Genomic DNA, 55,908 nt, shown 5'->3' on the forward strand with positions numbered 1-55,908 from the left:
GAACGTGCACCTGCCGCGGACGGACTGCCCAGCGTCCACTCAGCGGTCCGCGCGGCGAGCCCGGACGCACCGCTCGGCGTCGGGCCGGCCCGTTGCCGCAACCGTATGGGCCGGTGCTGCCGGCACACTGTACTGGCTGGCGGCCAGCGGAGAACCCAGTGCCGCGATGGACGCCGCACCCTGGCTGGTTCTGGTGTCCTGGTTCGTCTATGCAGCCCAGTGGCGCCCGTGCCTCCGCGTTGAGAGCGGCGGGTTTGTGTTGATCAACGGACTGCGCGACCACCGGATACCGTTCGATACGGTTGAGGACATCGAGGTCCGCTATGCCGTCACCGTCAGGGCCGCGGGCAAGAAGTACGTCAGCTGGGGCGCTCCCACCCCGCCGGGCTCGTTCGACTCCGGCTTTCAGCATGTCAGCGATCTGAAGAGCCGGCCACACAGCATGCTCCCCAGCAATGAGCGCATCCGGCAGCCGGAGGTAGTCACCGGCCGTGACAGGATCGCCCAGGCGTGGCACGACGCCCGCGCCGCTGGACTCCACTCCTCCGGCGGAACAGTGACCACGACGTGGAACCGCCCGGTTCTCGCCACCGGCGTCGCGGCGCTCCTCTGGGTGATCGCTGCGGTCCTGATCCAGCGGGGGTGACAGCGCACGCCGGGTGAGGCCTCGGGAGTTCAGACCGAGCGGTACCGGAGCGAGCCGGGAATCTCTCCCCGGGATCCGAGGCCTTCCCCGTAGGCGAACTGTGCCCACAGCGCCCGCATCGCCTGGCCATGGGCATTGATCTCGTCCCACGTCGCCCCCGCCAGAAGTCCGGCACCTTCCCACGTGCGCTGATGGCCGAAGAGCAGGGGCAGGTCAACCGTGTGCGCGGCGCCATAGAGATTTCCCGGTGCGCGCCAGGACAGCACGTAGCTGTGGGCCCGGCCGCCCGCACGTACATGCCGCCTGGCAAACTGCCTGGCCGCTTTGCCGTACACCAATTCCGTAACCACCCAGGTGACTGCCTTGAGCACCGCGCTGCCGACCACGGGAATCCTCGCCACCCGGCCCAGGCGCGGGCTGCGCGGCAGAAACAGCCGGGCTTCCTCCGCCGTGTAGCCGATCAGGATGTCGATCGCCGGGGCAGCGGCATTCCAGGCCCGGTCAAGCCCGGATTCCTCGGGCAGGGGTGAGTGCCCGTACTGGATCCCGAACGGCATGGCAGCCATCAGACCGAACTTCCTCGCCGCCCGCGCCACGTCCTCTTCAATAGCGACGACGTCCATCGCCGGAGTCGCGGCGGTAACCGCCTCCGCGGCCACCCCCATGGCGGCGGTCATCCTTTCCCGCCCCCGGGTAATGCCCAGCGGCGCACTTTGAATGATGGCGCGCTGGAAGAGCGACGCCGCGTCAGGGGTCGCCATGAGGTGCGCGACGGCGTCGCCCCCTGCGGATTGCCCGAACGCGGTGACGCGGCCCGGATCGCCGCCGAAGGACGCGATGTTGCGCTGCACCCACCGGAACGCCTCGATCTGGTCGAGCAGGCCCAGATTGGCGGGACGGCCGGTGCTGGTGGACAAATATCCGAAGAGGCCCAGCCGGTAGGTCACCGAAACGACGATCACCCGGGTTTCGGCAACCAGCGCTGCGGGGTCGAAGATCGCCAGATCCCCGGAACCGGACGTGTAGGACCCGCCGTGCAGCCACACCATTACCGGCAGCCGTTCACCGTCGTGGAGATCGGCAGGCAGGGTGATGGTCAGGCGCTGGCAATCCTCGCTGCCCGGAAGTTCGCCGTAGCGGGTGCCGAGCACGTCATCCAGGAAGGGCACCGGCGCCTGCGGGCACGCCGGAGACAGGGATGTCGCCTCGAGCGTCTCGGCCCAGTCGGGTGCCGGCGCGGGCGGCTGAAAGCGTTCCGCGGTGGCGTAGGGAATGCCGGCGGCACGCACGACGGCGCCGTCGCGCCATCCGGTGATCGGGCCACACGGCGGATCGAAGGAAAGGTTCACGTTCATTCCGGTCTAGCTGTTCTTCAGGAGGGCAACGTCGGAGACAAGATCAATGTGCTCCAGCATCGCCGCCGCGGCGGCCGCCGAGTCCCGGGACCTGATCGCGTCGGCGATCTTGCGGTGGGAGGCGAGCGACTGCTCCGGCCGGCCGGGCTGTGCGAGCGATTCGAGGCGCGTTTCCAGGACCATGCCGGCAATGAAGGTCATGAGCTGGGCGAGGACCGCCGAGTGGGCCGCGGCGGTGACGGCCTGGTGGAACAGCTCGTCGCCGCGTGCGCCGCGGTCTCCCGAGGCGACCTCTAACGCCATGGCTTCGAGGGCGTGATCGATCGCGTCCATGTCCTGCTCCGTGCGGCGGGCCGCGGCCAGTTCGGCCAGCTTGACCTCCAGCGTGCTCCGCGCCTCAACGATCTCGGGCAGACGACTCCGGTGTTCGCGGAGGCCTTTGATCACGGAGGGAACGTTCGGCCGGTAGACCAGCACCGCTCCGGTGCCGTGCTGGACGTCGATCACGCCAAGCACCTCGAGGGCCACCAGGGCCTGCGCCAGGGTGGCACGGGAAACCCCCAACCGCTCGGCAAGTTCCCGCTCGGCCGGCAACGTGTCCCCGGGGCCCAGCTCGGCGGACTCGATGAAGTCCATGATCTGCTCCACCAGCTGCTCGTAAAGCCGGGGCCGCGAAACGCGGGAAATCTGATGCGTTGCCGCCTGCTTTGCCATGCGCGTCCTTCCAGCCTGTCCTGACCCCTAAGACTACCGGAGAACTATTGACAAAGACACCTAGTGTCTAGGAGGCTAGGCCACTAAGCCAGTCACGAACCACTTCGATCCGGAGGAACAACGATGTCCGCTCCCGTCCTGTCCATCATCATCCTGGCGGTGATGTTCCTTCTGGCCACGGTGCTGCCGCTCAACATGGGTGCCTTGGCCTTCGTCGGCGCCTTCCTGCTGGGCTCCGTGGTGCTGGGGATGTCCACCAACGAGATCCTTGCCAACTTCCCCGGCGGCCTGTTCCTGACCATCGTCGGGGTTACCTACCTGTTCGCCATCGCGCAAAACAACGGCACCATCGACCTGCTGGTCCGGGGCGCCGTTCGGCTGGTCGGCAGCAAGGTTGCCCTGATCCCGTGGGTCATGTTCGCCATCACCGCGGTGATTACCGCCGTCGGCGCCCTCTCCCCGGCCGCCGTGGCCATCATCGCGCCGATCGCCCTCAGCTTCGCCGCCAAACACAAAATCAATCCGCTCATGATGGGCATGATGGTGATCCACGGCGCGCAGGCCGGCGGCTTCTCCCCCATCGCCGTTTATGGCGTCACCGTCAACAGCATCATTGCCAGGACGGAGCTGGACGCCAACCCGATGGCGATCTTCCTGGCGAGTTTCCTCTTCAACCTGGCCATCGCGCTGGTGCTGTTTGTCGTCCTCGGCGGCGGCAAACTGCTGTCCACCCCGGGCGGGCGGCTGGTGGAACAGGCCGCAGAAAAGCGCCTGTCCGTCAGCGTGGGTGCGCGCGCGGCCGGCGTCACGCTGCAGGGGTCCGGATCCGACATCTCCGCCGCCGGCGTCTCGGCCAAGGGCACCTCAGGCTCTGGCACATCCTCGGCTGCCGGTCCCGCCCCGGCCGTCGCACCTCCGGCCGGCGGCGCCCGTGCATCCATGCCCCAGCTCATCACCATCCTTGGCCTGATCGCCCTGGCCGTCATCTCGCTCGGATTCAAGGTGGACGTCGGCTTTGTTTCAATCACCATCGCGATCGTCCTCGCCCTCGTGTCTCCCGCCGCGCAGAAGGGCGCCGTCAACAAGATCAGCTGGTCCACGGTCCTGCTCATCTGCGGCATGCTCACGTTCGTGGGCGTCCTCGAAGAAGCCGGCACCATCGCATTCGTGTCCGGCGGAGTGGCGGATCTCGGCATGCCCCTGCTCGCCGCGCTGCTGATCTGCTACATCGGTGCCATCGTCTCGGCCTTCGCCTCCTCCACTGCCATCCTCGCGGCCCTCATTCCACTGGCGGTGCCGTTCCTGGCCACCGGCGAGGTCGGCGCCGTAGGCGTGATCGCCGCCCTGGCCGTGGCCTCCACGATCGTGGATGTGTCCCCGTTCTCCACCAACGGCGCCCTGGTCCTGGCCAACGCGCCCGAGGACGTGGACAAGGACAGGTTCTACAAGCAGATCCTGGCCTACAGCGGCATCGTCGTCGCCGTCGGACCGGCCGTCGCCTGGCTGGTCATGGTAGTCCCGGGCTGGATGTGACCGCTGGATGCAGCCGACAAATCAACCAACCGCGCACGCCCACCGCGCGCCCGCCACGACCGACCAAAGAAGGAACACGTCCATGAGCACCGAACCCATGCCCGACGCCGAAGGCCCCCTCACCGGCTATCTCGTAGTGGACCTGAGCCGCGCGCTCGCCGGCCCGCATGCCGGGATGATGCTGGCTGACCTCGGCGCGCGGGTGATCAAGGTGGAGAACCCCGGTACCGGCGACGACACCCGCGGCTGGGGGCCGCCGTTCGTGGGCCCCGAGGATGATCCGCAGGCCACGTATTTCCTCTCCTGCAACCGCAACAAGGAATCGATTGCCCTGGACTTGAAGAGCGACGACGGGCGGGCAGTGCTGCGTGAGCTGCTGGAACGCGCCGACGTGGTCATCGAGAACTTCCGTCCCGGCGTCCTGGACCGGCTCGGATTCTCCGCCGCGCAGATGCACGCCCTGAATCCGGCGCTGGTGGTCCTCTCCATCACAGGATTCGGGCACGACGGGCCCGAATCCCAGCGCAGCGGCTACGACCAGATCCTCCAGGGCGAGGCCGGGCTGATGTCCCTGACCGGATCCGGGCCGGACGATCCGCAGCGGGTCGGGGTCCCCATCGCCGACCTCCTCTCCGGCATGTACGGGGCGTTCGGGACCCTCGCGGCGCTGCTCCAGCGTGAGCGGACCGGCCAGGGCCAGATCGTCCGCACCTCATTGCTCGCGGCCCTGATCGGGGTCCATGCCTTCCAGGGCACCCGGGCCACGGTTGCGGGCGAAGTGCCGAAGGCGCAGGGCAACCAGCACCCGTCCATTGCCCCCTACGGACTGTTCCACTGCCGGCAGGGCAGTGTGCAGATCAGTGTGGGAAGCGAAAAGCTCTGGAAAACATTCGCCTCGACGTTCGGGATCGACGCCGCGCGGCCGGAGTTCGCCACCAATGCGGACCGCGTGCGCAACCGCGAGAAAGTCATCGAAGAAGTGGAGCGGGTGTTCTCCGATTTCGAGGCGGAGCCGCTGCTCACCAAACTCAACGACGCCGGCATTCCGGCCGGCAAGGTCAGAACCCTGGACGAAGTCTACGAATGGGAACAGGTCCACTCGCAGGGTCTGGTGGTCGACGTCGAGCACAAAATCCTCGGCACCGTGAGCCTGCCCGGCCCGCCCCTGCGGTTCTTCAGCGCCGCCGGCACCACCGAAACCACATTGACCTCCCACACCGCGCCGCCGCTGCTGGACCAGGACGGGGAGCAGATCCGGCGGTGGCTGGGGCTGACACCCGGCACCCCAGCGGGCGCCCCAGCGGGCAACCCAGCGGGCGCCCCAGCGGGCGCGGCCACAGTCACCGGCCAGGAAGGCCCCCGGGCATGCTGACCCGGCAGAAGGTCCGGCACCTGGACGCCACCGAACTCATCACCGCGGTCCTCGATCCCGGGTCCTACCGCAGCTGGGACGCGCCCGTGCTGGACCCCGATCCCGGCCCCGAGTACCGGCAGGAACTGGCCGCCGCCCGGGCCAGGACCGGCGTGGACGAATCCGTCCTTACCGGCGAAGGCCTGATCCGCGGCCGCCGGGTGGCCGTGATCGTCAGCGAGTTCCGGTTCCTCGCCGGCTCCATCGGCCAGGCCGCCGCGGAACGGATCGTCACCGCCGTCGAACGGGCCACCCGCGAGGGCCTGCCCCTCCTGGCCGGTCCGGCGTCGGGCGGGACCCGCATGCAGGAAGGGACCGTCGCGTTCCTCTCCATGGTCAAGATCAGCGCCGCCGTCCGCACCCACCGCAAGGCCGGGCTGCCCTATCTGGTCTACCTGCGTCATCCCACCACGGGAGGCGTCATGGCCTCATGGGGGTCCCTCGGCCATATCACCGCCGCCGAGCCCGGCGCCCTGCTCGGCTTCCTCGGACCCCGGGTCTACGAGGCCCTCCACGCCACCCCGTTCCCGGAGAACGTCCAGACGGCGGAGAACCTCTTCGACAAAGGGCTGATTGACGCGGTGGTCCCGCCCTGGCAGCTGTCCGACGTCGCCGACCGCGCGTTGGGCATCCTGGTCACCGGCCCCCACCCGCCGGTCGCCGCGCCCGCCACACTGTCCGTGAAGCCGTCCGGCGCCGGCGCCTGGGAGTCGATCGGTATTTCCCGCGACCCCCGCCGGCCGGATGTCCGGCAGCTGCTGGCGCACGGGGCCCGGGACGTGCTTCCGCTCAACGGCACCGGCCAGGGCGAAAAGGACCCCGGCCTCCAGCTGGCCCTGGCCCGTTTCGGCCGGGAATCCTGCGTCGTGATCGGCCACACCCGGCCCCGGGCCACGCGGCCGACAGGCATGGGACAGACGGCATTGGGACAGACGGCGATGGGGCCGGCGTCCCTCCGGGAGGCCCGGCGCGGCATGCGCCTAGCCGAGGAGTTCGGGCTGCCGCTGGTCACCATCATCGACACCGCCGGCGCCGCCCTGTCCCAGGAAGCCGAGGAAGGCGGCCTGGCCGGCGAGATCGCCCGCTCCCTGCACGACCTCATCGGGATTAACGCACCCACGGTGTCCGTGCTGCTCGGGCAGGGGGCCGGCGGCGGGGCACTGGCCCTCCTGCCCGCGGACCGCACCATCGCCGCGCAGCACGCCTGGCTGTCCCCGTTGCCGCCGGAAGGCGCGAGCGCGATCGTCCATCGGAGCACCGGCTTCGCCGCGGCCATGTCCGAGGCCCAGGGCGTCAACGTCGCGTCGCTGCACGCCAACGGACTTGTGGAACACATCGTGGACGAACGCCCCAACGCCGCCGACGAGGCCCTGGCCTTCTGCAGTCGCCTCGGCCGCGCCATTGAATACGAACTCGCCACGCTCTCCAACGCAGGAGTCGACGAACTCCTCCCCCGGCGCCTGGCGAAGTACCGCAACCTGGGCAGCGTCCTTGCGCCGGCGGAGGGACGCCGCCCGGCGGGGTCACCGCTAGATGAGGCTCAGAGCAGGCTCGAGAACTCCGCGTGGCTGAGCGGGGCGTAGCGTCCGTAGGCGGCGATCACCGCGGCCTCGACCGCATCGACGTCCAGGCCCGGCACCAGGTCATCGGCCGAGCCCGCCGTCGCGGGGTCCCATTCGAGGCCGAGGGCGGCGTAGCTGGCCTCCAGGACCGCGCGGATCGGGGCGGAGTCCGCCACCACGATCACGGAGCTGAAGAGCCAGCCGCCGGCGACCACCCGCTGGGCGGTGCCGACCAGCTTGATCCGGTGCTCGGGGACCTCCGGGTCGCTGCCGTGCACGCTGAACTCCCCGGGGCAGTACTCCCCCGGGATCTCACCGACGCCGGCATACACCCCGGCGTCGCGCAGTGCCCCGGCGAGCAGTTCGCCGAAACGCGAAAACCTCCCCTTGGCCCCGGCAATCGCGTCCGCATCGGGTTCCAGGTGGTCGATGACGAGGGTTCGCTCGTGGTACGCCGCCGCGCGGCCTCCGGCCTTGCGGACCAGCGGCTCGAAGCCCAGCTGCCGGCAGGCGTTGGCGGCGGCCTCGAAGCCGGGCAGGTGCGTGTCGCGCTGGCCGAAGGCGACCGTGGGAACCGGCCGGTACAGCCGCAAGGTGGGACCCAGCGAGCCGGTTTTGACCTTCTGGAGGAGCCCGAGCGCGAAGTCGAGGTCGGCCGCGGCGCCAAGTGATTCCTGCTGCCGCACCACCGTCAGTGTCCGGGACCCGGCTGGCGCCTGCGGCATGTTGTTATGCTCCCTTATGGTCATTCTGCAATTCCTCGTCGTAGCCGCCGCATTCGCCATCATCGACGCCATCTGGCTCAAGACGATGAACCCGTTCTACCGCCGCCAGATCGGTGACCTGATGGCCGACAAGCCCAATCTAGGTTACGCGGTGGTGTTCTACGTGATCTACATTGCCGGGATCGTGTTCTTTGCCCTGACGCCAGCGCTCGACGGCGGCAGCTGGCTCAGCGCTGTGGGCTACGGTGCCGCGCTGGGCGTGTTTGGCTACGCCACCTACGATCTGACAAATGCCGCCACGCTCAAGACGTGGCCGTGGCAGCTGATCGTCGTGGACATCCTTTGGGGTGCCGTGTTGACGGCGCTGGCCACTTTGGCCGGCTGGCTCGTCTTCCACTCGAACTAGGACCTGCGCAGCGTCAGGATCTGTTCCGCGCGTCCGAACGGGCCTGTGAGGTCATGCAGCACCGTGGAGGTGAGCCCGATCCCGTCCGTACCGAACGTGACTTCGTTGTCCAGCCCCAGCCACTCCCCCTCCGGCTGCCGGTACATGTGGATCTGCAGGTCCAGGTTGGGGAAGGCGTAGCTGCCCTTGCCCGGCGGGACCCGGGCGGCAATGCCGTTCGCCGTGTCCACGAGGCCGACCAGCCGGGCGAGGTCGCCGCTGTCCGCCCGGTCTGTCAGCGGGTAGTCGGTGCGGAGCCAGACGGTTCCCGAGCCCGCCCGGTGGCCCTCGGCGATCCGCATGTGCAGTGAGGCGATGTAGCCGCCGGGCCAGACGGCCGCGGCGTCGTACGGCTCGCAGTCCTCCGGCGCCGGAATCCTGGGATCCTCGAAGGCCGCGATGGCGGACGTGTCAGAGGTGATCATCCGCCAGGCCGTGGCGCGAATGGCCGTGCGCCCGCCGGAAACGAGCTCGGCCTGCACCAGTTCGATGGTCCGTCCCGGGCGCAGGGTGGAGGCCACGATCTCGAACTCACCGCCGGGGATCAGCCCGAGGATTTCGTAGCTGAGCCGCGCCATGCGCATGTCTTCACGGGGCTCATGCCGGGCCAGGCGGTCGGCCATGATGCCGGACGCGGGGGCCATGTGCTGCTCGTGTTCGTTCCAGGCGCCTTGGGCGTGGATGGTGGAGCGGAACCGCCCGTCCCCCAGGACCTCGTAGTAGAAATCGCCCTCGGCAAGTTCCGGTAGTGCAGCTGTCAACGTCCGCCCTTTCCCATGGCTGGTGATTCCAGAACACACTATCCTGCTGCGCTTTCAGTGTTCCCGGCCGCTGTGTTTCCGGCTCCGATCCGGCGCGGACCCCGGACGCGCGTTGCGCTTGTTCCCAACCGATCCGCTCGGACTGGGTAGACTCGGGTGAGGTTTTAACGACTATTCACCGAAGAGGTGCTCCCCCTGCTTAGAGTCATCAGCTACAACCTCCGCAAGCACGCGGCCAGCGGCGAGCTGGTCGATCTGGCACGTGATTTCGAGATTGATGCTTTGTGCCTCCAGGAGTGCGATACGGACGATCTGCCGGAGACCATCGGGGATCTGCACCTAGCCGATTCCACCAAGGGCAACCGGCTGGGCCTGGCGATCTATTACCGCATGAGCCGTTTCACGGCCTACGAGACCAAGACCTTCGCCCTTAAGAAGTCCATGCACGACCGTGTCCTCTCCCCCGCGCACGAGCGGCTCATCGGTACGCGTGTGACCGACAACGAGACCGACCACGAACTCGTCATCGCGTCCTTCCACGCGGCACCGCTGACGGCATCGAACTCACTGCGCCGGAACCAGATCCATGCCGCCCACGCCGAGCTGCTCAGCATGGGCGGTGGGCTGATGTCCCTGATGGTGGGCGACTTCAACTATCCGTTCTTCACCAAGTCCCTGACAGCGCAGATGAAGGACGCCGGCTACGACCTCACGATGAGTGACCGACGCACCTACACCCGGTACAAGGTCTTCAAGGGCCATTTCGATTTTGCCACTTCCCAGGGGCTGGAGATCGAAAGCGTGGAAACCCTGGCCCGAGGCGCGTCGGACCACCTTCCCATCCTGATCACGGCCGAATACGGCCAGGAGGCGCCCCCCAACGGTTCAGGACCCGCGGAGCCTTAGCGGCCGGTCCGGGGGTACGAACACCCGGTGAACACCCGGTGAACCGGGCATCGAAAGCAGGCTTCTCGTAATCTGCCTGTGATCTACTGCTGGGCGTGAACTTCTCAAGACGCACGTTCCTGACTGCCGCCGGAACGGCCGCAGCCACAGCGCTCGCCGCCGGCAACAGCTGGCGGGCAGCGGAAGCCGCCACTGCCGCCCTGCCCCCGGCCGCCGCATCCGGCATTGACCACATCATCGTGTTGATGATGGAAAACCGTTCCTTCGACCACTTCCTGGGCTGGCTGCCCGGTTCAGACGGCCAGCAGGCCGGCCTGAGCTACACGGACCGCTATGGGACTCCGCACACCACGCACCACCTGACGGACTTCCAGGGCTGCGGCCACCCGGACCCGGACCACTCGTACGAGGGCGGCCGGATCCAGTACAACGGCGGCAAGAACAACGGTTGGCTCCTGGCCGGGGAAAACGACGAGTTCGCCGTCGGCTATTACGACGCCGCCGACCTCGATTTCTGGCGGCAGGCCGGCCCGGACTGGACGGTCTGCGACCGGTACTTTGCCGCCACGATGGCCGAAACCTACCCGAACAGGTTCTACCAGCACGCGGCGGCCACCGACCGGCTGCACAACTCCACCGTGACATCCACGCTCCCGACCATCTGGGACCGGCTGGCCGCCGCCGGGGTGGACGGAAAGTACTACTACGGCGATATCCCGTTCACCGCGCTCTGGGGCACGAAGTACCTCGGGATCTCGCACCACTACTCCGAATTCCTCTCTGACGCCGGCGCCGGCAGCCTGCCCGCGGTGTCCTTCGTGGATCCGCGGTTCACCGACGAGGGATCGGGAACATCCGGCGATGACCACCCGCACGCGGACATCCGCTCCGGGGAGACATTTCTCGCCGAGGTCTACAACGCCGTCACCACCGGCCCGGGGTGGGCCAAGACGCTGCTGGTGATCAACTATGACGAGTGGGGCGGCTTCTACGACCACGTCGCCCCCGGTACGGCCCCGGACATGAGCGCCGCGACGGCCCTGAGGGGCTTCCGGGTGCCGTCCGTGGTCATCTCCCCGCGCGCCCGACGCCGGTACGTCGCCCACGACATCTACGATCACACGTCCGTACTGAAGGCCATCGAATGGCGGTGGAACCTGCCTCCGCTGACGCCCCGGGACAGCGCGGCCCGCAACATCGCCGAAGTCCTGGACTTCGGCGCACCGGCAAACCTGACCGCTCCCACCTACCTGGTCCCGCCCTTCGTGGCCGGCCCGGCCTGCACCCCCGTGGGGCCGCCGCCAGCCGAGGAATGGTCCGGACTCAAACAGAAAGCACTCGCCGACGGATGGAAACTCCCGTGAACCCCACCACCACAGAAACCACGACGGCGGCCCCCGGGCCCCTCCGGCGGGTCCGCAGGCCAGCTCTGCGGGCCTCCGCCGCGGCCATCGTCCTGCTGGCGGCGGCGGCGATCGGCTACGGACCGGCCCAGCCGGCTGCCACAGCCAGCGCTCCGACAGCCACCTCGGGCCAGGGCTACCTGCCCGGCGCCAAACATGTCTTCATCATCAACCTGGAAAACAAGGGTTACGACGGGACGTGGGGCCCGGCGTCGGCCGCCCCATACCTGTCCCAGACGCTCAGGGGCCAGGGGGTGCTGCTGAACCAGTACTTCGGCACGGCCCACAATTCTCAGCCGAACTACGTCGCCCAGATTTCCGGCCAAGGCCCCAACCCCCAAATGCAGGCCGACTGCCAGACCTACTCACCGTTTGTCGGAAGTGGCACGTCCAGTCCCGGCCAGGCGGTCGGAGACGGCTGTGTCTTCCCGGCCAGCGTGCCCACGGTGGCCGGCCAACTGACGGCCGCAGGCAAGACGTGGAAGGGCTACATGGAAGACATGGGAACGCCCTGCCGGCATCCGGCCCTCGGCGCGGTGGACGACACTCAGAAGGCCAAGGTCGGGGACCAGTACGCGACGCGTCACAACCCTTTCGTCTACTTCGCCGGGATCACCGGCTCCCCGGACTGCGCCAAGAACGACGTCGACCTCAGCGCCTTGAAGACAGACCTCGCGTCGACCGCCACGACCCCCAATCTGTCCATGATTACGCCGAACCTCTGCCACGACGGCCACGACGCCCCGTGCGTGGACGGACAACCGGGTGGCCTGGCCAGCGCCGACGAGTGGCTCAGGCAGTGGGTGCCGGCCATCACCTCCTCCCCGGCGTTCAAACAGGACGGCGTCCTGGTGGTCACCTTCGACGAGTCCGACGGCCCGCAGTCGGACGCCACCGCCTGCTGCGGCGAAACCGCCGGCCCGAACACTCCCGAGCCTGGCATCACCGGCCCGGGCGGCGGCCGTGTCGGCGCGCTCGTGATCTCACCCTTTACCAAGGGCGGAACCTGGTCCACCACTCCCTATAACCACTACAGCCTGCTGGCCAGCATCGAAGACACCTTCGGCCTGCCTTACCTGGGCTACGCGGGAGCCCCTGGACTGAACCGCTTCGGGCTCGACGTCTACAACGCAGGCGTCCAGGGGTGACGCGCTAGGACCCGGCGTTAAAGACGTCCCCGCCGAAACTGTCCAGTCCCGGCGCCCCGGCGTACCCGAGGCGCGGGAGAGAGAAGGCGTCTTCGATGCTGGCCAGGAGGCTGAAGTGGTTGTAGGGCCGGTCCGACGTCGTGCCGCCCTTGGTGAGCGGCGAGAGGACCAGCGCACCAATCCTGCCGCCGGCCGTCCCTCCGGGCAGCAGCCCTGAGGGCCCAACGGTCTTGCCCTCGGACTCGTCGAAGGTGATCACCAGCATCCCGTCCTGCCGGAAGGCCGGGGAATCCAGGATGGCCGGGACCTGCTGGCTCAGCCAAGTGTCGGCGGCGGCCAGTCCGCCTGGGCTGCCGTCGACGCAGGGGTTGTCGTGGCCGTCATTGCAAAGATTGGGCGAAATGTAGGACAGGTTCGGGGTGGTGGCTACGGACTGGAGGTCGCCGCGGAGTTCGCTGAAGTCCACCACGTTGCTCTGGCAGTCCGGTGACGAGGTGATGGCCTGGAAATACACGAACGGGTTGTGCCGCGTTGCGTACTGGTCACCCACCTTGGCGCCCTGGCTGGTGTCCTGCCCGCCGAGTTCGGGATGACGGCACGGCGTGCCCATGTCTTCCATGTAACCCTTCCAGGTCTTGCCTGCGGCGCTGAGCTGCCCGGCGACCGTGGGGACCGAGGCCGGATAGACGCAGCCGGCGCCCTCCGCCAGGCCGAGCGCGCCCGTCCCCGTCAGCTCAAACGCGGCGTAGGTGGGGCAGTCCTCCCTCGTCATGGCATTGGACGGCTGGCCGGAGATCTGGGCCAGGTAGTTCGGGTTCGAATTGTGGGCGATCCCGTAGTACTTGGAAAGCAGGACGCCCTGGCTGCGGAGCGTCTGCGACAGGTAGGGGGCCTCCGAGCCTGCGCCCCACACCTTGTTGTAGCCCTTGTTCTCGAGATTGATGACGAACACGTGCCCGGGCTTCGACGCCGCCCCCGCGGTGGCGGTGCCCCCGGCAGTGGGACCCGGGCTGGCGCCCGGCGGCCCCGGCTCGCACGCCGCTGCCGACGCCACCAGGACTGCTGCAACAAGCAGCCGCGCGGCGATTCGTCGATGATTTTTCGTGGCAGTCCGGCTCATGGATTCCGGCTTTCTGATTGACCTGTCAGCGTGGATTTGGCGGCTTCAGTGTCTGCACTCTTTCACACCGCGGTCAAGAAAACCCGCGAGGACCCTGCACGGTTGCTGGGAATGAGTTCAGTAGTGAATGCTGTGGTGGTAGTTTGCACTCATGGGCGCACCATCGGATTCCATTCCGCTCCTGGACCTGAGTACCGCCAGGGGGCGCGACGGCAGGTTTGACCCGGCGTTTATTGATGCACTGCGCGACGCCACGCACCGGGTGGGCTTCTTCCAGCTGACCGGTTACGGGGCCTCTGCCGCCGAGGTGGATGAGCTCTTCGACGTCACGCGGCGCTTCTTCGAGCTTCCGCTTGCATCACGGCTGGAACTGGACAACCGGCTCTCGCCGCATTTCCGCGGTTACACGCGGCTGGGCCACGAAATCACCCAGGGGCGGCCGGACGCGCGGGAGCAGCTGGATTTTGGACCGGAGCGTCCCGCCGTGGAGGACTACCCGCCGGATCAGCCGTACTGGCTGGTCCAAGGGCCGAACCTGCTGCCGGACCGGGCGCTGCCCGAGCTGCGCACCGTGTGCATGGCCTGGGCGGAACGGATGTCCGGCATCGGGGCCGAATTGCTCAGCGCCATCGCCGTGTCGCTGGAACTGCCCGAAGGATACTTCGATGAACCCTTCCGGGACTCACCGGCCTGGATGGCCAAGTTGGTCCACTACGTCGGCGGCGTCGTCGCTGATGCCGGTCCGCAGGGTGTCGGCGCGCACGCGGACTACGGCTTTGTCACCTTGTTGCTCCAGGACCAGGTCGGCGGCCTGCAGGTACTCCCGCCGGGCACGGACAGCTGGATTCCGGTCGAACCCATTCCGGGGGCCCTGGTCATCAACCTGGGCGAAATGCTCGAAGTCGCGACTCAGGGTTACCTGGCCGCCACCATCCACCGCGTGGAGGCGCCCCCGGCCGGCGTCGACCGCTACACGGTCCCCTTCTTCTTCTCGCCCCGGCTCGATGCCGTCATTGAGCCAGTGCCCCTGCCGCCCGCACTCGCGGCCCGGTCCCGGGGGGTCACCGATGATCCGGACAATCCGATGCTCGCGTCCTACGGCGCAAACGTGCTCAAAGGCTGGCTGCGGGCCCACCCCGAGGTCGCCCGGATTCATCACCCGGAACTGGTCCGGAGCGCCGGGCAGACCTGAACGGCAGCAGTTCACCGGCCAACGTGCCGGGAATGACGGGCCGCCGGGGCGGCCCGGCGGCGTCCCGACTCAGGCCTCTCGCTGTTTCACGGCGCCGGCCAGCGAGGCCAGGCCCTTTTCGAAGTCGGCGCCGACCATTTTGTCCATGTTCATGAACAGGGCGAACACTTTGCCGATGCCCTTGTTCTCCCCGGTCATCGTCCAGGTGACCTGAGTGCCGTCGCCGGAGGGCGTGAACGTGAAGGAGGTGGGGTTGACCGCTTTGAAGGGCTTGGTGAATTCCAGACGGATCTTGATGTTGCGCGGCTCGGCCGTGTCCACGATTTCCATGGTGCCGGAGCCGGCCTTGCGGTTTCCGCTCCAGGTGTACTTGGCACCGACGCCGGATTCGCTGCCGGAGTAGCTCCGTTCCATGGCCGGATCAACGGCCTCCCAAGGAGACCATTTGGTCCATTCGTGGAAGCTGTTGACCAGCGGAAAGATGTCCTGCGCCGGGGCTGGAATGACTGCGCTGCGGGTAACTTCATAAGTAGACATGCGGCAATCCTAGGCGGTGACCGGCCCAACCGGGCGCGTGCCCTGCGGGTTCACCCCTTCTCAGCGGCTGCCTCCGTCAGATCGACCACCGGCGAGGCCGCGTTCTTCTTGACGGACTCGACCCCGCCCATGGCACTCGCCTTGGTCTTGTAGCTCTCCGAGGAGGCGATCACCTCGCCGTTGGAGGCCTTAAGCCGGAACCGGAATCCGCCGGACTTGTCTTTGTAGACCTCATACTTGCCAGCCATGCTGCATCCCTGATTTCTCCGTTGTTGTGGCCGGCCGGGGAGCCGGCACGGATCAGATTAGCCCCGCCGCAACCGGCTGACCAGAGTCCTTCGGTTGCCCGGCCCGACCAGGCCCAGGACAGGCCGGTCAGCCCTGCAGCGGGATGACCTCAATTCCCCCGTGCTGATCGGCAACGACCAGAACCCGGGGCGCCGCCACACCCTCCAGTGCGGCCGCCAACCGCTTCGCCTGGGCCCCGGCATCGCCCGCGACGTCCCCACCGGCAACGCGGCCAGCACCGGCAGTGCCGGCACCGCCGTCGGCCCGTTTCCACACCGTGACGCCGGCCCCGGTGACCTCGCCGATGACGCGCCGCAGCGGTGCGGGGTCGGATCCCGCCACGAGGAACACGTGGCCGATGGTTCGCGGACGGACCGGACCGGCCGCGGCGAGCACGGCGCGGTCCTGCCGCCACACGGCAAAGTGGTACCCGAACACGAGTCCCGTGGCGACCAGGAGCCCCAGGGGTGCGCGGATCCGGTCCACGAGGCTTCCCCCGCTGACCTCGCCCAGGACGAACTCGAAGATCCGGAACCCGATCACCAGCAGCGTGACCACCGCCACCACGGCGCTCAGGCCGAACACGGCCACCAGGTAGATCCGGCGCGCGTTCAGGCCGGCGCCGGCCGCCGCCGCCTGCTCCACGCGCCGCCACGCAAGCCACCAGACCGGCCCGCCAACCAGGAGCGAGCTGATTCCCGCAAGCAGCAGCGTCCGCGCCCCGGAGCCGGCCAGCGGCGTCGCCGTCATGGCGAGGACCGAGTTGACGATCACGCCTATCCCGGACGCTGCCGCGACCAGGGCGACGCCGGAGGTTACCAGCCTGCCGCCCTGAAGCGTGGCCTCTGAGCGCCCGCGCGCGATGTTGCGGTGGTAGACCCAGACGAGGCAGCCGATGGCGGCCGCGGACACAGCCGGCGCGAGGGGCTCCAGCAGGAGCTCCTGCGGTTCGGAACGGTCAAACAGCAGGCGAAGCACCACGAAGAGCGCCACGCCGGCTCCGCCCAAGGTCAGAACGCCGGCGCCAAGCACCCCGACCGTGATGAGCGCGACGTCGGCCAGCCCGGTCCGCAGCCTCCGGCCGCCGTCGTGATTCCAATGCCACCACCAGATAATGGTTCCGCCGACGGCCCAGACCAGGGATTGCAGCGCCGACACCCACCACGGTTTGCCCACCGACACCTCCGTCGCGGCTCCCCGCAGGGCGGCATCCAGCAAGGTGGATAAGGCTGCGACGGCGCCGCCCACGCCCAGCACGAGCCCCAGCACCGAGCCGAGCACCGTAGGGACACCGGAGAGGACTGTCGGATTCTTGCGGGGGTCACGCCACATCCACCGGTGCCAGGCCCAGACCGCAGCCCACACCAGACCTGTGGCCAGGGACAGCCGCCACTGAAGGCCCTGCCCGCCGATCAGCGAGGACAGAGTGTTCAGCACGTTGGTGGCCGCGATGAGCAGGGCGAGCAGGTAGGCGCCTGCCAGGTAGAGACCCCAGCCGATGGCGGACCGCTCCTCCGGGTCCTCGAGCCGCCGCCAAACCGCCCACCACAAGAGGGCCGCGAGCGGGCCGCCAATCAGGGCGAACGCCAGCGAGCGCGCGAGCCCGGCGACGTCGTCCGGGGCCAGCTCTGTCCCCGCCACCAGCAGGCGGCCCAGCAGTCCGCTGAGCCCGACGGCGGTGGTCACCACCAGTGCGAACAGCAGCGCGTAGGTGATGAGCCGGCGCACAGTCCCTTGGGCGCTCATTGCTTCGCCTCGCCGGCGCACACTGCCAGGGGCCAGGGCACGGTGTCGATCAGCCAGCCGTTGCCCGCCCGAACGAGGTCAAACGCGTCCTCCACCTGGTATTCGGCGCTGCCGAAGGGACCGCCCGGCTCGGACACGGTGATGAGCACCCTCACGTCCGCGGATTCCGGCCGCTCGGTGGTGGACACCAGCGTGACTCGCAGGTTCCGGGCCGAGGGGCGGGCCCCGGTTGTGCACTTGCTCCGGGCGGCCGGCGTCAGGTAGGCGGAGGCGGCCGTCTCATCCCCGGCAATGACGGCGGCGGCGTAGCGCTGTGCGACGCCGGCGGGCGTTGACTCGGCCAGGGGCGCGGGCTCCCCGCGGGTGAAGACCACTGCCAGCGCGATGATGACGATCACCGCGATCGCGGCCATGATGGCCAGCAGGGTCCGGTCAGCCCTGGTGCGGCGCGGCTCCCCCGCCTCCCCCGGCTTTTCCGGGCCGGGATCCTCCGGGCGGGGATCCTCCGGGCGGGGTTCCTCCGGCAGTCCTTCAGGCGGCGGCCTCATGGCGCAAGTATGGACGCCGTCCAGCGCACGGTCACGATGTCTTTCGTCCCCTTTCCGCGGCGTCCGCGTCGACGCAGCCAAAGCCAGCCACTACGCTCGGAAAATGGGAATCATGCGCAAAGCCCTCGCCGCTGCTGTTGTGCTGATGGCCGGCCTTCTCGTCGGGGCCCCGGCCGCGCTCGCCACGACGCCGACCGCCGTCGTCATTGAAGACCGCGCCGGGGTGTTGGACCAGCGGACGCTGTTGCCGGCGGTTCAGGCCACCGACTTTTATGAGCCCACCAAAGTTGCGGTCTACACCTACAACGGCACTGCCGCCGACAATCTGAACGAAGAAGTCCTGCGGTTCGCCCGCACCGAACATCCCGAATGGATCAGTGCCGACGGGCAGAAGTGGGCAGACGGACTGTTCATCTTCGCCCTGGATCCGGTGGGCCGGCATGTGGGGACGTACATGGGTGAGGACCGGAAGGTCTCGCCCGAACAGCGCGAGGACATCCAGAACGCCGCCAAAGAGCTGCTTCGCGATGCGCAGTGGACCGAGGGCACCATTGCCGGGATCCGCCGCGGCGCCGAACTCATCAATCAGCCGTGGTACCGTTCCACAGCCTTCCTCGTCACAGCCTGGGCGGCGGTGGCCGCCGCGGTCTGCGCAGCCGCGGCCTGGCTGATCGTGCGGTGGCGGACCCGGGTGTCCAGCCGGAAGGAACTGGCCCGGGGCGACGCCAGCTACGCCAATGTCAGCATGGACCTGCAGGTGACCGAGCTCAACGCCAGCACCATTCCCGAGTCCTCCCGGTACGGGAGCACGGTGCTGGAAAAACACCGCACGTTCCTGAACCGCTACGGTACGGCCACCGAACTTTCCACCCAGGTACACGCCCTCAGCAGCAGGGACCTGAGCCGCCGGCCCAACCTCAAACTGGTCCGGAGTTACGCCGACGCCGCGGCCGAACTCGACGCCCTGGACGACGTGATCGCCGATACCAATGCCCTGCTCAACCGGGGCTCGTCCTGGCCTGCCGCCTGGGACCGCCAGCTCGCGCCGTTCCGCAACGATCTGGACGGCGTGGAAGACCTGCTCAGCCAGCGCCGGGCCGAGGGAACCTCAGGGACGGCGCTGGCGCTGCGGTCCTTCCGCGATGAAAGCCGGCGCGACATGGAGCGCTGGTCGACGGAACTGGCGGACGGCTCCATCACACCGGAATCGGCGCTGGACAGGTTGCGTGACGCCCGGACACACCTCTCGGAGCTGTTGAAAAATCACGCCGACACCCTGATCCAGGCCTTTGCCCGCAATGAGAAGGAAGCCGGGCTCATGCGCGAGGAAATGGACAGCGCGCAGGCGGGAACGAAGGCAAAATACGGCCGCACGTACGAGCCAAGCATCCTCGGAACGGTGTACCCGTCCTACTACTTCTTCTCGGTCCCGAGCTTCAACACCGGCTTCAGCAGCGGCGTCAGCAGCGTCAGCAGCGCGCGCGGCGGCGGCGCCACCACCGGGTACGGGTCCAGCGGCGGAAGCTTTTCCGGGTCCGGGAGTTCGTCGAGTTTCTAGGGCGCGCTAACGGACTTAGGGCCCGCCCGCGGCCTTTTCGACGGCGAAATCTCCACCGGGGAACATGATCGTTTCGTGGCCGTCGTCGAACCGGACCAGGTACGGCGGCGCACCGTCGGCACCCTTCACTTCAAGGATCAGACCGTGCCGGTCCGTGGACTCGACCGTCGTCCCCCGGATGATGATGCGGTCCCCTGCGGTTGCCTTCATGGCGGTCACCTGTATCCCTATTGACGCCTGTGTGCCCGAAGATCATTATGGCTCTTATCGGCTGGGGGGCGCTATGGCCTGAGGTTGAGGAGCCGCGCCGTGAATGGTAAATGTGCAGTTGGCCAAGCAGGAAAAGCAGTCAGCACCCTTTTCCCGGTGATCGGTTTCGCGGCAGGACCGCTCCACGACCCGCCCCCTCCCTCTGCCCACCCCGACGGCCGACGAAGCCGACGCGGACGTAATCCCGCCAGCCCCTGCACCACGGTGGAGCCAGCGGGGTACCGGCCATGATGAATGCAATCGTGCGCTGGACGCTGCAGTTCCGGCTCTTGGTCCTGGCCGCCGCGGCAGGAATCCTGGCCCTCGGGCTCACCAATCTGCCGGGCATGTCCGTGGACGCCTTTCCGGAATTCGCCCCGCCGCAGGTAGAGATCCAGACTGAAGCCCTGGGACTCTCGGCCGCCGAGGTTGAGCAACTCGTCACCTCGCCCATGGAGGCCGACCTGCTGAACGGGGTGGCCTGGGTTGAAGCCATCCGGTCCAAATCCGTGCCCGGCCTTTCGTCGATCCAGATGGTTTTCAAGCCGGGGACCGACATTTTGCGGGCACGCCAGCTCGTCTCGGAACGGCTGACCCAGGCGCGTGCACTGCCGAATGTTTCGGCGGCTCCAGTGCTCATGCAGCCGCTGTCCTCGACCAGCCGGGTCATGATGGTCCGGCTAACGTCCAAAAACATGTCCGCCATCGACATGTCCGTGCTGGCCCGCTGGACCATGAAGCCCGGACTCCTTGCCGTTCCCGGCGTCGCGAACGTGGCGATCTGGGGCCAGCGCGACCAGCAGCTTCAAGTCCTGGTGGACCCGGCACAGCTCGAAGCCAAGGGCGTCACGCTGGACGAAATCATCAAGACGACCGGCAACTCCGTGTGGGTTTCGCCACTTAGCTACCTGGAAGCATCCACACCGGGCACCGGCGGTTTCTTCGAGACGGGCCACCAGCGGATCGGCGTCCAGCATGTCCTGCCAATCACCACGCCGGAAGACCTGGGCCAGGTTCCTGTCCAAGGTCCGGCCGGCAATCTCCTGCTCAAAGACGTGGCAACGGTGGCAACCGACCACCAGCCTCTGATCGGCGACGCCCTGCTCAGCAATGAAGCCGAGTTACTGCTGGTCATCGAAAAGTTCCCGGAGACCAACACGATGGACGTGACCCGGGGCGTTGACGAGGTCCTCCGGGAGCTCCAGCCCGGCTTGCCCGGAGTCGTGATCGACACCAGCGTCTACCGGCAGGCCTCCTTTATCGACGAAGAGGTCGGGACGCTCGGCGTCGCTGCGCTGATCGCGCTGCTGCTGATCGTTGCCCTGTTTGGCGCTTTCTTCCGTTCCTGGCGCACGGCCCTGATCACCCTGATCACGATTCCCGTGTCGCTGACCGCGTCAGCGCTGGTGCTCGATCTGCGTGGCACCGGGATGAACACCATGGTCCTGGCCGGCATGGTGCTTGCCCTGGCCGTCATCGTAGGCGACGTCGCGGAAGACCTGAACGGCATCGCGCGGGCACGCAGCGCCGCGGCCAGGTCCGGCCACGAAACTGCCGACGGCGGGACGGAGGCCGGCCAGGACCAGTCACAGGAACAGCGCCGACGCGACTCCGTGATCCCGGGCGCCCTGCGGGCAGCCCGCACGCCAATGCTCTACTCGCTGCTGATTATGGCGCTGGCCGTCATGCCCGCGCTCTTTATTTCCGGTGAGAACGGCGCCCTGTTCGGACCCCTGGTCCAGAGCTATCTGCTGGCCCTGGTTGTCTCGATGATCGTGGCGCTCACGGTCACGGCGGCACTGGCGTTCGTCCTTCCGGTCGGTTCCAAGGCGCCGGAACGGCGTTCCCTGGCGCGGCTGCAAGGCGCCTACGGCCGGACCGTGACGCGGCTGACGCAAAAGACGCGGTGGGTATTCGCAGCCGCGGCGGTGCTGGCGGTGGCCGGACTGGCGCTCGCACCCCAGCTGGCCGGGACCCGTCCTGTGGTGCCGGTGCTGGCGGACAAGACGCTGGTGGTGCACTGGAGCGCGATAGCAGGCACCTCGGACCAGGAAATGAGCCGGATCACCGAGGCTGCTGCCGTAGAACTGCGCACCGTCCCGGGCGTGGCCAATGTCGGAGGACACGTCGGGCGCGCGATCACTTCGGATCAGGTCGGTGACGTCAGCTCCGGCGAGCTGTGGGTGACCGTGGCCCCCGACGCGTCCTATGCCGACACGGCCGCCGCCGTCGACCGCGTGATCGCAGGCTACGCGGGCCTGACCAGCAAAATTTCCACCTACCCGCAACAACGCATCGACCGGATCCGCGAAGAAGCCGATAGCGGCTTTGCCGTCCGGGTCTTTGGCCTGGACCCGACAGTCCTGCGGCAGAAGGCGGCGGAGGTCCAAACAATCCTGGAGCACACAGCCGGCGTCGTTAATCCCCACGTCGACCTGCCCCCCGAACAGCCGATCGCCGAGGTCAGAGTGGACCTCGCCGCGGCCCAAAAAGCCGGCGTCGTCCCCGGTGATGTACGGCGCGCGGCTGCCGCCCTGCTGCAAGGCATCGAAGTCGGCAACCTGTACGAACAGCAGAAGGTCTTCTCTGTCATCGTGAAGGGGAATGCGGCCACCCGCAGCAGCCTGGACAGCGTCCGCAACCTGATCATTGACACCCCCAACGGCGGGCACGCCCGCCTCGGCGACGTCGCGCAGGTGACCATGGTCGGGAACGAGTCCGTGATCCTGCACGACGACACCTCGCGGCGCATCGATGTGAAGGCCGACATCCAGGGCCGTCCGCTGGGCGACATCGAAGGAGACATCAACACGGCCCTGCAGCAGATGCAGTTCCCGATTTCCTATCACGCCGAGATCCTCACCCAATACGCCCAGCAGCAGAACAATTACCAGTGGCTCTGGCTGCTCGCGGCGGTTGCCGCGGCCGGCATCCTGGTTCTGCTGCAGACGGCGACGGGGAGCTGGCGGCTCGCCGGCCCGCTCTTCCTGGGCCTGATCCTGGCACTGTCCGGCGGTGTGCTGGCCGCCCAGGCCACGGGCGGGGTCAACTCGCTGGTGGCCCTGGTCGCCTTCGCCGCTGTGCTGGGGATCGCCGTGCGCGGCACACTCCTGCTGACGGGCCAGGTCCGGGATTTACGGGCAACAGATGCTTCGGCGCCCTGGCCTGCGCTGGTGGTCCGCGGAACCAAGGAGAGACTGGGACCCATCCTGATGTCCACCGTGATCACGGCCCTGGCGCTTTTGCCCCTGGTCCTTCTGGGCGGCGTCGTCGGAACGGAAATTATCCTGCCGCTAGCCGTGATCGTCTGGGGCGGCCTGCTGACAACAACTTTCTTCACCCTGTTTGTTGTGCCCGCTGTGCTGCTTCGGTTCGAGCCGAAGCAAGCACCCAGCGCGCGGACCGGTCAGGGCACCGCAGCACCAACTGAAAGCCAGGATGCGTCGTGAACTCCACACTTTCGCCGCGGGGCCACAAGGTCGCGGTTTTCATCCTTGCGCTGTTCGTGACGGCGTTCACCGCTCTCTCCGCCACAGGTTGCGCCCAGGCGCCGGAGGCCGCACCGTCCGAAGGCGAACCGGCGGCTATCGCTGAAGTCCCCGGCACGGACCTTCACCGGCTCACCCTCACCGAGCACGCCATTGAACGGGTCGGGATCGCGACAGCTGTGATTGCCGTAGATCCCAAGACCGGGAAGCTCACCGTCCCCTACGGGGCCATACTCTACGACAGCTCGGGCAACGCATGGGTCTACACCAACCCCGAGCCCCAGGTCTACGTCCGCCAGTCCATCACCGTCCAGCGCATCAACGGCGACGTCGCCGTCCTGACGGACGGGCCGCCGGCAGGGACCGTGGTTGTCACGACAGGGGCCGAGGAACTTCTCGGCACCGAATTCGATACGGCCGAGTGACATGCGCTGGCTCATCGGGATCAGCCTCCGTTTCAAGACGGTTGTTGTCGCCCTCGCGTGTGCCGTGATGCTGCTCGGTTCCCTGCAGTTGGGTTCCGCGTCCGTGGACGTCTTCCCGGAGTTTGCCCCGCCACGCGTGGAAATCCAGACCGCGTGCCTCGGGTTGACCGCCCAGGAAGTCGAAGAACTCGTCAGCGTGCCGATCGAGGCCGCCGTGAGCGGCATGCCGGGCCTGGACGAGATTCGGTCCAAGTCCGTACCCCAGCTGTCCTCGATCGTGCTGCTCTTCCATCAGGGCACTGACCTGCTCAACGCCCGTCAGCTCGTCTCGGAACGGATGGCTTCGGTGACTGCGGCGCTGCCGACGTGGGCCGCCCCGCCGGTGATGCTGCAGCCGCTGTCCGCGACCAGCCGCGTGATGAAGATCGGGATGACGTCGTCGGAACATTCGCTCATCGAAATGTCCATGCTGTCCTACTGGACCATCCGGGCCCGGCTGCTGCGGGTCCCCGGGGTGGCCAACGTGGCCATCTGGGGCGAGCGGCTCCAGATGCTGCAGGTCCAGGTGGAACCTGACAAGCTCAAGGCCCAGAACGTCTCCCTCAACCAGGTCATGGAAGTCACCGCCGGCGCCCTCGACGCCGGGCTGCTGAAATACTCGCCCGGACGCTTCATCGGCACCGGGGGCTTCATTGACAGTCCCACCCAAAGGATGGGGGTCCGTCACGTCCAGCCGATCCAGACCCCCGCCGATCTGGCCCAGGTGACCATTCGGGAAAAGGACGGCGTGGCGCTGCACCTGGGCGACGTTGCCCAGGTTGTCGAGGACCATCAGCCGCTCATTGGTGACGCCGTGATCAACAACGGGCACGGGCTCATGCTGATCGTCGAGAAGCTGCCCTGGGGCAACACACTCGACGTGACCAAAGGCGTGGAGGAGGCCCTCCACGAGCTGCAGCCGGGCCTGAGCGGTATCAACTTCGACACCACGATCTTCCGCCCGGCCAGCTTCGTTGAGGAGGCGATCTCCAACCTCAGCATCGCGCTGCTGCTGGGCTGCCTGCTGGTGGTCATGATCCTCGTGGCGTTCCTCTTCCAGTGGCGCACGGCCCTGATCAGCATCGTCGCAATTCCGTTGTCCCTGCTCACCGCCGCACTGGTGCTCTATTTCACCTCCAGTGCGATCAACACGATGGTCCTCGCGGGGCTGGTCATAGCCGTGGGCGTCGTGGTCGATGATGCGATCATCGACGTCGAGAACATCATGCGCCGGCTTCGGCAGCGACGCGCCCAGGGCAGTGACGAATCTGCGGCATCGGTGGTTTTGAAAGCCTCCCTGGAGATGCGGAGCCCGATCGTCTACGCGACCCTGATCATTGTGGTCGCCGCCGTACCGATCTTTTTCCTGGACGGGCTGACCGGCGTCTTCTTCCGGCCGTTGGCCATCTCCTACACCCTGGCTGTCCTGGCCTCCATGTTCGTGGCGCTGACAGTGACGCCGGCTCTTGCCCTGATTCTGCTGGGCAACGCCAAACTGAAAGAACGCGATGCGCCGCTGGTCCGTGTGCTCAAACGCGGCTACCACGCCGCCCTGTCCAAGGCCATGAACCGGCCCCGGTTCGGCTACGCAGGCTTTGGCGTGCTTGCCGTCGTGGGCTTGCTCCTCGCTCCCCTGATGGGCTCGTCCCTGTTCCCCACGTTCAAGGAACGGGACTTCCTGATGCACTGGATCTCGGAACCGGGAACCTCTGCCGCGGAAGAGTTCAGGATCTCCCAGCGCGGCTGTGAGGAATTCCTCAAGGTCCCCGGCGTCCTGAACTGCGGCACGCACATCGGGCAGGCATTCGCCGCGGACGAAATCGTCGGTGTCAATGCCGGCGAACACTGGATCAGCATCGACCGCCACGCCGACTACGACGAGACGGTGGCCGCCGTGGAGGAAGTGGTCAAGGGTTACCCGGGGCTGCACCGTGACGTCCAGACCTATCTGAAGGAGCGGATTGAAGAGGTCATCACCGGCGCCAGCGAGCCCATCCTGGTCCGGGTCTACGGAGACGACCTCAACGTGCTCCGGGAACAGGCCCAACGGGTCAAGACCATCATGGACTCGATTCAGGGCACCCAGAACCCGCACGTCTCCCTCGAGGTGGAAGTCCCCCAGATCGCCGTGACGGTTGACCTGGCCGCGGCGCAGAAGTATGGCCTCAAACCGGGAGATGTCCGGCGTGCGGCCGCGACACTCGTGGCAGGCGAGGAAGTCGGCGACGTCTTCCGGGACGGCCGGGCCTACGACGTCCAGGTCTGGAGCACCCCGGCCACCCGCTCGTCCGTCACCGCCATCGAGGATCTGCCCATCGATACGCCCAGCGGAGCGCGGGTTCGCCTCGCCGACGTCGCCGACGTGAGCCTGCAGGCGACGCCGAACCAGATTGATCGCACCAACGGATCCCGCCGCGTCGAGGTGGGATCCTTCCTGGCCCAGGGAGCGGACTTGGGAACCGTAGCCGGCGAGCTGAAGTCGCGGCTGGAGAACTTGGATCTGCCAGCAGGATACAGCGTGCAGCTTCTCGGCGAATACACCGAGCGCGAGGCGGCAACGAACCGCCTGATGATCTACTCCGCGGCGGCCCTTGTCCTGATCCTCCTGCTGCTGCAGGCGTCCTTCCGCAGCTGGCGGCTGGCCGTCCTGTCGCTGCTGACGCTGCCAGTCGCCCTGGTGGGCGGGGTCATAGCCGCCTACATGACCGGCGGCGTCCTGTCCCTCGGGTCCCTCGTTGGCTTCCTCACGGTTATGGGGATCGCCGCGCGCAACGGCATCCTGCTGATCAACCACTGCCAGCATCTGGAAACCTATGAAGGCCAAACCTTTGGCCGCGACCTGGTGATGCGCGGGGCGGCGGAGCGGCTCTCGCCCATCCTCATGACCACCCTGGCCACCGGGCTTGCCCTGGTACCCCTGGTTGTCATGGGCAACATCCCGGGCCATGAAATTGAACACCCCATGGCCGTGGTTATCCTGGGCGGCCTGGTCACCTCCACCCTGCTCAATCTGTTCATCGTGCCCTCGCTCTATCTCCGGTTCGCCAAGTCCAAGAAGACCAGGGAGAGGGAGCGCGCTGCCGCCGGGCCGGTGTCCGTCTAACAGCGGCAGGCGTCAGAACCTCAACCATCAGAACAGGGCGGCGGTCACGGTCCGGGTGAGCTGCTGAATGATCTGGGTGCGGGGGCCCATATCGGAGTAATTCCTGCCGCGGGTGTACACGACGAACACGAAGGCCCGGCCGTCCTTGTCCAGGACGGCCGCGTCATGCAGGTTTCCGAACAGCAGCCCGTACTTGTGGTGAACCCCTACCCCGGGCGGAACCGCCGGCGGGATCAGTGTCTCAAAGTTGGTGTTCTGCATATAGGACAGGAGCTGGGCGGTGTTGCGGGCATTGAGCAGCTGTCCCGTGTAGAGCAACTGGAGGGTCCTGGCCATTTCTGCGGGAGTCAGCAGGTTGACCGTGCGGTCGTAGGTGATCCCGATCGAGGCGGCGTAATCCGTGATGCCCCGCGCACCGACCGCCCGCAGGATCAGCGCCCACGAATCGTTGTTGCTCTGCTGGACCATCCGGCGGATCTGGGTGCCGGCAGTCGAGTTGCCCATGGGGGCGGTCAGCGAGGCGCGGCCGGTCTCAACGAGGTGGTAATACGCCGACGCGGCCAGAATTTTTGCCGTGCTGGCGGCCACAAACTTGTCCTGGATCCCGTAGCCGTGGACCACGCCGTCGGAGACATCGATCAAGGACACCCCCAGGGCATAGGCACTGTTGGCCGCGATGATCCCGTTGATCTGGCTGTCCAGTTCCGGGTCAATGGCCGGGACCGCGACGGCAGGCACGGCGGGGATCTCAGCGGGCTTCCCGGCGGCCGCCGGGACGGCGCCGGCCGCGGGCGAAGCAGTTGTTGGCGAAGCAGTTGCGGGCAGGTCAGATGCCGGCGGAACGGTCCGGCCGGCATCCGTGACCGGCGCCGTCGGCGTCGCTGCGGCGGCCGGCGGGTCAACGGGTAGCGCCGCCTGGACGCCTGCATAGACGCCGGCAGCCACGAGGGCCAGTGCGACGGCGGCCGCCGTCAGATACTGTCGCCGGGTCCTCCCCTCACGCCGGGCGCGGGACCGCAGACCGGGCCGGGAACCGTCGTTGGCCCGGTGCCCGCCGGAGCGGTAGTGCCGCGGGGCCGCCTCAGGCTTCGGGACCGGCCCCGTGCTGTTGTTCGAATCGTTCGAAGGCATCATACTTCCCCGAAGGTGACTGACCGCGGTGGGGCCATAGACTTCCAGCATTCTTCCCGCAAGCGGCTTCCCGCGCAAGGGCACGTCTCCGGGAAAAAGTGGGTCTGCCATCCGAAGCAGCGGCGTACGCTGGTGAAAACGTAAGGAGCGGCGATGCGCAAAATCATCCTGGCCATGCAGGTGTCCCTCGACGGATTCTTCGAGGGCCCGGACCGCGACATCAGCTGGCACATGGTCGACGACGAGCTGCACCGCCATTTCAACCAACAGCTCAGCACCATGGGTGCCTTCCTTGACGGCCGCGTCACTTACGAGCTGATGGAAGAGTTCTGGCCCACCGCGGACCAGGACCCGGCCGCCGGCGCAGTGATGGCCGAGTTCGCCCGGATCTGGCGGGACATGCCCAAGATCGTGTACTCGCGGACGCTGACAACTGCCGCCTGGAACACCACTGTGGTCCGGGATGTGGTGCCGGAAGAAGTGCTGGCCCTGAAAGAGCGGCCGGGCGGGGACCTGGCCCTCGGCGGGGCAGAACTGGCCGACACCTTCCGGCGGCTCGGGCTGATCGACGAATACTGGCTGTACGTCCATCCGGTCCTGATCGGACAGGGCCGGCCCCTGTTCAAGGCTGCGGACAGCAAAGCCCAGCTCCGGCTGCTGGAGACGCGCGCCTTCGGCAACGGGGTGGCGCTGTTGCGCTACGCCGCGTAGCCGGCACGGAGCAGCCGGGCCTGCGGCACCCCGCTGCGGCCGGCGCTGCGTCCGGCGCTGCGTCACTTTCTTAAGCGTTTCTTAACGGGCTGGCGGAAGAGTGGGAGTCGTCGCCTGTCCGGGCGCCCTTGTCCCGAGCCGGAGGATCCCATGACTGGACCTGCCCCTGTTAAGAGCGATGCGCCGCTGGGCGGTGCCGGAGCACTCAGCCGAAGTGGAGCACCAAGCCGTCCCGACGCCGTGCGCCCCGCCGCGGGTCCCCGGCTGTGGGCCCTCCCCCAGGTCCGCCACTGGTTAGTGCTGGGCGTCCTGCTGTCGGCCGCCGTCGTGGCATTGGGCCTGGCGGCGCAGCTGACACCCGGCTTCAGTGCCGCCGAGATCGGGGTCGATCAGGACCTGAGCCAGCACCACGCCGCCGCCCTGACCGCCGTCGCGATGGCGCTGAATGTTGTGTTTGGCCCGGTGGCGGGCCTCGCGCTGATCGGCGCCGCGGCGCTGTACATCTGGCTTTTCCGCGGCGGCCTGGCCAAGGCGATTGCCTTCGGCCTCGTGGCATCATCCGGCTGGGTGGCAAGTGAATTCTTCAAGCTCCTCGTGGCCCGCCAGCGGCCCAGCCCTGCCCTGCTGTTCGATCCCCTGGCTCCGGAAACGGGTTCCAACAGCTTCCCGAGCGGCCACGTGTCCTTTGCGGTGGCACTGGGATTCGCAGTGTACTTCCTGGCCCGTGGAACCCGCTGGGCCAAGGTCACGGCCCTCGCGGCGGCCGTGATGGCCCTCGTCGTAGCCTGGTCACGGCTGTACATCGGCGTTCACTACCCCACTGATGTCGCGGCGTCGTTCCTGGCCTCGAGCGCGGCCGTTGTCCTGCTCGCGGGACTGTGGAACCTTCTCGCGCCGCGGATAGCGGAGCGGATTCGTGCCCGTTCGGGCAGCCGGCCGCTGGGCAGTGAGGAGAAATGAGAATGCCCGCCATGGACGTTTTTGCCGCCCTTCCGGCCGTCCACGCCGCCGCAACACTGTCCCTGCTGGACCCGGCAAGCCTGCTCGCCGGGTTGGGCCCGGCCGCCCTGGGTGTGATCGCGGTGATGGTCTTCATCGAGTCGGGCGTGCTCTTTCCCTTCCTGCCCGGCGACTCCCTGTTGTTCACAGCAGGACTTCTGCACCAGCAGCTGCAACTGACGTTGCCTGTGCTGATCGGCGTCGTCACCGCGGCCGCGGTCGCCGGGGACCAGGTCGGTTACATGCTCGGACGGAAATTTGGCCGGCGATGGTTCAAGGACGACGCCCGGCTCCTGAAGACAGCGCACCTGACCACCACGGAGGACTTCTTCCGCCGCCACGGCGGGGCCGCCGTCGTGCTGGCCCGCTTCGTCCCCATGGTCCGGACGTTTGCTCCGCTGACCGCCGGGACCGCGCGCTATGACTACAAATCCTTCACCCTGTGGAATATCACCGGCGCCGTCGCGTGGGCAGCCTCCGTGACGATGCTTGGCACCTGGCTGGGGCACTTTGACATCATCGCCAGGAACATCGACGCCATCGTCGTGGCCATGGTGCTCGTCTCCGTCGTGCCGGGGGTGGTGCAGCTCCTCAAACGCCGCCGGAACTCCCGTGCCGCAGCCGCAGCCGCAGACAAAGCCGCCGGCGACACGGCAGAAGAACCCGGGGCCGGACTGCGGACTGAGGAAATGGCCGCGGAAGAATAGCTGACATGACCTCCGCTGACCTTCCGTCCCTGCTGCTCGTCGAGGACGACGCCGTCCTGGGACCGCTCATCGCCGAGCTCCTGGACCCGGACTACCGGGTCCAGTTGGTCACCAACGGCCGCGACGGCCTCCACCAGGGGCTGACCGGGAGCTGGGACGTCATGGTGGTGGACCGCGGGCTGCCCGCCATGGACGGCATCGCCCTCATTACGGCTTTGCGCTCGAAAGGCATTGCCACGCCCATCCTGATCCTGACCGCGCTGGGCGATGCCGACGAAAAAGTCAGGGGCCTGGACGCCGGAGCCAACGATTACGTGACCAAGCCGTTCGACGCCGGCGAACTGGCAGCACGCCTGCGCGCACTGACGCGGACTTTCACTCCCCCGGCCCCGGCACCGGTGGCGATCGGGGACTGGGAACTGGATCCAACGCAGCGCTCCGTCCGTTCCGTCTACGGGCAAACGGTGTCACTGACCGCAAAGGAAGGCCAGCTGCTGGCTGCCCTGGCCGCGGAACCGGACCGCGTCTTCACCCGGGATGAGCTCCTCGCGGCGTGCTTCCACGCCTCGGAACAGCCCGGCGTGATCGATACCTATGTTCATCACCTGCGCCGAAAGATCTCCAAAGCAGTGATCCGCACGGTGCACGGCCTCGGATACCAGATCGGCGAAGCCCATGAGTGACGGCCGGCCGGCCGGCGGAAATCCGGACCACTCCATCCTGCGCAAGGCTTCCCTCAAGGTCGCGGTGCGGATCAGTGCTGCGTGCGCGGTCATGGTTCTCGGGCTGCTCGCCGCCACGGCGCTGTACCTCACGAACCAACTGGCCCATCCTGAAGTGCCGGGCACGGCGGCGGCCGGGACGGCCTACACCTACCTGGATTCCAAGGACGTCCTCGAAGCCATGATCATCGCCGGGGTGGCGGGAATCCTGCTGGCCGGAATCGTCGGGTGGCTCAGTGCGCGCAGCGCGATTCGTCCCCTCAGTGATGCCCTGGCAAGGGAGCGGCGTTTTGTCCAGGACGCCAGCCACGAATTGCGCACGCCATTGACCATCCTGGACACCAGGATCCAGCTGGCCCAGCGCAACACGGTGCCCGGCTCCAGGCAAAGCCACGACCTGGCCCGGATCCGGGAGGACGCCGCGACGCTGACAGGGATTGTCAACGAACTGCTCCTCGCGGCAACCGCGGAGGCCCCGGACCGTTCCGCGCCCCCTGCCGACCTCGCCGACGCTGCCGCCAGCGTCGCCGGCAGCCTCCAGCAGGTGGCAGAGCAGCGCCAGGTGCGTCTGGAATTCTTTGCCGATGCCCGGCCGCTGGCCCGGATCGAGAAGAATGCGCTGCGGCGTGCCGTGCTGGCCCTGGCGGACAACGCGCTGGCCCACACGCCTCCGGGCGGCCGCGTGTCCATCACGACCTCAATCGAGCAGAAGCGCGCCGTGATCACGGTGGCGGACTCCGGGACCGGAATCACCGGCGTCGATCAGGCCCGGATCTTTGACCGGTTCGTGCGGACGGCCGGCACCGGCACCTCACAGGGACAGCGGAGCTTTGGCATCGGCCTGGCCCTGGTCCGGGAGATTGCTGTCGCGGCCGGGGGCACCGTCGAAGTGGCCGCGACGGGCGACGAGGGAACCGTCATGAAGTTGACGCTTCCGCTCATGGGCAGCGGGAATCCCTGAGGTCCATCCGCCGGGGAAAGATATGCCATCGGGATCCCGGACTCCCGAATGCGGAGACAGGAAAGACCGGCGGTCGAGTTGCCCCCAAGGGAACTCGATCGCCGGTCTTTCCGGACTGTCTGGCCCCGGGTCGGGGCCGTGCGGCTTAGGCGCGGACGAACGTCACGCCGCCGGTCGCGGTGAGCCAGGACAGCGGGTGGACCATGGTCTGGTTCTTGCCGTTCATGCCGCCACTGACCACCTGGCCGTTGCCGGCGTAGATGCCGACGTGGCCGGACTGGACCACCATGTCACCGGGCTGCGGCGTCGCCACAACGGTTCCAAGGCCAAGGAACGCGCGGGGACCGATGTCGCCAACGGGCTTACCCGCGGCGCCAAGGGCCTTTTCCACCATGGCGGTGCAGTCCTGGGTGATGCCCACCTGGCTGTAGGCGGCCGAGAGCATGATGGCGTTGCGTCCGCCCGCGGGCGCCGCGGCCGGCGCTGCAGCCGGAGCCGCTGCCGGAGCTGCTGCCGGAGCGGCCTGCACCTGGATGACCGGCTTGGCCGGAGCCTTGGGCGCTGCCGCCGGGGCTGCAGCGGGAGCCGGAGCCGGCGCGACGGGCTGTTCGATGACGGGCGCGGCAACAGAATCCACTGCGGGGCGCTCGAAGCTGATCTTGACGCTTGAATCGGCGCTGACGGGGGCACTGACCTGTCCGGTGACGTCGACGGTCGACGCCGGAGCAGAGTCACGCTGCACGGGGGCGGTGGCGGCGTTGGCGGCCATTCCGCTGGTCAGGACCAGGCCGGATGCGGCGGCGAGGACGGCGGCATGGCGCGCAAAAGTATTGACTGAAGTCATGAAAAATGTAGCCTCTCCCAATGCCTGCGAGGTGAGCTGTCGGATTCGGATGGGAGGCACCCGGCCGCACTCCCGGGCCCGTCGTTGCGGGCACTGTGCGGCTTCACCCCAAGACCTGCATATCAGCAGATCAAAAGTGGTTTCCCCGTCTCTGCCGGACGTTGATGCGAGTTACCCCCGGGCCGCGGCAGAGTTAGGCAATCGGCTGGGGAGCGCCCGTATCGGAGACAACAGGCACTCATCAACCGTAGCGCGAACCGCACCCGAAAGTCACATTCAGGTAACGGCGCCATGATGCCAGGCCGCAATTTGCCCATAGGGCGGCGCCGTTTCCGAACATAGGATGATGCCATCAGCACCACCGGAAGCGGAGGCCCGAAAATGAACAGCCATTGTGTCGCCATCTGCCAGTTGAGCACTCAGCCCCAAGAGGATTTCGACGTCAACACCGAGCTGCTGATCCTCGACGGCGGGGACGTCCACGTGAGCACATGGGACGCGGAACCACGCGACGGGGGTTTCGACGAGCACATCCTTAATGACCGGGTAGACGCGCTCGGGTACATGGTTGTCAACGACTGGGCTTTCCTGGACGGCAAGGCCTATGCGGTGGTGGAACGGCGGTCAGGCCCGGCGCCGGCCGGCCGCCGCGAACCGTGACCTTCCTGTCGCTGGCGCTGATCGCCGTCATCGCCTTGGCTGGCCCCCTGCTGGCCCTGCCGGCGCGCTGGCACTTGCCTGTCATGCTGGGTGAGCTGCTGGCCGGCATCGCGATCGGGCGCTCAGGCCTGGCCCTGGTGGACCCCGCGGACCCCACGTTCACCCTGCTGGCCAATATCGGGTTTGCGCTGATGATGTTCGTGGCAGGCACCCACGTTCCCGTGCGGGATCCGCACATCCGTGGCGCCCTCGGCAAAGGCTCCCGCCGGGCGATGGTGGCCGCAGCGGCAGCGGTGGTGATCGGAACCGGCATCGGACTGCTGTTCGGGACTGGACATGCTCCCCTCTACGTCGTGCTGCTGGCCTCCTCGTCGGCCGCCCTGGTGCTTCCAATCGTCGATTCCCTGCGCCTCGGCGGGCCAGATGTCGTCGCTATGACAGCGCAGGTGGCAATAGCCGACACAGCCTGCATTGTGGCGTTGCCGCTCCTGGTGGATCCGCCCCACGCAGTCCAGGCGGCGCTGGGTGTCCTCGCGGTGACCGGGTGCGCGGTAGTGCTCTTTGTCGGCTTGCGCTGGCTGGAGCGCCAGGGAATCCGTCGGCGCGTGCACCGGCTCTCGGAAAGCCGCAAGTTTGCCCTGGAGCTACGGATCCAGCTGGCCGTGCTCTTCACCCTGGCCGGTGTCGCCACGTGGAGCAATGTGTCTGTGATGATGGCAGGCTTTTCTTTCGGCCTGGTGATGGCTGCGGTCGGCGAACCGCGGCGGCTGGCCCGGCAACTGTTCGCGCTCAGCGACGGCTTCCTGGGTCCGCTCTTCTTCGTGTGGCTGGGTGCATCGCTGACTCTAAGGGACCTGGCCGGGCACCCGGACATGATGGCCCTCGGCCTGTTGCTGGGGGCCGGGGCCCTGCTGGCCCACGCCGACCTGGCTTTCCTGGGACTCCCGCTGTCGCTCGGGGTGTTGTCGGCGGCCCAGCTTGGCGTACCGGTGGCTGCGGCGAGCATCGGCACGCAGCTTCAGGTCCTGCTCCCGGGCGAGGCCGCGGCCCTGCTGGTGGGAGCGCTGGTCACCATAGCCGCGGGCGCCGTCGCCGGGTCACGGGCGGCGAGGACTTTCGCGGTCCCGGCAAATGCCGGCGGCAAGTCCGGAAATTCCGGCAGCGCCGTTGGGCAGGGCGATCCGGGGGGTCCGAAGGCCTGACAGTCCGAATGTCTAAATGCCTGGGCCAAAGCCGAGCCGGCGGCGAAATTTCGGAGGGTCATTCTCCAATTGACGTGAATTGCAGCTCCGGCCTCCACTTTGCCATCTCTGCCAGGACCCGGGAGACTGCATCCCGGACAGCTGTGCCGTCGGCGTCGAACGTCCCGCCCGGCTCGCCGAGCACCGCGTTGGCGTGCCGGAGGAACCTGTCCCAGTCCCCCGCGCCCGCGCGCAGCGCCAGCAACGGCGAGAGAAGCGCGGCCCGGCGCAGCCAGGCATCGGGCTCGCGCACCCACCGGTCCAGCACGCTGTCGGCCCGCACCCTGGCCAGAACATCGAGTCCGTCCACCAGGGGCCCGACGACGTCGACGGCGAGCGGATCCACAAGGTCCCGCACCCGCGCCTGCCGGATGAAGCCCTCCAGCCGGGTGAGGTCGGAGTTGGTCAGCAGCTTCACGTTGGCCTGCAGCAGGACCACGGCGGCCAGCCGGCGCTCGAAAACCGGCGCGCCCCCCCGGCCGGAGCCTCCGAGCCCGGAGCCCCACAGTTCGGAACTCAGCGCAGTGACGTCATCGCGGGACAGCCCGGGATAGCGGCGGCCGGCATCCCGGACCGTGCCGCGCACTGCGCCCACGGACGTGCCGTAGAACCGGAGGCCGCTGCCCGCCGGCTCCGTTTCCAGCCGCGCCTGAAGCTGCTCAGCGCGGCGCCAGGAAGCTTCGCGCTGCAGCGAGAGGTCGATGAATTCGCCGGCATCACTCACCTGTCCATTCTTTCCCCTCGCGGCTCGCGGCGGAAACGCGGTGCCAAGCTGTCCTGGGCGGTGGGCCCGGACCATCTGCCTAGACTGAACTGGCAAGCCTCCGATCGAAAGCGGTTTACGCAACCATGCACACCAAGCTGACACTCGCCATCGCACTTTCCGCCATGACGCTGGGGGTGGCAGGGTGCGCTGCCCCTGCGCCATCTACCGCACCGTCGCCTGAGTCACCTGCGGCATCCGCGGCGCCGGGCCCTGATTTCGCATTAGACATCACGGGGGCGCCCGGCCGGATCGCCCAGGCCGGCCTCACGGTGCTGACGGCGGAGGGCAACGTGGACCACTATCACGCACATCTGGACGTGCTGAAGGACGGCAAGCCCATCGCGGTGCCGGCCAATATCGGCATCACCACCGGAGCTGACCACAGGGCCAACGGCATCTCAGCACTGCACACCCACGACACCACGGGCGTGGTCCACATCGAGTCCCCCACCGCCGGCCAGGTCTTCACCCTCGGGCAGCTCCTGACGGAGTGGGGCGTCCTCGGTGGCAACGGCGCCCCCGGCACCGGTGGGGGTTCGCTGGATGGCTGGACCGTTTACGTGAACGGCCGGAAGTTCGACGCCGGGATCCGGGACCTCCCGTTCAAGGCGCACGACGAGATCGTCCTGTCCTACGGCACAGCGCCGGCGACGATCCAGGCCTCCTATGATTTTCCGCCCGGAGAGTGAGGTGACCGGAGAGTGAGGTGACCGGGGGCGACGGCGGGCGGCATGCCCCTACCTGCACAACTGTGCAGCAGTCTCCCCACGCAACCCCACCTGGCACCAGCGGCGTCGAAAAATGCATGCACAAACGTGCATGTTGGAGCGATCCGCGGAGCACCTTACCCTAGCGTGAATTGAGAGACGTGAGTCGGATCACAGCGGGGGCTGATCCCCTACCTCACTTCCATTTCCACAGACCGTCACAGATGACGCGTCCAACCGAAGAGGTAATCCGTGCCATACCCGAAAACGCCCGCAGCACTCGCAACCCTGGCAGCTGCGACCTTGGCGCTGCTCGGCGCATCCCTGATGGGTGTGCCGGCGGCCCAGGCCGACACCGTTGACGTTTCGCCGCCCGGCGCGAATGACTGGTCCTGCAAGCCCTCGGCAGCCCACCCCTACCCGGTGGTCCTGGTGCCGGGAACCTTCGAAAACATGGCGAAGAACTGGGCGACGATGTCGCCGGCGCTAAAGAGCCAGGGCTACTGCGTCTTCGCGCTGAACTACGGTGCGACCAACGGCGTCGACGCCACGGGCCCGGTGGCAGACTCAGCCCGTCAGCTCGCCCCGTTTGTCGACAAGGTACTGGCCTCGACCGGTGCCAGGAAAATTGATCTCGTGGGCCACAGCCAGGGCGGCATGATGCCGCGCTACTACCTCGGTTTCCTTGGAGGCGCGGACAAGGTGAACCACCTGGTGGGCATCGCCCCGTCCAACCACGGAACCCGCGGGCTCATCACGCCGACACCGGACGCCGTTCCGCCGGCCACCTCAGTGGGAGGGTCGAATTGCCAGGCCTGCGCCGACCAGCAGGCAGGTTCACCATTCCTCACCGAGCTCAACTCCATTGGCGACACGGTTCCTGGTCCGGCCTACACGGTGATCTCCACGACGCACGACGAGGTGGTGACGCCCTACCCCAGCCAGTTCCTCGCCGGCCCGGCCCAGCAGGTCACCAATGTCACCATCCAGGACAAGTGCCCGGCAGATGTGATTGACCATGACCAGGCGCCCAACGACCCCGTCACCCAGCGTCTCGTGTCCGACGCTCTTGGTCAGCCGGCCGGCCGCCCGGGCAACCCGGCGTATCAGCCCAGCTGCGTGTAGCGCGGCACCCCGGGCGGAGGCGGCATGCGGAACGTCCCGGATCCGGGAGGTTTGCGGGCTGAGGTAACGGTCCGGTAACGTTGGCGGCTGGCCGTGAGGCCCGGCCCGAATGCAGGGCCCCGGACCGCCCCTTTGCAGGGCCCCGTTGCGCCGTTCGGCGTCTGCTCGCCCATGCCTTGCGGCAGGGGCCGGATGAAACTTCCCGCATTATCCGCCGCCCAGGCAGCGTCGGTTGTGCGTGCCAGCCACGAAAGCCCGGAGGGGTCCGTTGTTCAAGAAAACACCGCTGTTCAATAAATCAACGTTCAAAGATGCACGGCCGAAGGCACGCTCCACGGCACCACAGCTCAACAAAGTAGCGATTGTGCTGAGCCTGGGCGCACTGTCCCTGACCGGCTGCAGCGCCGGTCCCACGACGGGCGCCGCAGCCGTTTCACCGGCCACCGGGGCCGCGCATTCTGCTGCGGGCTCCACGTCCCCGGCGGCAACCCAGGCCGCGCATCCTGCCGCGAAGGCCCCAGCCTCGGTGGCCGCAGCGCCGAACCCGGCGGTCCCCTCGGCCCCCAAGCCTGCCACCGGCACCACCGGTGCACCTGCGGCTCCCGGAACCGATGCGGCACCTGCACGGGCCGCCGCGCCGGTCGCGCCTGCGGCTGGCGCCCAAGCGGCAGCCGCTCCGGCGCCGACGGCGGTAACGGCGCCCGTCGCTGCCCAGGCTGCCGTCGCCGCGACCGGCGACGGTTCCCAGGCCGCCACGGCACGGGGCTGGGGTTCGGTTGTCGCGGGTGACGAGTTCTCCAAGACCGGCGCCCCCGACTCCACCAAGTGGAGCGTCTTCAAGGGATCCGGACATGCCGGCAAGGGTGTCAGGAGCCCGCAGGCCTGGTCGGTTGCCAATGGCGTGGCCACAGTCAGCGGCGACTCGGCCGGCACCACGGGCGGCATGTCGGCTAAATTTGCCCAGCAGAAATACGGCAAGTGGGAGACGCGCATGCGGACCAGCGCCCGGGACCCGGAGTACCACCCCGTGCTGATCCTGTGGCCCAACAACAACACCTCCCCCAACTGCGCCGAGATCGACTACGCCGAGGGCAGCACCAACACCGCACAGATCAAGTTCTTCCTGCACTATGCCTGCGGCGGCTCGAACTTCCAGACCACGGCGGCCAAGACGATCGACACCACCCAGTGGCACAACTACGCAGTGGAGTGGACCCCGGCCGGCATCACCGGTTACATCGACGGCGTCAAGACCTTCTCCGACACGAACCCCGCGCACCTGCCCTCCGTGGGCATGCACCAGACACTGCAGCTGGACTGGTTCCCCGACGGGTCGGCCACCAAGCCTTCACAGATGCAGGTCGACTGGGTCCGCGTCTACAAGTAGGACCGGCAAATCGCCAGGCAGCCCCGCGCCGTACTGCGGCGCGGGGCTGCCTTGGTGTTGGCCGAGGACGCGCCGCTACAGGCGGCAGGACTCAAACCCCTTGAAGTTCCCGGGCGGCTACCGCTGAGACCAGCATCGAACCGGCTGCCGTCACGGCGTCGATCACCGGAACCCCGAGCCGGCGGCGGAGCACGTCCGCCATGCCGATGCTGCTCAGGCCCGTGCTGGCCTGGACGATCATGTCGGCGCCGGCGTCAACCAGCATGTGGGCCGCGGCGAGGGCGTCGAAAATCCCGGCAGGCATGAGGAAGGCGTCGGGTGTTTCGATCCTTCCCTGCCCGTCAATGAGCAGCATGCGTTCGCCCAGTGCATCCGAGATCGGGCCCGGTACGTGTGCGCCGAGACCCAAAACTCCAATCCGGCCGCCGAAGGTCAGAGCCGCGGCCGCGGCTGCGGAGCCCGCTCCGATGACCGGGATATCCACGGCTGCCCGGGTGGCGGCCAGCCCGGGGTCGGAGGCGCAGCTGATAATCAGGGCGTCAGCGTCCCCCGCCATGTCCCTCGCCAGGCGGACGACCTTGGGGGCCGCAGATTCGAGCGACGCCTGGTCGTAGACGCCGGACGGCTGGTCCGGAATACAGCGGGATGTGACGGTAAATCCGAATGCTTCCTGGAGGAGTTTCCCGTGGGCGTGGAGCAGGCGTCGGTCCGACGTCGTCATCACCCGGATTAGTCCAACACGCATGGCGTACTACCTTTCGAACGGGTTCGTTGGTGCGAGGCTACCCGGCGAGTATTTCCGCGTCTTTTCGGGCAGATGACCAACACAAGCGCTGCAGCGGATACGCCCCGTGGCGCCGGCGGCCGTTAGCATTCCGCGGGCAGCGTCACCGTTCCTTGTGCATGAAACTTGGCGAAAACTTCGCTCCCGTGTGGGGTTGGCGGCCCGGCGTCGTTGTAGGTTTGTCACGGTGGCCCGTCTTAGGACCCGGGTACAGTACCCGGGATTGGGGGAAGGCGGCAGGCCGGTTCCGGACTCAGCCGGAACGATGACCAAAGGAACAGCCATGTCGGTGGAGCCGTCGTCCACTCCAGGACGCCTCGAAGAACAGGATCCCGAGAACCTGGTATCCGGTGCGGAACATGCCGCATCTGCCGCCGGAATCCGACATCAGGCCGCCAGAATCATTGACGCCGTCCTCGACGACAGTGCCCCGGAACAAGCCCGCGCACGGGAGCTGCTGCGCCAGCAGCTGGCTGCGCATCCCGGACATCCGGAACGGGCCCTGCTGGAGCACCTTGCGGCGTTGAAGGCTTTGGGCGGGCACCGAGAAGGGACGTCGGAGGCTGCCGGCCCGTTCCGGCCGGAATTTGCCTCGGGCGAGTAAGCGCAACGCTTACTTGTAAACGCGGATCCAGTCGACCTGCATCTGGCTGGGTTTGGTGGGCGTCCCGTTGGGAAACCAGTCCAGTTGCACCGTCTGGTGCATGCCTACCGTGGGCTGATGCGCCGGGTTCGTGTCCACAAACCACAAGGACCCGTCGACGTATCCCTCGATCCCGGCGGTGGTCCACTCGAGCGCATAGTTGTGCCACTGTGTGGTGTCGATCGTCTTGGCCGCGGTGGTCTGGAAGTTCGGGCCACCGCAGGCGTAGTGCAGGAAGAACTTGATTTGGGCGGTGTCAGCGCTCCCTTCGGCGTAGTCGATCTCGGCGCACGTGGACGAGATGTTGTTGTTCGGCCACAGGATCAGGACGGGGTGATATTGCAGATCCCGCTGGCCAATTTTCATCCTGGCCTCCCAGCGGCCGTACCGCTGTTGGGCAAACCTGGCGGACATGCCGCCGGTGGTGCCCGCGGCGTCGCCGCTGACAGTCAAGACCCCGCCGCCTACAACCAGCGCATCCGGACTCCGGATCCCCTTGCCCGCGTGCCCCGGCCCCTTGAAGACCTTCCATTTCGCGGGGTCAGGCGGCCCGGCGTAACTGAATTCGTCCCCCGCCACCACTGGGCCCCAGCCGCGGACGACGGCGGCCTGCGTCCCGTCGGAGACGGCGGCTTGCGTCCCGGCCGTCACGGCGGCCGCACGGTCTATCGCCGGCGCCCGTTCCCTGGACACTGGTGCGGCACCACACCCGGCAAGGGCCAAGGCGCCTGCAGCGCTCAACGCCGCGGTCCTGCGGTTTGCGAACATCGCGTCTCCATCCGGTCGGGACATGTCCGGGCCATGCTTCAGACAAACTTGCCTTCACACATACTTGCCAAACCAGGCGAGCGTGTCGTTCCATGCGGCCGTGGCCTGCTCCTGGTTGTAGCGCGGCCCGGTGTCATTGTGGAAGGCGTGGTCCACGCCGGGATAGATCTTGAGCTCGTTCCGGACACCGGTTTTGGCCAGGGCATCCCGGAGCGCCGGCATGGCGCCGGTGATCCGCTGGTCCAGTTCGGCGTAGACGCCGAAGACGGCCGCCTTGATGGCCGGGACCTTGTCCAGGTCAGGCGCGGGTCCGTAGAACGCCGACGTCGCCAACAGGCCCGGGATCGCCGTCGCCGACTGCCACGTGATGCCGCCACCGAAGCAGAAGCCGTTCATGGCGATCCGCCCGTGATCAACGAAGTCCTGGGCGTTCAGGTAGTCAAAGCCGGCCGTGAAGTCTGAAACGTGACGCTGCGCCCCGGCCTGGGTCAGTGCTCCCGGGACAGCATCCGGGTCCATGCCAGCGGTACCGCCTTCCCTGCGCAGCAGGTCCAGGGCCAGAGCCGCGTATCCGGCTTTGGCGAAGCGGCGCGCCACATCCTGGATATGCGGTGTCAGCCCGCGGTTCTCGTGGCAGACCAGCACGGCCGGTCCGGCGGCCCCGTGGTCGGGCCGTGCGAGATAGCCACTGATGTCGGTGCCGCCCGATGCGAATTGCACGGTCGCCGTCGTCAGTCCGGCCGCGCCCTCCGGGACCGATAACGGGCTTTTGGCCCCCGGCACCGCGCCCGCGGACGCTGTGCCGGACCCCTGCGCGGACGACGTCGGCGTCGGCATGGGATCGGTACTGCGGGGAACCTCCTCGGGCGTGCAGCCCACCAGGAGCATCGCTGCCGAGGCCGCCGCCATGCTGCCGGTGATGAACGCCACCCGGCGCGTGAACGTATGCTGGCTCATGGCGCCCGAGCGGTAGTCGTCGAAGAATTCCTCAATCAGGTACTTCTCAAACTTGCCAAGCTGGGTCATGGCGGGCCTCCTCAGTGTGCCGATCATCCTCCTCCGAAGTCAGATGTCCGGCAAGGGTCCTGCACAGGCCGGCCCGACGGCGCCACTTCCCAACAACGACGACGACCCCTCGACGCAGCCCCGGCACCAGGCCACAACGGTCAAACGCGCGCGCAGCCTTCTCCCAGCCGCCTGAGGCCAGCCATTTCAGTCCTCGGGTTCCGAGGGCCGGGCAGGCCGGCGCCCCGACAGCGTCTCGACTGCCTCTGCGATGCCCTCATCCCCTCGTTCAATCTCTTGCATGTAGAGTCTTCCGCTCGTAATGAGGCCGTCCTCGATCTCGAAAATCGTCACCCCGCGCATGTCGAAGGGCCGCCCATCAGTCCGGGTGCCGGCCCAGGTCCATTCGCTCCACGTGGTATTACCGTCGTCCACGGAGCGGAGCACTTCTGCGTGAAAATCGGGAACGCCAGCGAACATCGCTGCCCAGTTCGCGTGCATCTGCGCCCGTCCCACAAATGCCCTGCCCGGGTGGACCGGCTGCACGCTTTTGTACGACTCATGGAACAACGCGGCCGCTGCCTCAAGGTCGTGGTCATTGAACGCAGCAAGCAGGCGTTGGATAGATTGGCTCATGTGATCACTCCTCGGTGTGGCGGAGCTCGTGCTCTGTTTCATGCACAGGCCCATTAACGGTCCCCACTAGGGCCGGGATCCGGCCAGCCCGCATCGTCAATCTACGCCTCCGCCGTCGCCCGGTTCCAGACCGATTAGGTCTGGCCGCACAGGTCCAGACCGATCGGGCCCAGACCGGTGAGGTCCAGGCGCCAATCGGTCCGGGAATTCCTGAACTGACGCGGGCACCGCTAGCCGGTGACCTTCCTGGCCGTCGCGTTCCACGTCAGCCGCCCGCGCTGGAAATCCGTTGCCCGGCCGACGGATACCGTATACGAGTCGCTCGTGGGATAACCCAACCGGCTAGTCTCCCAGCCGAGCGAGGCCCACCTATTCCGGATCGCACCTGTCACCGAGTACGCCCGGGTAGCCGGCGTCCAGAAGATCGATGCCCCACCCGAACCGGAGAAGTGGTTGTACCGGCCCACCTTGTCCGGGGTGCCCTTCTCGTCCGTTATGGGATACCGCAGTGGCCCGGTCTCCCAGCCAAGTGCCGCCCATTTCGATCGGATCGACCCAAGGACAAAGTGCGCCCCCGTCGCCGGCGACCAGAAGATCGAGTTTCCACCCGCACCTGAGAAGTGGTTGAACCGCCCTACCTTGTCCGCGGACGCCGTAGTGTCGGAGGTCGGATAGCCCAGGCCCGACTCCCAGCCCAGCGACGCCCACTTAGCACGGACCGGCCCTGTCACCGAGTGGGCCTTGGTTTTCGGTGTCCAGTAGATCGAGGCCCCACCCGCACCGGAGAAGTGGTTGTACCGTCCCACTCCGTCCGGGGCGTGCTTCTCGTCAGTGATCGGATAGCCCAACGGCCCTGTCTCCGCGCCCAGTGCCATCCATTTCGATCGGATCGACCCAAGGACAAAGTGCGCTCCGGTCGTCGGAGAAAAGTAGATCGAGGACCCGTCCGAACCGGAGAAGTGGCTGTACGCACCAACGCCGTCCGGCGAAGCTTGCCCGTCGGAAGTCGGGAAGCCCAGGATGCCGGCGGCACCGCCGGCTGCCTTGTAGCGGCGGCTGATCTCGCCGCGGACCGAATGCGCCCCGGTCTTGGGTGACCAACAGATCACCCCTCCGACGTAGTCCTGGCACTTGCCTACGCCCACGGCGTACTCCGCGGTCAGCGACCGGCCAAGGCTCGACCCGGGGCGGCCCGCATTGATCTTCCAGGCATAGGCAGCGATGGGGTCGTCGGTACCGTTCCCTGTGAGCATGACCTTCTTCGCAGCTTGGCCGTCGTCCGCCGTGATCAGGTAAAAGGTCTCGCTCGTCCCTGCTTGCCCGACGGCCGCGGGCGCGAAGGTCACGGTCTGGTATGCGGTTTCACCGGCGGGAATTTTCAAGCCCTCGGAAATGGGATTGGTGGTGGAGAAGACGCCCTGCGGCGCTTTGGCCTTCGTGATGGTCATCGGGACGTTGCCGGTGTTCTTTATCTCGAAGGCCCTGGTCACCGACGTCCCGACGGGGACGTCACCGAAGTCCAAGGCGCGCGGCATCTCCAGGTGCGCCGCGCCGGAGACGGCAGTCGCGGCCACGTTGACGGTCACCTTCCCGCGGTCGCTGGTGACGACGAGGGTATCGGTCACCGGACTCGCCGATGTGGGACTGAACGTCAAGGACACCGCAATCGACGCGAGCGGCTGGATGGTCTTGCCGACCACCGGCACCGTGGCCGGGTCGACCTTGAGCTGTGCGCTGACCGGCAACGCGACGCCGGTGATCTTGGCGACTGTGGTGCCGGTGTTGACGATGTTGACCGTCTGCCGGCTGACCGTCTTTGTCGGGACGTCGGTGAACTGCACCGTGGCCGGAGTCGCGCCCAGGCCCTCCTTCGTGCCGATGCCGTGGACGCCGAGGAGGTCGGTTTCGCCGTCGGCAGTTTTGACCGTCAAGGTGCCGTCCGCCTGGCCCGGAACAGTCGGCGAAAACGTCACGGGTACGGTCAGGCTCGCACCCTTGACCAACTTCCGGGGCATCGTGAGCCCGGTTCCGATCTTGAACGGGGCGCGCGTCGTGATGGAGCTGACCGTTACCGCCCGCGACGCGGTGATCGTCACGCTTCCGGTCACGGACGTGGCCACCTTGGCGGTGCCGAGATCGGTGTTCTTTGCCCCTACCGCTGATGTCGTCGGGGCGCCGAAGCCCAAGACGTGCCCGTCCCGCGTGCCCACGTAGACGCGGCCCTTGTCAGTGGCCACCGAGGAGAACTTGGCCCCTATACCCAGCGGGGCGCTAAACACTTCCCTGAGGTTTCCAGTGTTGTCCGGGATTGCCCGGTATGCGCGCAGTTCCGCATCGGCCCCGGTACCTGCGCTGACATAGACCACCCAGACAAGGGCGGAGGACCCGTCCGTGCCGGTGGATGTCACCGACGGGGCGCCGGAGCTGAACCCGAACGTACCAGCGGACGTTCCGACGGCTGCCAGGCTAATCCCACCGCTGGCGCCCGGCACGAGCTTGAAGGCCCTCAGGTACCCGTTGCTTTCGACGATGTAGAGATATCCGCCGCTGGGCGTCCCAAGAAACGCGGGCCGGCCCCAAACTCCGCTGTACGGTCCGGCTTTGTCCAGGACGGCGTCAGTTCCGCCCGGCCCCTGCGCCATGCCGCCCAAGTTGTCCCGGTCCAGCAGGTACATGGTGCCGTCTTTACCGATTTGGGCCAACAGGTGCGGGTGTGCAGCCGTGCCATAGCCGTCCGGGATCGCGACGGGAGCGCCGGAGCCCAGATCGGCGTCGTTCCGGTTCAGTTTCGCGTTGTCGGCCGGGCTGAAGAAGTCGGTGGCCTTCAGATTGCCGTCACTGCCGACTCGGAGCCGGACCACCGCCTCCGCCAGGGTGGTGGGGGGCTTCGATCCCGGGCCGGGCTTCGGGGAAATCCCGTTTCCCGTGGTGAGCAGGATTTGACCGGGACCGTCGGACACCAGTCCACCGCCAGATTGCCAGATCCCGCCCTCCGCATTGGCGTTGCCTGATTCGGTGGCCCACATCGTCGTCTGTCGCCCGGCGGTCGATACGCCGACGACATAACCTACGAAGGGGGTGTAGTCGCAATGGCTGGCAAACCCTGCATACACGACCCCGTTCAAGAGCAGCAGCCCTGGGCGCTGCATCGCCGTCATCGGGTTGAACGGGCGGGTGGGGTCATTTGTCGGGGCGCCTTGGATTGTGACGGGGAATCCGGGTTTCTCCGCGCCGGTCGCAACATCCAGGGAGTGCATGTACCAGTGTGGAAACTGATTGTTGGCCCCGTCATTCGTCTTCGCCAGCAGGAAGACGCTCTTCGTCACCGCGTCGTAGACAGGCGTCGAAGTAATTCCGATGTTGGGCGTGAGATCGCCGCAGCGAACGGTCGACGCCGGCCACGCCGGCCCAAGTTTTCGGGTCCACTTCGCCGCCCCCGTGGCGCTGTCCAGCCCGTAAACGGCATTGTTTTCCGTCGCTGCAATCACGGTACTGCCTACTACGAGCGGCTGGGCGTAAACCTGCCCGTCCACGGTTGCAGAGAATAGTTTGCCGAAGTTTGATGATGCGACCGCCGACGGCGAGAGTCCGGGTTCGTTTTTGTCCCAGCCGGTCCGCAGTGAATCGTGGGCGATGGTCCCCACGTCCGCGACGGCGGTATGGCCGACGGAAAGCGCTGCGAGTGCGAGCGCTGCCGACAGCAGAGATGCCCAGGCGCCTCGGGACCACGGCCGTTGTCGGTGCGGAGTTGCGTGGATCGTGGCTGCCCGGTGCTTCCGGAGATGCGGTGCCCAACCCTTAAGTCCACCGCGAAGAAGGCCATTAAAATGGCCGGACGACACCCGAAATTCTGTTTGATCAAACATGGCTGAGACCCGTTTCTGACCACTACATTGACTTTATAAACCCAGTACTCTGGAGCCTAGAAGCGGGTTTTGAAGAGCGCGCGGGTGGTTGCCACTCGACTTTTCCGGGGCAATTCGCGTTTTATTTCGGGCGCTACTTGGCCGCTACTTGGGCGAACGCGGTTGTTTATTTGCTTCCCCGAAAATCCGGGCGGTCCCCAACGGGGGCGAAGCGGGCGTGGGAATGTCTCAGCGTCGCGGGCCCGAGGGCTGATTCACGACGGCGGCGAGCGCCATTCGCTCGACGGTCTCCCCTATCGGTTCATCAATGCGTGCAGGATTGCGGGACCCAGCGGTCCTGCTGGGGCCAACAACAAGAAGCCGACGGCGGGGACACCAAGGACCCACGCAACCCGGCGTCGTGCCTGGTCAACCAGCCGCCGGAGGGCGGCGAAATTCCCTATGAGGTCATCCGGTTTGCCTGGCACCGCGGGCGTGCCAGGATCCGGCCCTCAGCGATTTCGCCCAGCGCACCCCGGTACCAGGGCGAGCTGGCGTCGCTCAACGGGCTGGCACCGAACATCCGCCTGAGCAGCGAAGGCGGCGGAACGAACGCCTGGACTGCCAGCAGCTCCTCAATCAGGGGCTGGGCCGCAAACCGCTCGGTCAGGCGCAGGTGCTGGGTGTCCGCTCAATGCCTCGACGCTTGTGGGATGCATGCGAGGGATGTTGCTGCACGAGGCCCGCCCACGCTGCGTGGGTGTCGGCGCGCCGGAATCTTTGCCGCGTCGCGTTAGGCTCCTCCCATGCCGCCCGATCAATTCCTGGCCGAACTGGCCAACTCCCTGGACCACCTCGGCACGCTCGCCCGGCAGCCGCGGGACACGCTTGCCGGCGCCGTTCCGGCGTGCCCCGCCTGGACGCTCGAGCAGCTCTTCGGGCATCTCGGCTCAATCGAGAGGTGGGCAGCCGGGGTGGTCCGGACGGGCACCTTTGTCCAGGAACCTGCACCGCCGGCCGAAGGCGCCGCGACCTGGTTTCTCGCGGGCACCGCACCCTTCCTCGAGACAATGACGGGCCTTGATCCGGAGAGCGAATGCTGGACCTTTGGCCCGCCTCCGCGCACCGCCCGGTTCTGGCTTCGGCGGCAGGCCCACGAACATGCCATCCACCTGGTCGACGCCTGCCAGGCGCTTGGCCTGGAGATGCCCGTGCTGGCGGACAATTTCATGCTCGACGGTGTCGATGAGGTCCTGGCGATGTTCGCGCCGCGGCAGCTGCGACTGGACCGGATGCCGCCTCCGGACAAAGCTGTGACCTTCCGGGTGCCAGGGGCGGCCAGCTGGACACTGGGACCTGGTGCCGCCGTGGCCTTGATTTCCGCCCCGTTGCCGGTGATGTATCTGGGTCTTTGGGGTCGATCCAACCTGGCAGAGAACGCCGTCATTGAAGGTGACGCCGCCGCGGCCCTGCGTGTGCTTCGGGGTCCGCTCACACCATGAGTTCCGGCATCGGGATTAGGATACGAACACGTCCCGCGAAGCCGTGGACGCTCCACGAGCCGCCCGATGCTTTCGTGACCGCATGTTCGAAGGGAACTCAAACGCATGTCAGAGCACGCCACACCCGGCACCGCAGGTCTCTCCACGCCCCGGGCCAGATGGGGAATTCTCGGCACCGGGTTTATCGCCGGGCTGCAAACGCCGGACCTGATCGACAACGGCTCAGTGGTCCAGGCCGTCGGCTCCAGGACCATGGCATCCGCGACCGATTTCGCGGCCCGGTTTCAGATCCCCACGTCCCATGGAAGCTACGCGGACCTCGTGGCCGACCCGGACGTCGACGTTGTCTACGTTTCTACGCCGCACCCGTTCCACCACGAGAATGCGCTGTTGGCCCTGGACGCCGGTAAACACCTGCTGATCGAAAAGCCCTTCGCCATGAACGCCTGGCAGGCCCGGGAGATCGTGGAGCTCGCCGAGACGAAGGGGCTGATCGCCCTTGAGGCCATGTGGACACGCTACCTTCCGCACATGGTCCGCATCCGTGAGCTGATTCGGTCCGGCGCCCTGGGCGAGGTCCGCACAGTGATCGCTGACCACAACCAGAATCTGCCCAAGGATCCGGCGCACCGCCTCAACGACCCGGCACTGGGCGGCGGAGCGCTCTTGGACCTGGGCATCTACCCCGTCTCCTTCGCCTTCGACGTCTTCGGGGCGCCGACCGGGATCCGGGCAGCGGCCAGCATGACTGAAACCGGAGTTGACCGGCAGACCGCGATGATCTTCGAATACGGTGACGGGCAGCAGGCCGTGCTGCACTGCGCGCTGGACACGGGAGGACCAAACCAGGCCTCGATCATCGGAACCGAAGGCCGGATCGAGATCCCGTCAGTCTGGTACACGCCGTCGGCCTTCACCAGGTATGACGCCGACGGAAACATCGTCGAGCGATTCGATGAACCCGTCACCGGCCGCGGCATGCAATACCAGGCGCGGGAAATGGAGCGGCTCATTGCGGCCGGCTCCGTTGCCAACGACATCCTGCCGCCCCGGCAGAGCGTTCAGGTCATGGAGGCCATGGACGAAGTTCGGCGCCAGATCGGCCTCGCCTACGCCAGCGACGACAAGGACCACGGGCGCGCCTAGTACCGGTCCTGCGGCGGCCCCAGTTTTCCATGAGGAGGCACGGCCGCCGCTCACCCTCGCCCGATCAGCCCGGCCACGCGATCGAGTTCTTCATCCAGATTGTAGAAATGTACCGCCAGCCGGATTCTGCCCTCCCGGACCGATGCCACCACGTTGGCCTGGCGGAACCGCGCCAGGACCGCCTCAGTGTCTGTCACCGGCACGGAGAAGATCGTGGAGCGGTGCTGCTCGGCGAACGGCCGGAACGAGGAGCCCTGCGCCGCCAGGGCCTCCTGAAGGTGAAGGGCGAGCCGGGCGTTGCGATCGAGCAAGGCCCCGATCCCAAACCTGCGGAAGATGCCGAGCGCCGCCTGCTCGGCCAGGGCGGGAAACCAGGCCAAGGAGGCGTCGAGCTTCGAGGCCGTGGGTGAGAGGTCCATGGCCGGTCCGTAGAAGCTCCCGGCCGGGTTGCGCGCGGCCTTCCAGCCGGGACCGACGGGTTGGATCCGGTCAAGCAGTCCGCTGCGGACATAGAGGTAGCCCATGCCCCTGGAGCCGAGCAGGAACTTGTGGCTCGCGGCGGCCAGGAAATCCACGCCGTCGCGCACCACATCCAGGGGCACCGCGCCCGCGGCCTGGCAGGCGTCGACGAAGAACCAGGCGCCGGAGCGGGCCGCGACCCGGCTGAGCGCGGCCAGGTCCGCCCGGTAGCCGTTGGCCGAATGGACGGCACTCACGGCGATCAGGCGGGTGCCGCCGTCGGCCGCCTGGCCAAATTCCTCGGCCGTCACGCCGTCCCCGCCCGGTGCCACGGCGCGGACCCCGTAACCGCGGTTCCGGAGCAGGAGCCAGGGGTAATAGTTCGAGGCGAATTCGTTCCCTGCAACCACGACGTTCTCGCCGCGCTTCGCCGGCGGCAGGTTGGCGGCCACTATCCCGGCGGCGGAGCTCACGGCCGGGACGATCGCGATCTCCCCCGCCGTCGCCCCGACGATCTCCGCGAACATGGCGCGGGCCTCCTCCCCTGCCCGCTCGGCATCCATCCAGTCAAACCTGCCGGCGGACCATCGCTTGACGGCCAGCTCGTAGGCCTCGCGGGCGGGTGCACAGCCGACGTTCATCGAGGCGGTGTTGAGATAGATGGTCTCCTGTAGCCCCGGGAAGAGTCCGCGAATTTCGGCCGCCTGCATGACACGGACCGCCTAGCCGTGCCCGCGCACGGAGTCCAGGCCCTTTGCGTAGGCCGCCTGCCCCACGTGCTGGAGGCAGTCGGCAATCGTGCTGACCAGCCGCACCCCGAGGGTGACGGGCGGGTCCCAGCGGGTATCGACGATGCGGTCGAAGTCGTCGTCGCCGAGGTTCTCCAGGAAATTCACGGTCTGCCGGTGGACAGCTTCGTAGTATTCGAGCAACAGTTCCGGCGGTGCCTGCACCGCGTCCACCTGGCCGCTCGTATGGCCGTAGCCCGTGTCCCGCTTGGAGAGCGGCAGGCCGAAGCGGGCGGCAAACCCCTCCGAGGTCCACACCTGGTCCAGGCCCGCGGCGGAGGCGACTTGCGCGTCCTCGACCCTGCTGAGGTGCCAGATGAGCCAGGCCATTGAATTCCCGTTGCTTCCGGGCCGTCGGAGCAGGGTGGCATCATCAACCCCGGCCAGGGCCGCGGCCACCGTCTCACGGATCCGGCCGAAGGCATCCAGCAGCAGTTCATTGGATTTCATCGAGTCCCCTCCCTGTGCATGATCGAAGTGCTTGCATGATCGGTGATCCCCATGCTTGCATGGAGGCCGCACCGGCGGATAGGGCCGGGCGTCGCCGTGTCAACGGCGCACGCGGAGACGATGACGGGGGCAACACGGCCACGCGCAGTTCCGCAGTCCGCGAGGTCTTGGCAGCGGCGACCCCCGCGCCTACCCTTACGGATTATGAGCAACTTGTTGCCTGTAGCGCAGCCGGTTCGGGCGACGTCCAGTCGCTGGGAACGCCGGGACAAGTTCCATCTCGCCGGCATCACCGGCTTCGTCCTCCTGCTCAACGTGGTCGGCTGGAGTGTGCTGACCCTGGCCGTGGCTCCGCAGAACTTCGCACTGGGCCGCTCCGGCGTGTACGGGGTGGGGCTGGGCGTTACCGCCTTTCTGCTGGGGGTGCGGCACGCGTTCGACGCCGACCACATCGCCGTCATCGACAACACCACCCGCAAGCTGGTCGGCGAGGGAAAGGCCGCGCTGGGGGTGGGCTTCTGGTTCTCGCTGGGCCATTCCACCGTGGTGTTCGGCGCGGCGCTGCTCCTGGCCCTCGGCGCGAGGGCCATGGCCGGCACCGTGCAGGACGGGGACTCGGCGCTGGTGCAGACGCTGGGACTGGTGGGAAGCGTCGTGGCTGGAACGTTCCTGATCCTGATCGGTCTGATGAACCTCGTCTCGGTGGTCGGCATCGCCCGGGTGTTCCGCGGGATGCGGACCGGGGAACTGGACGAGGCTGAGCTTGAGCACCAGCTCAACAACCGGGGCTTCCTGGCAAGGCTCCTCGGCGGAACCATCCGGCGGATCACCAAGCCATGGCACATCTATCCCGTCGGCCTGCTGATGGGCCTGGGATTCGACACCGCCTCCCAGGTAGCCCTGCTCGTGCTCGCCGCCGGTTCGGCGGCCTTCTCCCTGCCCTGGTACGCCATCCTGGTCCTGCCGGTGCTGTTCGCCGCCGGAATGAGCATTTTCGACACCGCCGACGGCGTGTTCATGTCCCGGGCTTATGGGTGGGCGTTCCTGAAGCCGGTCCGCAAGGTCTTCTACAACCTCACAGTCACGGTGCTCTCGGTGATTGTGGCCCTGGTGGTCGGTCTCACCGTGCTGCTTGGGCTCGTGGCAGACAAACTGGGACTCGAATCGGGGCCGGCGGCCGCCATCGGTTCGCTGGACCTCGAAAACGTCGGGTACATCGTCGTCGGCCTCTTCGTCATCATCTGGCTGATCGCGCTCGCCGTCTGGAAATTGGGCCGGATCGAGCAGCGCTGGAGCCACGCCGGCACCAGCTGAGCCGATGCGGGCGCAACGTAAGTCAGCAGCTGGGCGAGTCGAACTCGTAGGCCCCCGAATCGGCAGCGGCCGTCCCGTTACAGTCCCCGTCCTGGGGCACCGGACTTCCGGCGAGGTCGACGGCGGACAGGCTCGTTCCGGCGCGGTCGATGGCCGGGCTGGTGCCGGTCAGGCGGAGATCGGCCGGTGCGTTCACGAAGCGCGCAGACGCAGTGGTGGACGTGCTGTTCGGTACGAAGTTGACCGGGCCATTGAGGACGTTCTGGTTCTCGGTCCAACCCGAGCCGTTGATCCATAAGGAGTTCCTGACGCCCGCCAGGATGTTGCCGCGGATCACGGTCGATGCAGGGCAGCCCGCATGGCAGACAACGGCCTGGGACTGCGGCCCGTTCAGATACACGGTGTTGAATTCGAAGACTGTGCCGTTCGTCGGCCCGAAGGACGTCCCTGCACCGCGGGCGATCAAGCCCTTGGCCTGGGCACAGTTGGCACCACAGGTCGACCGGACCAGGTTGTAGCGGTAGGTGTTGCCGTCGGCCGTCCCGGAGGACCTTCCGATCTCGGAGAAGTTGTTGTTGTCCAAGGACACATTGTGATGGATGTAGTTCCGGCTGCCGTTGTAGATTTCGAAAGAACCGCCGTCGCGGGTGTAATCGTAGGAAAACGCAGTGGAGCCGCTGACCGTGTTGCCGGAAAGTTCGTTGTCGTTGCCGTTGATCAGCACGCCGGAAGCGCCCGAGTCGTCATTGCAGTTCACGGCCTGGGGTGTCCCGCAGTTCGTGCCCTGCGTCAGGACGTTCATGACGTTGTTGTTGGTCAGGACGTTGCCGGTGTATTTCCCGAAGTCAGACCCGGTCCCCGCCTTGATGCCAACAGCGTTGTTGGAGGCACTGGAATTCCGGACAGTATTGCGGTCGCCGGTGACGCTGATGCCCGCGTAGCCGCAGGAGACGCCCCGAAGTCCGTCAACGGTGGTGAAGTTGCCGTTGATCCTGATGCAGTTTCCAGACTTGCCGCCGGTAATCGTCGGGGCATTGCCGGTCCCGTAGCCGATCAAGGTGATGGGTGCGGCCTCGGTTCCGCTCTGGGTGGTCACAATGCCTCCGGCCCAGGTGTCGCCCCTGCGGAAACTGACCGTGTCGCCGGGCTTGAGGACGAGCGAGTTGACCTTCGACAGTGACTTCCACGGCGCAGCGCTGGAGGTTCCCGGATTGGTGTCACTCCCCGAGGCACTGACGAAGTACGTAGTGCCCGCGGCCTGGGCCGGCGCCGGGAGGCCCACCGCCAACCAGCCGGCCGTCAGGATCAGGGTGGTTACGGCTGCGCGAACGGAGTTAATTCTCATGGCGATCCTCGCGGTTTGATGGTCAGAGGAGGAGAGCTCCGCGACCTTGAGTATGTCCGCTCCGGCTGCGGCCATGAGTCGAGACGCGGGCGTAGGTCATCCGCCGACCCTAGTGGGCGGGGGTTGTAAAAAGCTTGGGCATGATCAACCAGAGCTTTATCTCGAACAGCGCTGTATGATTTATTTGGTCAACAAAAGTGCCTGACCGGACCGGTCCCAGCGCGGAGACGTCGCACCGCCCACCTCAGTTCCTTCGTCCTGGAGTCTTGTCATGATGCCGCGCCCTACCCGCCCAGCCCTGGACAATCCGCCCCGCAAGCGCCGGTGGAAGCGGGGCCTGCGCATGGCGGGGGTGGTGGCGCTAAGCATTGCCGGCTTGCTCGCCGCCTCGACGTCGGCCAATCTCATCCTGGAACAGATCGAAAAGTCCCACACGGTCGCATACGGCGAAAAGGTTCACCTCAATGAGGGAACCATCAATGTCACCCGCACCGGCGAGACCGGGCCGACGGTCGTGCTGCTCAGTGGACTCGGGACCCCTGCCCCGGGACTCGATTTTGCCCCCCTGGTCCGGGAAATGCGCGGCTTCCGAACAGTGGTTGTTGAGGGATTCGGCTACGGCTTAAGCGACATGACTGCCCGGCCAAGGACCGTTGAAAACATCGCCGAAGAACTTCATGAAGTGCTGTCAAAGCTCGGCATCAGGGCGCCCTACACTCTCATGGGCCACTCGATCGCCGGCTTTTCCACGCTGTACTACGCGAACAAGTATCCAGCGGAGGTCTCCGCCGTTATCGGCATCGACCCCACCGTCCCGGCCAGCAGGATGTCCATAGGCGGAACCACCAACCCCGCCGAGGCTCCTGCAGCGGACTACTGGTGGGCGCACGCACCGTCGACCACAGGCCTGGTCCGCTGGGCCACGGCGCTGGGTTTTGGAGAACCCGGCGGCGGCAGCTTCACGGCAGCAGAACGCCAACAAATGCGTCAGATAACGAGCTGGAACTTCGGCAACGCGGCAGTCACTGATGAAACTCTCCGGATGGGCGAGAATGCCGCCAAGCTCCAGGATCTCCGCTACCCCGACGCACTTCCGGTGCTCTACTTCCTTTCACAGGACACGATGAACCAGCAGCCTGACTGGTACGGCGCGCACGAACGGCAGCTGGCCAACGTACGGCGCCACGAGCTGGTGGTCCTTGGGGGCGAGCACTACCTGCACTGGACGCAGTCCAAGGCCATGGCAACGAAGATCACCGAGTTCCTGCGCCACGGCGGCACCCGGTAGATCTAGTGGAGAGACTTATCGGTCGGCAGGTCCGGCGGGACCAGGAGGGCCCGGATCGTTGACGGAAGGATCTTTGCCGCCGCGACCTCATCCAGTCGTTCCGCCCGGATTTCGGCCGCCGCGCTGTGGAGGATGGCGTAGAAGCAGGCAGCTTGCCACGTGAGGGAATGATCGGTACGGAAGATCCCCTCACTCCTGCCCTTTTCCAGCACCGACATCACCCTGGCCAGCGGCTTGTCGTGGTGAGCCCTGATTTGGTCGGCTGAGAGGTATGGTTCGGCCGCCGCCAAAAGCGCGTTGAATTGATGGAGGACCCGCCAGGATGACTGGATGATCTCCTGCAGGGAGTTCCAGGTGTCTTGCTCGATGTCTACAGCGGCGAGTTCGGCCTCGGCGCGGTCCATGGCCCTCTCGAACACCGCGCCAACCAGGTCCTTCCGGTCTGCGAAGTGGCCGTAGAGGGTCACCCTGCCCACCCCCGCAACCCGAGCAATTTCAGCCATGCTTGCACCGGGATTGTCACTGAGGCGTGTCAACGCGGCGTCAATGATGGCATCTTTGTTCCGGACGGCGTCCGCCCGCTTGGTGCGTTCTTTCTGCACTCCCGGCACCGGCCCTCCCAGCCCATTCATCTACTCAAACAATGATGTTCAGGTTACCAGCGGGGACAGGTCAGCCGCCCGGACCATCCGGTTCGGGTGAGGTGCCGGCCGGCGGAGCGGTCCTATGGTCAGGGCATGGGACTATTGCGGCACCGGCATGACGAACCCATGGGCGAGCGGTTTCAGATGCGCGAGAAACTGCTGTCGATCGGGGACGACTTCTGGATCGAAGACAGCCATGGCCAACGCGCCTACAAGGTCAACGGCAAGGCGGTCCGAATCCGGGACACGTTCGTTTTGGAGGACGCCTCGGGAAACGAGGTGGCCCGCATCCAGGAGCGCAAGCTCTCGATCCGGGACAAGGTCGAAATCGAGCGCGGGGGCGACACCGCCGCGACGGTCCACAAGGCCCTGGTAGGGCTCCGCGACCGCTTCTCGATCGACGTGAAGGACGGCCCTGACATGAAGGC

Annotated in this window: 51 protein-coding genes and 1 riboswitch (1 of these 52 only partly in view); of the genes, 29 read left to right on the top strand and 22 right to left on the bottom strand. The window is 67.1% G+C overall.

Translation table 11 applies throughout. From position 1 onward, the window contains the following. Positions 1–166: 166 nt before the first annotated feature. A complete protein-coding gene (locus tag AC1DKN_RS14230; protein WP_476871625.1) occupies positions 167–646 on the top strand; it encodes a hypothetical protein in 480 nt (159 codons plus the stop codon). A 29-nt stretch (positions 647–675) separates the two neighbouring features. Here AC1DKN_RS14230 and AC1DKN_RS14235 read toward each other — a convergent pair whose 3' ends face one another. Next, positions 676–2,001, bottom strand: a complete 1,326-nt coding sequence (locus tag AC1DKN_RS14235; RefSeq protein WP_476871626.1) for a carboxylesterase family protein — start codon at positions 1,999–2,001, stop codon at positions 676–678. Positions 2,002–2,007: 6 nt separating this feature from the next. Further along, on the bottom strand, positions 2,008–2,715 hold the full coding sequence (locus AC1DKN_RS14240) for a FadR/GntR family transcriptional regulator (protein WP_476871627.1): 708 nt from the start codon (positions 2,713–2,715) through the stop codon (positions 2,008–2,010). A 123-nt stretch (positions 2,716–2,838) separates the two neighbouring features. Here AC1DKN_RS14240 and AC1DKN_RS14245 point away from each other — a divergent pair, with 123 nt between their 5' ends. The 3 genes from AC1DKN_RS14245 (at position 2,839) to AC1DKN_RS14255 (ending at position 7,242) form a co-directional block, all read left to right on the top strand. Beyond that, the gene (locus AC1DKN_RS14245; protein WP_476871628.1) at positions 2,839–4,248 is read left to right on the top strand and encodes an SLC13 family permease; all 1,410 of its coding nucleotides are present in this window, start codon (positions 2,839–2,841) and stop codon (positions 4,246–4,248) included. A gap of 82 nt (positions 4,249–4,330) precedes the next feature. Then, entirely contained in the window at positions 4,331–5,620 is a 1,290-nt protein-coding gene (locus AC1DKN_RS14250; RefSeq protein WP_476871629.1) for a CaiB/BaiF CoA transferase family protein, read from the top strand. Continuing rightward, positions 5,614–7,242, top strand: a complete 1,629-nt coding sequence (locus tag AC1DKN_RS14255; protein ID WP_476871630.1) for a carboxyl transferase domain-containing protein — start codon at positions 5,614–5,616, stop codon at positions 7,240–7,242. Before AC1DKN_RS14250 ends, AC1DKN_RS14255 begins: the two co-directional genes overlap by 7 nt. On the opposite strand, the gene AC1DKN_RS14260 is transcribed toward AC1DKN_RS14255, so the two are convergent. Then, a complete protein-coding gene (locus AC1DKN_RS14260; protein WP_476871631.1) occupies positions 7,200–7,946 on the bottom strand; it encodes a lipoate--protein ligase family protein in 747 nt (248 codons plus the stop codon). The two genes, AC1DKN_RS14255 and AC1DKN_RS14260, sit on opposite strands and share 43 nt — an antisense overlap. Before the next feature lie 16 nt (positions 7,947–7,962). On the opposite strand from AC1DKN_RS14260, the gene AC1DKN_RS14265 reads away from it, so the two are divergent. After that, positions 7,963–8,352 carry a DUF2177 family protein gene (locus tag AC1DKN_RS14265; protein ID WP_223916770.1) on the top strand — a complete coding sequence of 130 codons (390 nt, stop codon included), beginning with the start codon at positions 7,963–7,965 and terminating at the stop codon, positions 8,350–8,352. On the opposite strand, the gene AC1DKN_RS14270 is transcribed toward AC1DKN_RS14265, so the two are convergent. Then, positions 8,349–9,152 carry a thioesterase family protein gene (locus AC1DKN_RS14270; RefSeq protein WP_476871632.1) on the bottom strand — a complete coding sequence of 268 codons (804 nt, stop codon included), beginning with the start codon at positions 9,150–9,152 and terminating at the stop codon, positions 8,349–8,351. The genes AC1DKN_RS14265 and AC1DKN_RS14270 overlap by 4 nt on opposite strands. A 195-nt stretch (positions 9,153–9,347) precedes the next feature. On the opposite strand from AC1DKN_RS14270, the gene AC1DKN_RS14275 reads away from it, so the two are divergent. The 3 genes from AC1DKN_RS14275 (at position 9,348) to AC1DKN_RS14285 (ending at position 12,609) form a co-directional block, all read left to right on the top strand. Continuing rightward, a complete protein-coding gene (locus AC1DKN_RS14275) occupies positions 9,348–10,058 on the top strand; it encodes an endonuclease/exonuclease/phosphatase family protein (protein WP_476850153.1) in 711 nt (236 codons plus the stop codon). A gap of 95 nt (positions 10,059–10,153) precedes the next feature. After that, positions 10,154–11,422 (top strand): alkaline phosphatase family protein, encoded by a 1,269-nt coding sequence (locus tag AC1DKN_RS14280; protein ID WP_476871633.1) that lies wholly within the window; start codon positions 10,154–10,156, stop codon positions 11,420–11,422. Continuing rightward, complete coding sequence (locus tag AC1DKN_RS14285; protein WP_476871634.1) at positions 11,419–12,609, top strand: alkaline phosphatase family protein; 1,191 nt, start codon at positions 11,419–11,421, stop codon at positions 12,607–12,609. The genes AC1DKN_RS14280 and AC1DKN_RS14285 overlap by 4 nt, the downstream gene beginning before the upstream one ends. A 4-nt stretch (positions 12,610–12,613) precedes the next feature. On the opposite strand, the gene AC1DKN_RS14290 is transcribed toward AC1DKN_RS14285, so the two are convergent. Continuing rightward, positions 12,614–13,729: an alkaline phosphatase family protein gene (locus AC1DKN_RS14290; protein ID WP_476871635.1), complete on the bottom strand. Its 1,116-nt coding sequence runs from the start codon at positions 13,727–13,729 to the stop codon at positions 12,614–12,616. Positions 13,730–13,880: 151 nt separating this feature from the next. On the opposite strand from AC1DKN_RS14290, the gene AC1DKN_RS14295 reads away from it, so the two are divergent. Beyond that, positions 13,881–14,921, top strand: a complete 1,041-nt coding sequence (locus AC1DKN_RS14295) for an isopenicillin N synthase family dioxygenase (protein ID WP_476871636.1) — start codon at positions 13,881–13,883, stop codon at positions 14,919–14,921. Positions 14,922–14,990: 69 nt separating this feature from the next. On the opposite strand, the gene AC1DKN_RS14300 is transcribed toward AC1DKN_RS14295, so the two are convergent. The 4 genes from AC1DKN_RS14300 to AC1DKN_RS14315 all read right to left on the bottom strand — a co-directional run bounded on the left by AC1DKN_RS14300 (position 14,991) and on the right by AC1DKN_RS14315 (position 18,040). Next, on the bottom strand, positions 14,991–15,458 hold the full coding sequence (locus tag AC1DKN_RS14300; protein WP_476871637.1) for an SRPBCC family protein: 468 nt from the start codon (positions 15,456–15,458) through the stop codon (positions 14,991–14,993). A gap of 50 nt (positions 15,459–15,508) precedes the next feature. Continuing rightward, positions 15,509–15,706: a YegP family protein gene (locus AC1DKN_RS14305; protein WP_223916785.1), complete on the bottom strand. Its 198-nt coding sequence runs from the start codon at positions 15,704–15,706 to the stop codon at positions 15,509–15,511. A 127-nt stretch (positions 15,707–15,833) separates the two neighbouring features. Beyond that, entirely contained in the window at positions 15,834–17,492 is a 1,659-nt protein-coding gene (locus tag AC1DKN_RS14310) for a DUF5671 domain-containing protein (RefSeq protein WP_476871638.1), read from the bottom strand. Continuing rightward, the gene (locus tag AC1DKN_RS14315; protein WP_476871639.1) at positions 17,489–18,040 is read right to left on the bottom strand and encodes an LpqB family beta-propeller domain-containing protein; all 552 of its coding nucleotides are present in this window, start codon (positions 18,038–18,040) and stop codon (positions 17,489–17,491) included. The genes AC1DKN_RS14310 and AC1DKN_RS14315 overlap by 4 nt, the downstream gene beginning before the upstream one ends. 103 nt (positions 18,041–18,143) lie before the next feature. On the opposite strand from AC1DKN_RS14315, the gene AC1DKN_RS14320 reads away from it, so the two are divergent. Further along, on the top strand, positions 18,144–19,598 hold the full coding sequence (locus tag AC1DKN_RS14320) for a DUF5129 domain-containing protein (protein ID WP_476871640.1): 1,455 nt from the start codon (positions 18,144–18,146) through the stop codon (positions 19,596–19,598). A 15-nt stretch (positions 19,599–19,613) separates the two neighbouring features. On the opposite strand, the gene AC1DKN_RS14325 is transcribed toward AC1DKN_RS14320, so the two are convergent. After that, positions 19,614–19,808, bottom strand: a complete 195-nt coding sequence (locus tag AC1DKN_RS14325) for a DUF1918 domain-containing protein (RefSeq protein WP_476850038.1) — start codon at positions 19,806–19,808, stop codon at positions 19,614–19,616. A 287-nt stretch (positions 19,809–20,095) separates the two neighbouring features. On the opposite strand from AC1DKN_RS14325, the gene AC1DKN_RS14330 reads away from it, so the two are divergent. The 3 genes from AC1DKN_RS14330 to AC1DKN_RS14340 are packed head-to-tail and all read left to right on the top strand — an operon-like array spanning position 20,096 to position 26,902. Next, complete coding sequence (locus AC1DKN_RS14330) at positions 20,096–23,296, top strand: efflux RND transporter permease subunit (protein WP_476871641.1); 3,201 nt, start codon at positions 20,096–20,098, stop codon at positions 23,294–23,296. Then, a complete protein-coding gene (locus AC1DKN_RS14335; protein WP_476871642.1) occupies positions 23,293–23,760 on the top strand; it encodes a hypothetical protein in 468 nt (155 codons plus the stop codon). The genes AC1DKN_RS14330 and AC1DKN_RS14335 overlap by 4 nt, the downstream gene beginning before the upstream one ends. A gap of 1 nt (position 23,761) precedes the next feature. Beyond that, the gene (locus AC1DKN_RS14340) at positions 23,762–26,902 is read left to right on the top strand and encodes an efflux RND transporter permease subunit (protein WP_476871643.1); all 3,141 of its coding nucleotides are present in this window, start codon (positions 23,762–23,764) and stop codon (positions 26,900–26,902) included. 27 nt (positions 26,903–26,929) lie between these two features. Here AC1DKN_RS14340 and AC1DKN_RS14345 read toward each other — a convergent pair whose 3' ends face one another. Beyond that, on the bottom strand, positions 26,930–28,036 hold the full coding sequence (locus tag AC1DKN_RS14345) for a serine hydrolase (protein ID WP_476871644.1): 1,107 nt from the start codon (positions 28,034–28,036) through the stop codon (positions 26,930–26,932). A 150-nt stretch (positions 28,037–28,186) separates the two neighbouring features. Here AC1DKN_RS14345 and AC1DKN_RS14350 point away from each other — a divergent pair, with 150 nt between their 5' ends. From AC1DKN_RS14350 to AC1DKN_RS14370, 5 genes are all read left to right on the top strand, one after another. After that, positions 28,187–28,744, top strand: coding sequence for a dihydrofolate reductase family protein (locus AC1DKN_RS14350; RefSeq protein WP_476871645.1), 558 nt, complete (start codon positions 28,187–28,189; stop codon positions 28,742–28,744). Positions 28,745–28,894: 150 nt separating this feature from the next. After that, positions 28,895–29,704 (top strand): phosphatase PAP2 family protein, encoded by an 810-nt coding sequence (locus tag AC1DKN_RS14355; protein WP_476871646.1) that lies wholly within the window; start codon positions 28,895–28,897, stop codon positions 29,702–29,704. 2 nt (positions 29,705–29,706) lie between these two features. Further along, positions 29,707–30,450 (top strand): DedA family protein, encoded by a 744-nt coding sequence (locus tag AC1DKN_RS14360; protein ID WP_476871673.1) that lies wholly within the window; start codon positions 29,707–29,709, stop codon positions 30,448–30,450. Positions 30,451–30,455: 5 nt separating this feature from the next. Beyond that, the gene (locus AC1DKN_RS14365; protein WP_243177304.1) at positions 30,456–31,133 is read left to right on the top strand and encodes a response regulator transcription factor; all 678 of its coding nucleotides are present in this window, start codon (positions 30,456–30,458) and stop codon (positions 31,131–31,133) included. Then, positions 31,126–32,133, top strand: a complete 1,008-nt coding sequence (locus AC1DKN_RS14370; RefSeq protein ID WP_476871647.1) for a sensor histidine kinase — start codon at positions 31,126–31,128, stop codon at positions 32,131–32,133. Before AC1DKN_RS14365 ends, AC1DKN_RS14370 begins: the two co-directional genes overlap by 8 nt. Positions 32,134–32,278: 145 nt before the next feature. Here the strand turns inward: AC1DKN_RS14370 and AC1DKN_RS14375 are convergent, their stop codons facing one another. Further along, positions 32,279–32,977 (bottom strand): hypothetical protein, encoded by a 699-nt coding sequence (locus AC1DKN_RS14375; RefSeq protein WP_476871648.1) that lies wholly within the window; start codon positions 32,975–32,977, stop codon positions 32,279–32,281. Between the two features lie 7 nt (positions 32,978–32,984). Continuing rightward, positions 32,985–33,187: riboswitch (cyclic di-AMP (ydaO/yuaA leader) on the bottom strand. A 201-nt stretch (positions 33,188–33,388) separates the two neighbouring features. On the opposite strand from AC1DKN_RS14375, the gene AC1DKN_RS14380 reads away from it, so the two are divergent. Both AC1DKN_RS14380 and AC1DKN_RS14385 read left to right on the top strand, forming a co-directional pair. Beyond that, positions 33,389–33,637 carry a hypothetical protein gene (locus AC1DKN_RS14380; protein WP_223916806.1) on the top strand — a complete coding sequence of 83 codons (249 nt, stop codon included), beginning with the start codon at positions 33,389–33,391 and terminating at the stop codon, positions 33,635–33,637. Further along, positions 33,634–34,839 carry a cation:proton antiporter gene (locus tag AC1DKN_RS14385; RefSeq protein WP_476850048.1) on the top strand — a complete coding sequence of 402 codons (1,206 nt, stop codon included), beginning with the start codon at positions 33,634–33,636 and terminating at the stop codon, positions 34,837–34,839. Before AC1DKN_RS14380 ends, AC1DKN_RS14385 begins: the two co-directional genes overlap by 4 nt. Before the next feature lie 58 nt (positions 34,840–34,897). Here the strand turns inward: AC1DKN_RS14385 and AC1DKN_RS14390 are convergent, their stop codons facing one another. Beyond that, a complete protein-coding gene (locus tag AC1DKN_RS14390; RefSeq protein WP_476871649.1) occupies positions 34,898–35,602 on the bottom strand; it encodes a DNA alkylation repair protein in 705 nt (234 codons plus the stop codon). A 125-nt stretch (positions 35,603–35,727) separates the two neighbouring features. Here AC1DKN_RS14390 and AC1DKN_RS14395 point away from each other — a divergent pair, with 125 nt between their 5' ends. The 3 genes from AC1DKN_RS14395 to AC1DKN_RS14405 all read left to right on the top strand — a co-directional run bounded on the left by AC1DKN_RS14395 (position 35,728) and on the right by AC1DKN_RS14405 (position 38,863). Then, entirely contained in the window at positions 35,728–36,333 is a 606-nt protein-coding gene (locus tag AC1DKN_RS14395) for a hypothetical protein (protein ID WP_476871650.1), read from the top strand. Between the two features lie 345 nt (positions 36,334–36,678). Next, the gene (locus tag AC1DKN_RS14400; RefSeq protein ID WP_476871674.1) at positions 36,679–37,476 is read left to right on the top strand and encodes an esterase/lipase family protein; all 798 of its coding nucleotides are present in this window, start codon (positions 36,679–36,681) and stop codon (positions 37,474–37,476) included. A 268-nt stretch (positions 37,477–37,744) separates the two neighbouring features. Continuing rightward, a complete protein-coding gene (locus AC1DKN_RS14405; RefSeq protein WP_476871651.1) occupies positions 37,745–38,863 on the top strand; it encodes a glycoside hydrolase family 16 protein in 1,119 nt (372 codons plus the stop codon). Positions 38,864–38,954: 91 nt separating this feature from the next. On the opposite strand, the gene AC1DKN_RS14410 is transcribed toward AC1DKN_RS14405, so the two are convergent. Then, positions 38,955–39,608, bottom strand: coding sequence for an aspartate/glutamate racemase family protein (locus tag AC1DKN_RS14410; RefSeq protein ID WP_230010018.1), 654 nt, complete (start codon positions 39,606–39,608; stop codon positions 38,955–38,957). Between the two features lie 304 nt (positions 39,609–39,912). Here AC1DKN_RS14410 and AC1DKN_RS14415 point away from each other — a divergent pair, with 304 nt between their 5' ends. Beyond that, the gene (locus tag AC1DKN_RS14415; protein WP_476858371.1) at positions 39,913–40,251 is read left to right on the top strand and encodes a hypothetical protein; all 339 of its coding nucleotides are present in this window, start codon (positions 39,913–39,915) and stop codon (positions 40,249–40,251) included. 9 nt (positions 40,252–40,260) lie between these two features. On the opposite strand, the gene AC1DKN_RS14420 is transcribed toward AC1DKN_RS14415, so the two are convergent. The 4 genes from AC1DKN_RS14420 to AC1DKN_RS14435 form a co-directional block, all read right to left on the bottom strand. Continuing rightward, positions 40,261–41,058: a glycoside hydrolase family 16 protein gene (locus AC1DKN_RS14420; protein WP_476871652.1), complete on the bottom strand. Its 798-nt coding sequence runs from the start codon at positions 41,056–41,058 to the stop codon at positions 40,261–40,263. Between the two features lie 54 nt (positions 41,059–41,112). Beyond that, positions 41,113–42,084, bottom strand: a complete 972-nt coding sequence (locus AC1DKN_RS14425) for a dienelactone hydrolase family protein (RefSeq protein WP_476871653.1) — start codon at positions 42,082–42,084, stop codon at positions 41,113–41,115. 186 nt (positions 42,085–42,270) lie between these two features. Beyond that, positions 42,271–42,699, bottom strand: a complete 429-nt coding sequence (locus tag AC1DKN_RS14430) for a nuclear transport factor 2 family protein (protein WP_476871654.1) — start codon at positions 42,697–42,699, stop codon at positions 42,271–42,273. A 230-nt stretch (positions 42,700–42,929) separates the two neighbouring features. Then, positions 42,930–46,232: a choice-of-anchor D domain-containing protein gene (locus tag AC1DKN_RS14435; RefSeq protein WP_476871655.1), complete on the bottom strand. Its 3,303-nt coding sequence runs from the start codon at positions 46,230–46,232 to the stop codon at positions 42,930–42,932. Between the two features lie 1,118 nt (positions 46,233–47,350). Between AC1DKN_RS14435 and AC1DKN_RS14440 the strand changes: the two genes are divergently transcribed. After that, on the top strand, positions 47,351–48,046 hold the full coding sequence (locus AC1DKN_RS14440) for a maleylpyruvate isomerase family mycothiol-dependent enzyme (protein ID WP_476871656.1): 696 nt from the start codon (positions 47,351–47,353) through the stop codon (positions 48,044–48,046). 105 nt (positions 48,047–48,151) lie between these two features. Continuing rightward, a complete protein-coding gene (locus AC1DKN_RS14445; RefSeq protein WP_476871657.1) occupies positions 48,152–49,192 on the top strand; it encodes a Gfo/Idh/MocA family protein in 1,041 nt (346 codons plus the stop codon). Positions 49,193–49,242: 50 nt separating this feature from the next. Here the strand turns inward: AC1DKN_RS14445 and AC1DKN_RS14450 are convergent, their stop codons facing one another. Continuing rightward, complete coding sequence (locus AC1DKN_RS14450; RefSeq protein WP_476871658.1) at positions 49,243–50,361, bottom strand: aminotransferase class V-fold PLP-dependent enzyme; 1,119 nt, start codon at positions 50,359–50,361, stop codon at positions 49,243–49,245. A gap of 12 nt (positions 50,362–50,373) precedes the next feature. After that, a complete protein-coding gene (locus AC1DKN_RS14455; protein WP_230009918.1) occupies positions 50,374–50,889 on the bottom strand; it encodes a mycothiol transferase in 516 nt (171 codons plus the stop codon). Positions 50,890–51,093: 204 nt separating this feature from the next. On the opposite strand from AC1DKN_RS14455, the gene nicT reads away from it, so the two are divergent. Continuing rightward, positions 51,094–52,203 (top strand): Nickel transporter NicT, encoded by a 1,110-nt coding sequence (gene nicT / locus AC1DKN_RS14460; RefSeq protein WP_476871659.1) that lies wholly within the window; start codon positions 51,094–51,096, stop codon positions 52,201–52,203. Positions 52,204–52,225: 22 nt separating this feature from the next. Here nicT and AC1DKN_RS14465 read toward each other — a convergent pair whose 3' ends face one another. After that, positions 52,226–53,548, bottom strand: coding sequence for a right-handed parallel beta-helix repeat-containing protein (locus AC1DKN_RS14465; RefSeq protein ID WP_476871660.1), 1,323 nt, complete (start codon positions 53,546–53,548; stop codon positions 52,226–52,228). Positions 53,549–53,819: 271 nt separating this feature from the next. Here AC1DKN_RS14465 and AC1DKN_RS14470 point away from each other — a divergent pair, with 271 nt between their 5' ends. Beyond that, positions 53,820–54,836 carry an alpha/beta fold hydrolase gene (locus AC1DKN_RS14470; RefSeq protein ID WP_476871661.1) on the top strand — a complete coding sequence of 339 codons (1,017 nt, stop codon included), beginning with the start codon at positions 53,820–53,822 and terminating at the stop codon, positions 54,834–54,836. Between the two features lie 2 nt (positions 54,837–54,838). Here the strand turns inward: AC1DKN_RS14470 and AC1DKN_RS14475 are convergent, their stop codons facing one another. Beyond that, the gene (locus AC1DKN_RS14475; protein ID WP_476858361.1) at positions 54,839–55,339 is read right to left on the bottom strand and encodes a TetR/AcrR family transcriptional regulator; all 501 of its coding nucleotides are present in this window, start codon (positions 55,337–55,339) and stop codon (positions 54,839–54,841) included. A gap of 234 nt (positions 55,340–55,573) precedes the next feature. Here AC1DKN_RS14475 and AC1DKN_RS14480 point away from each other — a divergent pair, with 234 nt between their 5' ends. Beyond that, on the top strand, positions 55,574–55,908 hold the 5' portion of the coding sequence (locus AC1DKN_RS14480) for an LURP-one-related/scramblase family protein (protein WP_476871662.1). It continues 172 nt past the right edge of the window; 335 of the gene's 507 nt are visible here — the first part of the coding sequence; the start codon lies at positions 55,574–55,576; its stop codon lies off the right edge, out of view.

The sequence above is a fragment of the Arthrobacter sp. 01N444 genome (genome assembly GCF_056399305.1).

Excerpts from the sequence above, each read along its gene's own strand:
- AC1DKN_RS14230 (WP_476871625.1), top strand. The coding sequence starts at position 167 with ATGGACGCCGCACCCTGGCTGGTTCTGGTGTCCTGGTTCGTCTATGCA.
- AC1DKN_RS14235 (WP_476871626.1), bottom strand. The coding sequence starts at position 2,001 with ATGAACGTGAACCTTTCCTTCGATCCGCCGTGTGGCCCGATCACCGGA.
- AC1DKN_RS14240 (WP_476871627.1), bottom strand. The coding sequence starts at position 2,715 with ATGGCAAAGCAGGCGGCAACGCATCAGATTTCCCGCGTTTCGCGGCCC.
- AC1DKN_RS14245 (WP_476871628.1), top strand. The coding sequence starts at position 2,839 with ATGTCCGCTCCCGTCCTGTCCATCATCATCCTGGCGGTGATGTTCCTT.
- AC1DKN_RS14250 (WP_476871629.1), top strand. The coding sequence starts at position 4,331 with ATGAGCACCGAACCCATGCCCGACGCCGAAGGCCCCCTCACCGGCTAT.
- AC1DKN_RS14255 (WP_476871630.1), top strand. The coding sequence starts at position 5,614 with ATGCTGACCCGGCAGAAGGTCCGGCACCTGGACGCCACCGAACTCATC.
- AC1DKN_RS14260 (WP_476871631.1), bottom strand. The coding sequence starts at position 7,946 with ATGCCGCAGGCGCCAGCCGGGTCCCGGACACTGACGGTGGTGCGGCAG.
- AC1DKN_RS14265 (WP_223916770.1), top strand. The coding sequence starts at position 7,963 with ATGGTCATTCTGCAATTCCTCGTCGTAGCCGCCGCATTCGCCATCATC.
- AC1DKN_RS14290 (WP_476871635.1), bottom strand. The coding sequence starts at position 13,729 with ATGAGCCGGACTGCCACGAAAAATCATCGACGAATCGCCGCGCGGCTG.
- AC1DKN_RS14295 (WP_476871636.1), top strand. The coding sequence starts at position 13,881 with ATGGGCGCACCATCGGATTCCATTCCGCTCCTGGACCTGAGTACCGCC.
- AC1DKN_RS14300 (WP_476871637.1), bottom strand. The coding sequence starts at position 15,458 with ATGTCTACTTATGAAGTTACCCGCAGCGCAGTCATTCCAGCCCCGGCG.
- AC1DKN_RS14305 (WP_223916785.1), bottom strand. The coding sequence starts at position 15,706 with ATGGCTGGCAAGTATGAGGTCTACAAAGACAAGTCCGGCGGATTCCGG.
- AC1DKN_RS14310 (WP_476871638.1), bottom strand. The coding sequence starts at position 17,492 with ATGAGCGCCCAAGGGACTGTGCGCCGGCTCATCACCTACGCGCTGCTG.
- AC1DKN_RS14315 (WP_476871639.1), bottom strand. The coding sequence starts at position 18,040 with ATGAGGCCGCCGCCTGAAGGACTGCCGGAGGAACCCCGCCCGGAGGAT.
- AC1DKN_RS14320 (WP_476871640.1), top strand. The coding sequence starts at position 18,144 with ATGGGAATCATGCGCAAAGCCCTCGCCGCTGCTGTTGTGCTGATGGCC.
- AC1DKN_RS14325 (WP_476850038.1), bottom strand. The coding sequence starts at position 19,808 with ATGAAGGCAACCGCAGGGGACCGCATCATCATCCGGGGGACGACGGTC.
- AC1DKN_RS14330 (WP_476871641.1), top strand. The coding sequence starts at position 20,096 with ATGATGAATGCAATCGTGCGCTGGACGCTGCAGTTCCGGCTCTTGGTC.
- AC1DKN_RS14340 (WP_476871643.1), top strand. The coding sequence starts at position 23,762 with ATGCGCTGGCTCATCGGGATCAGCCTCCGTTTCAAGACGGTTGTTGTC.
- AC1DKN_RS14345 (WP_476871644.1), bottom strand. The coding sequence starts at position 28,036 with ATGATGCCTTCGAACGATTCGAACAACAGCACGGGGCCGGTCCCGAAG.
- AC1DKN_RS14350 (WP_476871645.1), top strand. The coding sequence starts at position 28,187 with ATGCGCAAAATCATCCTGGCCATGCAGGTGTCCCTCGACGGATTCTTC.
- AC1DKN_RS14355 (WP_476871646.1), top strand. The coding sequence starts at position 28,895 with ATGACTGGACCTGCCCCTGTTAAGAGCGATGCGCCGCTGGGCGGTGCC.
- AC1DKN_RS14360 (WP_476871673.1), top strand. The coding sequence starts at position 29,707 with ATGCCCGCCATGGACGTTTTTGCCGCCCTTCCGGCCGTCCACGCCGCC.
- AC1DKN_RS14365 (WP_243177304.1), top strand. The coding sequence starts at position 30,456 with ATGACCTCCGCTGACCTTCCGTCCCTGCTGCTCGTCGAGGACGACGCC.
- AC1DKN_RS14370 (WP_476871647.1), top strand. The coding sequence starts at position 31,126 with ATGAGTGACGGCCGGCCGGCCGGCGGAAATCCGGACCACTCCATCCTG.
- AC1DKN_RS14375 (WP_476871648.1), bottom strand. The coding sequence starts at position 32,977 with ATGACTTCAGTCAATACTTTTGCGCGCCATGCCGCCGTCCTCGCCGCC.
- AC1DKN_RS14395 (WP_476871650.1), top strand. The coding sequence starts at position 35,728 with ATGCACACCAAGCTGACACTCGCCATCGCACTTTCCGCCATGACGCTG.
- AC1DKN_RS14400 (WP_476871674.1), top strand. The coding sequence starts at position 36,679 with ATGGGTGTGCCGGCGGCCCAGGCCGACACCGTTGACGTTTCGCCGCCC.
- AC1DKN_RS14410 (WP_230010018.1), bottom strand. The coding sequence starts at position 39,608 with ATGCGTGTTGGACTAATCCGGGTGATGACGACGTCGGACCGACGCCTG.
- AC1DKN_RS14415 (WP_476858371.1), top strand. The coding sequence starts at position 39,913 with ATGACCAAAGGAACAGCCATGTCGGTGGAGCCGTCGTCCACTCCAGGA.
- AC1DKN_RS14420 (WP_476871652.1), bottom strand. The coding sequence starts at position 41,058 with ATGTTCGCAAACCGCAGGACCGCGGCGTTGAGCGCTGCAGGCGCCTTG.
- AC1DKN_RS14425 (WP_476871653.1), bottom strand. The coding sequence starts at position 42,084 with ATGACCCAGCTTGGCAAGTTTGAGAAGTACCTGATTGAGGAATTCTTC.
- AC1DKN_RS14430 (WP_476871654.1), bottom strand. The coding sequence starts at position 42,699 with ATGAGCCAATCTATCCAACGCCTGCTTGCTGCGTTCAATGACCACGAC.
- AC1DKN_RS14440 (WP_476871656.1), top strand. The coding sequence starts at position 47,351 with ATGCCGCCCGATCAATTCCTGGCCGAACTGGCCAACTCCCTGGACCAC.
- AC1DKN_RS14445 (WP_476871657.1), top strand. The coding sequence starts at position 48,152 with ATGTCAGAGCACGCCACACCCGGCACCGCAGGTCTCTCCACGCCCCGG.
- AC1DKN_RS14450 (WP_476871658.1), bottom strand. The coding sequence starts at position 50,361 with ATGCAGGCGGCCGAAATTCGCGGACTCTTCCCGGGGCTACAGGAGACC.
- AC1DKN_RS14455 (WP_230009918.1), bottom strand. The coding sequence starts at position 50,889 with ATGAAATCCAATGAACTGCTGCTGGATGCCTTCGGCCGGATCCGTGAG.
- nicT (WP_476871659.1), top strand. The coding sequence starts at position 51,094 with ATGAGCAACTTGTTGCCTGTAGCGCAGCCGGTTCGGGCGACGTCCAGT.
- AC1DKN_RS14465 (WP_476871660.1), bottom strand. The coding sequence starts at position 53,548 with ATGAGAATTAACTCCGTTCGCGCAGCCGTAACCACCCTGATCCTGACG.
- AC1DKN_RS14470 (WP_476871661.1), top strand. The coding sequence starts at position 53,820 with ATGATGCCGCGCCCTACCCGCCCAGCCCTGGACAATCCGCCCCGCAAG.
- AC1DKN_RS14475 (WP_476858361.1), bottom strand. The coding sequence starts at position 55,339 with ATGGCTGAAATTGCTCGGGTTGCGGGGGTGGGCAGGGTGACCCTCTAC.